The organism is Methanosphaera cuniculi (assembly GCF_003149675.1).
Lineage (GTDB): Archaea > Methanobacteriota > Methanobacteria > Methanobacteriales > Methanobacteriaceae > Methanosphaera > Methanosphaera cuniculi.
Genome location: NZ_LWMS01000042.1, coordinates 115,343 through 173,013, shown reverse-complemented (window position 1 = coordinate 173,013; position 57,671 = coordinate 115,343). Strand labels below are relative to the sequence as shown.

Sequence of the window (57,671 nt, the reverse complement as noted above, 5' to 3'; positions counted from 1 at the left end):
TCTTTTTTTTCATACTTTTTTTTATTATTTTCCTCTAAGTTATAAGTTATATGTTATTAAGTAAATAGTAATAAGTTATAATATTATCTGTGTAAAACGCTTATAAGGTGCTTTATTTACTGATTTGGCTATGTTTTATTTTTATAAGTTAGTTTATTATTAGTTATAAGTTTTTAGTTATTACTTATAATTTTTTCAAATATTTTAATTTAAAAAAAAGGCTAATTTTCATAAAATTATACAAAAGTTATGGGTAAAAAAAAGGGGGTAAAGTAAGGGGAGTTTATGGTGTTAGACGTTTGTATATTTGTGAATCTCCATTATCATAAATTTTACTTGACTTATTTATTCCTTCATCTAGTGGAATGTATTCACCATTTCCATATAAAAATGTGGTATGTTTCACGTTATGCGAGCGTAAAAACAGATAACTTCCAGGTTCCATTTCTGACATATTTTTTGGATTTGTTGTTCGTATGTCATTAAGCCAGTAAAGTAGTATGTTACTAAATGCATCAGAAAATACTGTGTCATTATCATCATTTGTTTTATAATGTCCAAACCAGGATACTGCTTCATATTCTCCTTGGCTAAATATTGGTGCATCTATTGTATTATCAAGTGGTAGAGTTGAACTTTGTCCAACTTCTAAGTCTATTAGTCCTGTATTTAGTATGAAGAATATTACAAGAAAGATTCCAATTATCTTCATTGTTGTACGGGTTCGTGTTTTAATATCTATTTTTCGTATTAGTGATAATGCAGAGTTACTAATATGATATAATCCTATTATACAAAATGGTGCTAGTACCACAAATGTTACTTCATATATTCTTTGTAAGCTAAGTTGTCCTCTGAATGCTGGTATGTAAAGTCCACATGCAAGTATTATCAAATTAAAGAGTCCAAATGCATTGTATTCTTTTGTAAAATGATAATAATTTGGTCGTATTATATTCATAATATATCCAATAAGAATAAAGTATACTGAAAATAGTATTACACGTTGTGCATTAATACTAACAATATCCATGAATCTAAATGGCCACCAGATTTGAAGAAATGCAAGTATTGTAACAAATACAATAAGTTCTTGTTTTCGTCTTAAACTAAGATGTTTAAGTTTATCTTTAAATGTATGTAAGATATTGTATGATTTAATATCATCTATATCTCGATCTTTTGATATTTTCTTAAATATCTTATATAGTAGTACTAGAAGTATTAATGCTCCACCAATAGCTGCTAGTATTATCATTGGATTTATTGATACTATTGAATTTACATTTTTTGTAACAATTCTAAGTGCATCAAATAGTGATGCTATAGCTTTACTATCAGATGTTAGGCTATAATAAACTATGATAACACCAATAAAGAATATTGATATGGGAAGACTTATTGTCTGATTTTTTACTTTAAAATATTTACCAAAGTATTTATGTGTTGCTCCAAGTTTGATAAGTATTGTATTTAGTATGTTTCCAAAGCTACTTCCAAGAATATCAAGTGTTATTATTGTAGCAAGTAGTACAAACATGAATAGATATGTTACACTATAATGTGAAAAGATAAGTCCTACACCAAATATCATATATAGGAATTTTCTCTTATTTTGAGGTATTTTACGATCTATCATAAGCCATACAAGTAGTACTAAGAATATTTCTGCTATTTGTTGACGTGCCATTTGCACCATCCAACCATAAGAAAAACCATTATAAGCAATGAAAAAGAATGCTGCTAAAAATGCAATTTTAGGTCCTGTATGGTTTTCAAATATCTTATATAGTCCTATGCTTATTAGTGAAAATAGGAATGGATAGATGAATTTTAAAATCCATGTAAGTGTCATGCCTGATAGTTTGTTAAATATTGGTCCAAACATTACTACACTAAGCATTGAATTATATGCATGTGGCCACATGTAATCCCAGATACCATTTTTAATAACATATGTTGCAAACTGGTATTCAAAGAATATGTCATAACCCCATATGTGATTTGAGATTAGTACACTGTAATATAGTAGTGATATTGCTATTGAAAAGATTGCAATATGATAGTATTCACGTTTAAGATATCCCCATGCCATTGCTAGTATTATGATACATATTAGTATTAGAAGTAGTATTTGAATATAGTTAACTTTGTAGTATTGAAGAGTATATGCTCCAATTATTGCAATTAGTGGAAGAATACATAGACATAGGAATTGGTTTGATGTAAGTAGTTCTATGCTGAGTTTTGATGAGCTTTCAGATGAAAAGTCACGATCAAAATAGTATGCTCCAAGAAGTAGTAGCATGTTATATACTGTAAATGTAGAAAGTAGTGGTATAACTTCTATTGGATGATGTATTCCAAAGTTTGGATATACTTGGTTCATAAATAGTCCCACTGATATTACTGAGAAAATACTCAGACCCACACTAAGTAGGACTGTGAATGTATTACCAAGATCATGAAGTTTCAGTACTCTTAGTATTATAACTCCTGGGATAAATCCAAGATAAAGTAGTGTTATAATATCATTAAATATTGGGATGTGATTTCTGCTTTTTGATATGAATCCTACAATCCACATTAATACTTGTATAAATATTACTGTTATTGCAAAACTTTTAAAGTCCCAATCATTTAATGTAAATATGTTTTTAATCTTCATAATTATTCATAATTCCTTAAGATAACTTATGTTTCTATTATAATTATATTGGTTGTTTTTTTATTTTATAAGTTTTTCATATTCATCTTCAAGTTTTTTTATCATTATATCCATTGAGTTATCAGAAAGTGTGTGAGATGCATTATCTTCTAATGTTTGTAATATTTTTGTATCTTTTATTGTATCTTCTAGTACATTTTTCAGGTCATTAACATCTCCTGGATTAAATAAGCGTCCATTAACATTATCATCGATAAGTTCTGGTATTCCTCCAATATTACTACCTATAACTGGTGTTGAGTGTGTAAAGCTTTCATATATTACCATTGGTGAGTTATCATAGCATATTGATGGGACAACTATGAGATTTGCCATGTTGTAAAATTCTGATATTTTATCATTATCAACATAGCCATGAAATGTTATACGTTCATCATCTTTTGCCATCATTTTAAATTCATCAAGATCATATCCTTTACCAACCAGGTGTAAGTGTATGTTATCATCTGGTATTTGTTTAAATGCATTTATTAGTGTATCTACACCTTTATGTTTTCCCATACTACCAATATACATAATGTCAATTGTAGTATAATCTTTTGGATGATGTTGTGTTTTTTTATCTATTGCAAGTGGTATTTTAACAGATTTTGTGTTGTTAAAGAATCCATTTTCATGGTATTTGTTTATCATAAAATTAGATGGTGCAATGAGAAGATCTACATTATCATCTAGTAGTTTTTTCTGAATATTAATGTATTGTGAGCATATGAAGTTTGGTTTTTTGCATAGTGTGTTATTTGCTCGTATTAGATTTGCTCTTGGACATATTAGTGAAAAATCATGTGATTCAAATACAAGTGGTATGTTAAGATTACTTGTTACATCAAATATTGCCATTGAAAGTCCTTTATAGTTATTAAGATGAACAATATCAACATCTTCTTTACGAAGTATTTTTATTACCTCTTTTTTAGTTTTATTATTCCATAAGTCAAATAAGTGCCATAATGGCTTTTTAATTCCACTAACTTGTGTTTGTTGGTATGGCTGATATAATCGTGTTGTATTTAGTTGATAAACTTTAATTTTATCATCATCTATTATGTGTTGTTGGTTATCAGGGCTTGTAGTTATTATAATTACTTCATGTCCTCTTTTTTTCATGGCTTGTGCCATTTTTTGAACTATTATTTCAGCTCCTCCAAGTATTGCTGGTGGATACATGTTGGATATGTAGCATATTTTCATAATATATCAAAACCATTCTCTTTTATTTGTTATATTCATCTATTACTTCATGATATAGTGTGTGAATGTCTTCTGCTATTTGTTTCCATTCATATTTTTGTTGTACTAGTTTTCGTCCATTTTCACCCATATTTTTTTGAAGCTCAGGATCTTTTAGTATTTTAATAATGCTTTCTTTTAGTGCTTTTACATCTTTTGGTGGTATTATTATTCCACTGTTTGTTTTTATTACATCATCTGCTACTCCAACTATATCTGTGCTTATTACTGGAGTTTTTGATGAGAGTGCTTCAAGTACTACAATTCCAAAGCCTTCTTGTAGTGATGAGATTGATGGTAGTATGAATAATTCTGATGTAGCGTAGTAGTTTATTACTTCTTCATCTGTTAGAAAGCCTTTAAATTCAACATTATCTTGGATTCCTAGTTTTTGTGTTTTTTGTTTATAATAATCTAGTAGTTCACCTTTTCCTCCTACTACTAGTTTTACATCAGGTATTGTTTTTTTAACTTCACTTAGTGCTTCAAGTAGGTAGTCAAGTCCCTTATATTTATGGAAGCGATCAAGTACACTTAAAAAGAAGATTTGGTTATGGTTTCGTTTATCTTGTGGTTTAAATAGTGTTGTATCTACTCCATTTGGTATTGTTATGATTTTATCTTTATAATTTGTAAGATGAGGTGAGTTTATATAATCATCCTGTGTTATTATTATTCTATCTGCCTTATTTAGGAGGTATTTAAGTGCTGTTTTATTATATACATTTGCTATGACATTTGCAAATCCTGATCCTATAATATCATTATGATATGTTACAATAAGTGGTTTATCTTTACGTCTTGCTATTATATTACTCCAATCAGCACTCCATGGTGTTGGAATATGAGTATGAATAATATCAAAGTCAGTACTTGATAAAACATTTGGTAATGATGGTGTAACATTTGTATTTGCAACCTTACCTTTATAATCTAATCTTTTAATATTAATCCCTTCGTATGTTTCAAATTTAGGGCTTTCAGGTTCATTTGCACATATTACATCAACTTCACAATCATCGTACTTAACTAGTTGTTTTGAAATATAATATACATACTGTTCTACTCCTCCAATAAAAGGATAAAAACGTACTGGTGTTTGAATAACTTTCAAGATAACATCAACCTCCGTATGAAAAACATTTTTTTTGGGTAAAATGATAAAATTAATTTTCTTCTTCTTTTTTTTTATAAAAATTTAATTCTTTATATTATTATATTTAAAAACAATGCTATAATAGAATTTTTATAATTAACATCAGGTAAGATAATAATTTTATTTTATTTTTTTCTTATGGTTTTTTTTTATTTAAAAGAAAAATTGTACTAAACTTTTTTTTATATTTAATTATAGAAATAGTCATTAGATTCTAATAAAATTTTTTTTTGGGACTAAATTTGGAGATTTGATTATTTTGACAGAAAAACTTAAAATATTATTCATACATAATACTGCCATGTGGTATAGAATACCTTTTTTTAAACAGCTTGCATTAAATTATGATTTGCATCTTGTATTTACACATTTTGAAGTAATATCATCAATTTACAATAGTACTACTACAAGAAATATTAAAGGACTTGAAGATGTAAATTATACCATTCTTGAAAATGATAAAAAAGGCAATACACAAAACCTTGATAAAATACTAAAAGAAGACTATGACATAATAATAGGTGGAAGTTGGGATAGTATAGCAGAATTACGAGAAACTATAAAAATAAGCAGATATGCACATAAACATAACATACCATTTATCATATGGAGAGAAGACTGGGACTGGAAAAGACCAAATAACATAAAACAAAAAATACTAGATAAAACAATAAAACACCTAACACAAAAAGCAGATCAAATACTAGTACCAGGTACTATACACAAACAATACTTCCAAAAACTAGGAGTTAAACCTGAAAATATAACCATCATGCCAAATGTAAGTAACATCAAAGGATACAACCCAAATATAACACAAGATACCAATATAAAAACAATACTCTATGTAGGACGTCTAATTAAAAGAAAAGGTGTAATCTACCTAATAAAAGCATTTAAAAAACTACACAAAAAACATGAAAATGTAAGACTAATCATAGTAGGTGAAGGTGATGAAGAAAAAACACTTAAAAAATACATAAAAGACCATAAAATACCAGATATCACCTTTACAGGTAAAATTCCAAATAACCAACTTAAAGACTACTATCAAATGGCAAATCTTGTAGTAGTACCATCTACTGATGATGAAATGGGAGATCCATGGGTATTCATACTAAATGAAGCAATGTATTATTCAAATCCAGTAATAGCAACAGATGCAGTAGGAGCTGCATATGATATGATAGAAGATAATGGCTACATGGTAAAACAAAGAAATCCTGATGAACTCTACATTAAAATGGATGAAATAATATCAAATCCTAAAATAGAAGAATCAATGTCAAAAAAATCTAAAGAAATAATTGATAAAAAATATCAGTATAAAAATATGACTAATGCATTTGATAATGCAATAAAAAAAGTTAAAAAAAGTTAAAAAATGAGAAAAAATGAGAAAAAAAGGGGGGAGGATAGAATTAAATTCCCATCTCCTTATTATTTTTTTTAGTTAATATATTCAAGGAAGCTATTTACTATTTCTGAAACTTCTCCTGAGTAAACATAATCATAACCATAACTTCTTAAGTATTTATCAGGATTTGCAATTCCTTTAAAACTACTTGGACTATAGTTATCATGTGCACGTTCAAGCCAACTTAGATTTGTTATATCTTTTGCTGTTGGATAGAATGCAAAGTATAGAAGTCTGTTTGCTTTTGCACGCATAAAGCTTCTTGTTGATACATCATATATTACTCCAGCATCTGCTCCTCCAAAGATTGAAAGTTGAGCAATATTATCAGGCTGTGTTTCTGTTCTTATTTTATTATGAGTATTAGGTCCTAAACCTATAATTTCAACTTTATATCCACGATTTACTAGTTGTTTTTTAATTTCATTCATAAATGCTGTGTCTTTAGTTTTTGATAGTATGTTATCACTTGATATGTAGATTGTACGAACTTTTGAATTTGTTGGATGTATTGTGTTCCAGTTGTATATTTTACATGTTGCTGGAAGATAGGTTTTTGATGATACATCTATCATTTTTGAAAATGAGTAGAGCATATTATAAAATCCAAACTTCTGTGAATTATAAACTATGTATGTTGGTGCTTTATGTTGTGTTTGATAATGACTAAGTACACTATTTGCTATTTTTAGCATTTCATTGAGTGTTAATGTTTGTCCTTTTATATTATCTGCATGATTTCCTATTCCATCATAGTATACATATTCAACGCTTTGGGATGCTTTGTTGTTCTTTATATTTTTTAGTGTGTGAAGTAATACTGTGAAGTATGAATATACATCTATCTGTGTTGATTTTATTGGAACAGTTTTTATTATCTGATTTGATTCATAATGATTTCTTAGATATACTGCTGCATTTTTTACTTCATTATATGTGAATTTTAGTGTGGTAACTTTAAGATTTCCATTTGCTTGTTTTGAATTAGTATTATCTGCTGAGTATATTCCTGTTATTGTGTATGTTCCATCAGGTAGGTTTACATTATATTGTGTAATGTATGCTTTTCCGTTTTTAACAGCTCCAAATCCTATTGTGCTTCCGTTGAGCTTAAATTGTATACGTCCTTTATTTACGTATTTTCCTGTTTTTGAATTTACAACTGTTGCTACATATTCGACGTTTTGTGTTTTATATATTGACTTGTTTGATACACTCATTCTAACTTCTATTGGTAGAATTTTAAGATTTGCTATGTTTGATGTTCCTTTAAGTGTGGTGCTTGTTTCACCTACTGTTACTGATACTTTATAGGTTTTTGCACTATATCTTGTTGTATTTAGTATGAAGTTTGCTTTTCCATTTTTAATATTTGAATATCCTATTGTGTTTCCATTAAGTTTAAATGCAACTTTACCACTAGATAGATATTTATTTTGGTTATTTACTGCTGTTGCTATTAGTTGTATGTTATCGCCATGAGTTACACTTTTATCTACTAATGTTACGCGGATGGTTCGTTTGTCAATTTTTAGTGTTCCAATAGCTGTTGCATTGCTGTATGTATTTGTTCCTGTGTATTTTGCTGTTATTTTATAGTTTTTAGGCACATTATTTCCAGGATTATATATAAAGTATGCTTTTGAATTTTTAAGTGGACTTCGTCCGATTGTATTATCATTTATTTTAAATACAACTTCACCACCTGTTATGTTTGATCCATTTTTAGCTTTTACGGTGGATACTAGTTGTATTTTACTCTGATATGGTGTTGTTTTATTTGACACACTCATTGATACAGCTTGTTTTTTTGTTTCAGTTTTAAGAGTCTTATTTGTATTTTTTGTTTCTAGTTTCTTTGTTTCATTTGTTTTTATATTTTCCTTTTGTATATTAACCTGATTTATTGATAAATCATCATTAATAGTTGAAGTACTACATGTATTAATATTATCTTTATTTAAATTACTAGTATTATCAGCAGCATTAATACCTGCTATACTAGTTAATATTATAAGTGATAGTACTAAGAGAAGTACTTTTTTAATGAATAACAACTCCTATTTTTATCTATATATCAGAAAATAAGCTATTTAATACTTATTTTATGATTTGATAATTGTAATGTTATAATTCCTTTATTACTTATTATTAGTCATTTATTTAAATACTTTATCCATAAACTTTAAATAAGGTTTTATTTTAGTATTTCTTGATAGAATTTCTCTGTTTTATCTGTTATCATATTCCAATCATAATCTTTTGCAAATTCAATACAATCATCCCCCTTAAAGATATCATTATCTAGTATTGTTTGTATCTTATCTGCAAGATCTTCTGGATTATCTTCTGATATTAAACCATTTTTATTACTTATCAATGATTTTGCTGCATTCATTGGAGCATCAATTGTTATTGTTGGAATACCACATGCATTAGCTTCAATTATAACAATTCCAAAACCCTCACGTGTTGATGGAAGAATAAAAACTTTGGAACTTTTCATATAACTATAAAGATCATCTTGATTTGTACAAAAGTCTTTAAATTCAATATTATCTTCTAAATTTAAGTCTTTAGCTTTTTGTGTAAGTTTATCTTTCATAGGTCCATTACCAATAATACAACATTTAATATGAGAATTATCTTTTTTTAGGATACTTATAGCATCAATTAGTAAATCTACATGTTTTTCAAAAATAAGACGACCTGCATAGATAACATCAAATTCATCAGTTGATTTTTTGATATTCATTATTTGTTCTATGTTTACACCATTTTCAATAACAGTACTATTTTTTGGTGTTTTAATTTCCTGCATATTAGCATATGTATTATCTGATACACAGATTATGTTATCTGTAAGATACATTATTCCTTTTTCAACAATTTTACCAATAAAACCTATTTTTCCCATGTATTCATACCAGTAGTTATTCCAAACTTCATGAAGTGTGATGATAAGCTTTGAATTTCCCCTTTTTAACCTGGTTGTGTAACATGAAAAGTATGGAAATCCTTGTACATCTATAATGTCAAAGTCACTAAAATCAACACTAAGTAGACATCGTGCAAAATATAATGCTTCATGTATAGATCTTTTATCATCATTTGTGTAAAGATCCATACTATTTCCTATACTATGATGTGTAATACCATCATATATGATTTGTTTTTGATCTTTATATTCAGGGTCATTCATCCAGAAACCAAGTGAATATATATGAACATCATGTCCTTTAGCTGAGAGTCTTTTAGCAATTTCATATATTCTTCGTTCAGCTCCTCCTGTAACCCATGGATATACTGTATCATAGATAAATGCAATTTTCATGTAAATATCCTAACTCCTAAAAAAATTATGTATTAATTAAATAAAAAAAATTTGTGTTTAAAAAAAAATATGAAAGTAATCAAAAAAAAGAGAGGTGTTTATTTATAAAAGAAGGTTTTACTTTGTTTTTAGAATCTTCTTTGTAGCATGTATTTAATGTGTCTCCATCCATCATTAAATGAGCTTAGCTTAGCTTCTCCTCCACCACGTTTACGATAATAGATTGGTATTTCACTTATTTTAAGATTCTTTTCTGATGCTTCAATTACCATTTCTATTGCAAATTCCATACCATCTGCTGTAAGATTCATCTTATTTACTGCATCTTTTGTAAATGCACGCATTCCACAATGAGTATCTGAATAGTTACAGTTGAAAAGTATGTTTAACATTTTTGTTAACATAGGATTTCCAATATACTGATGTAATGCTGGCATTGCTCCATCTTCTATTGTTCCATCAAATCTTGATCCTATAACAAAATCACAATGTTCATCTACAATTTTATCAATAAACTCCTGTGATTGTTCAAGAGGATATGTTCCATCTGCATCTCCCATTATAATAATGTCACCTGTTGCTTCTTTAAATCCTCTTTTATAAGCATTTCCATATCCACGTTTCATTTCAAGATATACTGTAGCTCCAGCATCTTCTGCTTCTTTTTGTGTATTATCTGTTGAATTGTTATTTACAACTATTATTTCAACATCATATCCTTTATCTTGTATTTGTTTTTTTGGTATACTTTTTATGGTTTTTCCAACAATTCCTTCCTCATTTAAAGCTGGTATAACAAATGATACTTTCATATTTTTTAATTCCCTTTTTTTTTTATTTAATTCTTTTTTTAACTAATGATAAAAAAAATCTTCTTTCTTTTTTTCTTTATTTATAATATTTGTTAAATTATATTATAAGCTTTTATAGTAGTATTATTTTTAACTTTTATCAAGTTTTATTTTAAAGAAAAAAAAGTATTATTATTTTTATTAAAAACATATAAAAAAAATTTTAGGAAAAAGAAAAAAAGTAGTGATAATAATTTTTCAGATAATAATGAAAAAAAAAGAAATAAGTAAAAGGAAGAAAATTATTGATAATATTTTTTTTATATCCTTCCTATTTTATTTTTTTTCTGAGATTATTTATTTCATGCTGTTATTGTATATTTTTCCCCTACTGTTGTTTGTTTTATTAATTTTTCTGTTATTATTGTTATGTTAAATTCTATTGGCAGTGATTTATATTCATGGTTTTCTTCGATTTTTATTGTTATAGGGTATGTTTTCTGATTTAGTTTTTCTGTTGGAATTTCTATTTCTAATTGTCCGTCTTTTATTGTTGTTTGTGTAGACGTTTTTTCATTGATTTTAACAGCTATTTTTGTTTCTCCTTTTATTTGTTCATTAAATTGGTCTTTTAATGTTATGTTTATTTTTGTGTTTTGTCCTTTTAGTTGTGTTATATTATTAATTGTTATGTTTTGTAATGCTCTTTTTTTTATTGTGAAGTTTATTGTTTCTCTTGTTTGTTCATATATATTTTCTCCATCATATACTACTGTTAAATTGTGTTGTCTTGTTGTTAATGTTTTAGTTATGTTAAGTATGGCTGTTCCATTTTCTACTTTTACTTTTATTGAATTGCCTGTTGCATCTTTTAATGTTAGTCCATCTACCTTAAAGATTACATATCCATTATTTACAAGATTAGCTTGTTTATCTTGTATTTTTACATTTACAATTAGATTATCGTATGAATATTTTGTAGTTGTTGTTATTTTTAAAGTTTCTAGTTGTATTTTTTGTATTGTTAATTGTTGTTTTATTTCAGCTCTTGTATAATATCCTGTTTCTCCAACTACTATTGTTATTTCGTAATTTTTATTTTTAAATGTGTCTGTTTTAAGTGTAACATTTAATAATCCATTTACTATTGTAGTTCTTATTTGTGTTACTCCATTAATTTTAACTACAGCTTTAATATTTCCAGATAAAGTATTACCTTCAGTATCATTAATAACTATACTTATTGTTTTGTTTGTTAATGTTTTTATTGTTGTAGTTGGTAGTGTCTGGTTTTGTATGATTCTTTTTTCAATGTTTAATTGTTGTTTTATTTCAGCTCTTGTATAATATCCTGTTTCTCCAACTACTATTGTTATTTCGTAATTTTTATTTTTAAATGTGTCTGTTTTAAGTGTAACATTTAATAATCCATTTACTATTGTAGTTCTTATTTGTGTTACTCCATTAATTTTAACTACAGCTTTAATATTTCCAGATAAAGTATTACCTTCAGTATCATTAATAACTATACTTATTGTTTTGTTTGTTAATGTTTTTATTGTTGTAGTTGGTAGTGTCTGGTTTTGTATGATTCTTTTTTCAATGTTTAATTGTTGTTTTATTGTTGCTTCGTAGTAGTATTTATTTTCTGGGATTGTTATTGTAATATTATATATTTCGCTTGGTAGTTTGTCTGTTGGAAGTGTTATGTTTAAAACTCCATCTGTTATTGTTGTTTTTATTGTTTCACCATTTATTTCAACTGTTACATTGTTTGTTCCTACGAGTGGATTTCCATTTGTATCTTTTATTATTGTATTTATTGTATAGTTTTCTAGTGTTTTTATTGTTGCATTGATTGTTGTATTTGCAATATCTAGTTTTGTAACTGTAAATGTTCCTGTTATATTATTTGCATTGTATATTGGATTTTCAAGTTCTGCTGTTATGTTATGTTCTCCAGCTTCTATATCACTTGGTAGTGTGTAGTTTAGTTGTGCTTTTCCATCTACTATTGTCACATTGAATGTTTCATTGTCAACTTTAAATATTACACTACCATTTACTGGATTTCCATTATCTGTCACTGTTACATTTGCTATTACATTTCCAGTTGTTACTGGTATTGTTACATTCATTGTTATGTTTGCATCACGTTTTTGAATTGTTAGTGTTCCTGTTATTTGACCTGCGTTGTATATGTTGTTTTCTTCTATATTTACTGTGAATGTATAGGTATTTGCTTCCATTTTATCTGTTGGAAGTACTATGTTTAAAACTCCATCTGTTATTGTTGTTTTTATTGTTTCATTGTTTATTTGGATTGTTACATTGTTTGTTCCTACGAGTGGATTTCCATTTTCATCTTTTACTATTGTGTTTATTGTGTAGTTTTCTTGTATTTTTATTGTTGTAGTTGGTAGTGTCTGGTTTTGTATGATTCTTTTTTCAATGTTTAATTGTTGTTTTATTGTTGCTTCGTAGTAGTATTCATTTTCTGGGATTGTTATTGTAATATTATATATTTCGCTTGGTAGTTTGTCTGTTTCAAGTTGAATGTTAAGAGTTCCATTTGTAATTGTTGTGTTATATGTTTTATCTAATATTGTTACTGTTGCTTTTATGTTTTTAATCAGGGTATTTCCATTTGTATCTTTTATTTCTTCTTTTATTGTTTTGTTTGTTAATGTTTTTATTGTTGTAGTTGGTAGTGTCTGGTTTTGTATTGTTACTTTTGATATAACTTCATATTTTAATTGAATTGTATTTGTATCATATATTGGATCATCTGATGTTATTTGAACTGTGTTATTTCCAAATCCTAATATTTGTGTTGTTTTAAAGTTTTCATCTTCAGATGTTGTGTATGTTTCATTGTTATTTATTGTGAAGTTTACTTCATTTGGAGTAATTTTGGTGTAAACTATTGGAGATTTGATCGTGGTTAATTTTAAAGGTTCTACTTCAAAATTAATAATTATGGATGAATTACCAATAATTAAGGAATTAGTATCATAAATGGTAGTACCATTAGAATCATAACTATTAATGAAATTTGAATTATTAACAATGAGAGTTCCATCACTATAAATTACACTTCTTCCTATAAGTTTATTTTCAGTAAAGTTAGAATCTATGATAGACATATTAGCATAGTTATTATTATAGTTACATCCTCCTTTTCTATTGCTGTATTACCTTTAAAGTTTGAACCTGTTATAGTTAAGATCCCATTGTTATTGTTTACTCCACCATTATTTGTTGCATTGTTATTTGTGAAGTTTGAATTTGTTATAGTTAAATTACCATTGTTGTTATTGTTTACTCCACCATTTTCTGATGTGTTATTTATAAAATTAGATAAGTTTATGTCTAAATTACCATTGTTATTGTTTACTCCACCATTTTCTGATGTGTTATTTATAAAATTAGATAAGTTTATGTCTAAATTACCATTGTTATTATTTACTCCACCATGTGTTGCATTGTTATTTGTGAAGTTTGAATTTGTTATAGTTAAGATCCCATTGTTATTGTTTACTCCACCATGTGTTGCATTGTTATTTGTGAAGTTTGAATCTGTTATAGTTAAATTACTAGTATTATTGTTTACTCCACCATTTACTGCATGGTTATTTGTGAAGTTTGAACCTGTTATGGTTAAGGTACCATTGTTACAGTTTACTCCACCATTTGTTGCATGGTTATTTGTGAAGTTTGAATTTGTTATAGTTAAATTACCCTTGTTGTTATAGTTTATTCCTCCAACATTTGCATGGTTATTTATGAAGTTTGAATCTGTTATAGTTAAATTACCAATGTTACCGTTTACTCCACCATCATTTGTTACATGGTTATTTGTGAAGTTTGAATCTGTTATAGTTAAATTTTTATAGTTATAGTTTACTCCACCATTTGCTGATGTGTTATTTATAAAATTAGATAAGTTTATGTCTAAATTACCATAGTTGTAGTTTACTCCACTCCTCAATTGTGCATTGTTATTTGTGAAGTTTGAATTTGTTATAGTTAAATTACCATAGTTGTTATAGTTTACTCCACCATTTGTTGCATGGTTATTTGTGAAGTTTGAATTTGTTATAGTTAAATTACCATTGTTGTTATAGTTTACTCCACCATTATTTGTTGCATTGTTATTTGTGAAATTTGAATGTGTTATAGTTAAAGTACCTTTGTTGTTATAGTTTACTCCACCATGATCTTTCCCTGTGTTATTTATGAATGTTGAGTTTTTTATTGTTACAGTTCCATTGTTATATATTATTGCTCCGTATGTGCTGTTACAATTTTGGATTTTTATATTTTCTAGATTCAGTGTGTATTCTCTTTCTACTGTTATAAATTGGTATTTTCCTTCTCCATCTAGTGTTATTCCATTTCCATTGATTATTAAGGTTTTTGTTGTTTGTGTTGTGTTTCCCCAGTTTATTGGTTTTGTTATATTATAATTTCCTGGACTTAGTGTTATTGTTTCTTCACTGTTTGTTCCTGTATTCTTGATTGTTTCGATTGTGTTGTATAGTTCTTCATAGTTGTTTGCTGTGTTTTCTTTTTTCACAGTCTTATTTTTATTTTCTGATTTTATTGTACTTTTAATACTCTTTTCATTATTATTGTTGGAGGTTTGTGTGTTTATTGTGTCTTGTGTATTGTTTGCTGTTATTGTGTTTATGTTGATTGTATTATTATCTGTTGCGTTGATTGCACTTATGCTTATTAGTATTGAAAGTACAAGTAATCCTATTAATAAAAATTTAGATTTTTTGTATTTCATAAGTAAGTAATCTCCAATTTTTTTTGATTCATCTTCTTTTTTTCTAAAATTTCATCAAGACTTTAAAAAAATGAAGAGAAGAATATTTTATTTTTAGGCTTTGTAGAGATCCTATTTTTTTACTTTTTTCATGGAATTGATTGATAAATATTATAAAATATATTTTTTGAGTTTGTACTTTTGATATATTTTATTATTAGTATTCAAATTTTATACCGAATTTTGGTTCTTTTTTGTGCGTTGTGAGGTCTTATCTGTATGTGTTTTGAATCAATTGTTATATGATTTTTTTTATGTATCATTATTGTTTTTAAAGAATTGAATTTTTATTACTTATTTTCTAAAAAAATTATAGATTTTCTTCAAAACCTTATTTTTTTATTAAAATATTCTTTAATTTTAATTAAGCTATTTTTTATATTTTAATTTTACTTTTTTTTATTTAATAAATATTAGCACTGTTTCTTTAGATATATAAAAAAAGAGAAGTATAATTTTTATATTTCTTTATAAATTAAATATATCTTTATAATTTCAATAAAAAAGAGAAACATTATTGTATTATAAAAAATTAAAAAAAAGTAATATCTATCCTTGAAATAACATAGTCATAGTATTTATTTAATATTTTTTTTAATAAGATGTATGATCTTATTTGAAGCATTAATCCATGAATAATTATTTTTAACATATACTCGTGCATTTTCAGCAATACGACGGTTAAGATTATCATCATATATTAGCCTTAGTATTGCATCTTTAAATTCCTCTGGTGTATCAGCAAGCAGAAAGTCATGACCATTAACAGCATTAATTCCACTTATACCAGTCCTGGTACTTACAACAGATAAGCTCATACTCATAGCTTCAAGAATTTTATTTTTAATACCAGTACCTGATATCATTGGAGTAATAAAGATAGAACCAGGATTAAGATGTTTTCGTATATCATCCACACTACCTGTAACTGTAATATTAGGATCATCATCTAATGATTTTATATAATCTGTTGGATTTCGTCCAATAATTTTAAGTGGAATATTAACTTCTCTAAGTATAAGTGGATATATTTCATCAACAAAATAACGAACAGCATCATTATTAGGAGGTGTACTCATATCACCTACAAAAACAAGTTGTCGTATGCGTCTGTTGTTCTTATTTTTAAAATATTCAATATCTACACCATTTGCAACAACACTAACAGGTGTTTTAATAAAACGTTCAAGAAGTTTTTTATCCTTATTATTTACAACTATACATTCATCAAACTTGTTGTAACATTTTTCATATTGATGAATTTTCATGTAGTTAAGATACCAATAAAGCTTAGATTGTATACTTGTTGCCTTTTTTGCCATATGATGATTATAATCTCCCACAGCATCAAATGCATATACAATTTTAGGTTTTTTAATGTTTTTTACATAAAATGCCATTGGCATATCTGTTATTATAATATCATATTCATTACATCTTAGTGTATCTTTTATTATTTCACTCATCTTTGGATGATAATAGTAGTTAAAAAAACTACGCATTTTAATGTTATCATATGATAACATATTTTTAAAAGTATATGTGAATTGATCTTTAAAACTATCATACACGGGATTATCGAGTAATATAATATTACTTAGATGTTTTTCTAGTGGTTTTATATCATATTTTTTTGAATTAAAACAAACAAGCGTGATGTCATATTGTGTTGATAGATTTTTTATCATATGATATATTGGTATTGTTGCACCTACACTCATTGATGGTATGTCATGTGAAATTAGTAGAATATGTGTCATTTTAATCATATATCTCCTTTATTTACATGTTTTTTATATACTTCTATTATTTTATCTGTTACATCACTCCAGCTTAGATTGTTGTAGATGTAATTTTGTCCGTTTTCAAGCTGTTTTTGGGTGAGTTTTTCATCTGTTAATGATTTAATCATAGTATCTTTAAGTTCATCAACATCAGCATATTTAACAATTAATCCTGCATCAATCTTTTCAATTACCTCACCAGACTGTCGTGTTACAATAACAGGAGTTCCAGCTAGTATTGATTCAAATACAGTGAGAGATACTCCTCCCATATATTTAACAGGATTAACAAATAAGCTTGCATCCTTAAAAAGTGCAATTTTCTCTGATTGTTTAATAAAGCCTGTAAATATTACACGATCTTTAAGGTTATGTTTTTGTATTATTTCATCTAATGTTTTTTTATAATCATTAATTTTACCAGCAATTATGAGTTTATAATTACTAAATTCGGGTGGTAATTTGCTAAATGCTTCTATTATATGGTTAATTCCTTTAAGTTTATCAAGACGACCAAGATATAAAATATAAGGTTGATCTATTTTATCATAATTTATATTATCAAGATTTTTAAATTCATCAAAGTCCATTCCATTATAGATAACATCAATATTATCACTACGCATCAGACGATCATATTTAGCCTCATATTCTGATACTGCAATAACACCACTAGCATTACGCATTAAACGTTTACCATAAATGAGATCATAAATCTTCTTAAAATAAGTACTACCAACATGAGTTGGAGTAGATGTGTGAGGCTCTATAATATATGGAATATTATATTTACATGCATATTTCATAACAATATTATTCTGATAAGATCTAAATTCATGAAGATGAATAATATCAAAGTTTGTTATGTTTTCATCAAGCCATTTTTTCATAAGTGGTGTGTAGATAAATAATGCAAAATTAAACTTATAATCAACAGGTACCATTTTGAGATTTTTAATAGCATCTGTATCTTCTGGGTTATATTCAAAGTTAGTTGTTAGTATTGTTACATTATGTCCTTTTTTTGTTAGTTGTCGTGCTAGATTGTAGCAAACAGCAACATCTCCTCCACGTGCAAATGTGAAGTATGGTATAACTTGTAAGATATTCATATATAATCAATTCTCAAAAAAATATTTTAAAAAAGATAAAAAGGGGAGTGGATATTAATGGTGGTTAATTTTTTTATTCCATTTTTTTATATTTCTTTTAGTAGTAAGTCTAATACTAGATCTTCGAGTATTCCTTCAAATTGTAATGTTAATTTACGCCAGTCATTATCTTCAACAAAGTTATATCCATCTGATCCTATTTTTACAATTTCACGTTTGTTACGAAGACGTGTTTGTACAACATCAAGTACTTCCTCAGGTCTGTTAATATATACAAGACCATTACGTTCCCCAAATTCTGCCATAAGTCCTGGTAGTTTTGTTGCAATTACTGGTTTTTTCATTGCCATATATTCATAGATTTTTATAGGTACAATATCTTGCATTATTACTTCATCTTTATATGCAGGTAGTATACAAATATCACTTGCACCTATAAGATCTGGTATTATTGTGTATTTTTGACGTCCTGTTAGTATTAGTTGTCCTTCTAGGTTATATTTTTTCTGTATGAGTTTTAGTGCTTCTAGTGCATCTCCATCTCCAACAATTAAGAGTTTAATATTATGGTATTTATCCTTGTTTCGTCCTAGTTCTATTGCAAGTTCTTTTAGTCCTGCAAAGTTATATAAAAATCCCATGAAGAAAAGTACAATATCATCATTTTTGATGTTAAATCGTTTTCTTATCTTAAATCCACCATGTTTTTTATAATCAAATTGTTTTAAGTTTATTCCAGCATCAATAATACTCATATGATGTGGATCTGCACCCATTTCTACTGCTGTTTCATTAAGTTTACGGTTTATTGTAAGTACATAGGATGAATTTTTTATTGTTTTTTTAGTCATTCTTTTTCCTATACTTCTAAAACTTTTTTCTGGTATTAACTGGTGTAATACATCGATGAAGTAGTAGACAAATGGTATGTTATGTTTTCGTGCTAGTTTTGATGCTATATTAGCATTTAGTATTCCAAATCCTATGATTATATCAGGTTCAAATTCTTTTATTTGCCTTTTTATTTCCTGTTTATGGTAGTGTAATATGGATATATAGTTTATGACTGGTAGTTTAATGAGTGGTGGTCTTATTACTGTAACATTATCTGTATTGTATACTTTTTTATAATTTTTAAAAACCTGTCTGTCACTTTTTATTTTATCTCCATCTTTTTTATCCTGTTTCCAGTCTACTTCATAGTCTATTACACGTATTTGGTGTCCTCTGAGTCCTAGTAGTTCCATGAGGTGGTGTTGTTGATGGGGATTTCTTTTTATCCAGTCAGATTCCTGTACTACTAATATTTTCATATTTATCGATTAAAATTTTTTCATTTTTATTTTATTTTTTTGCTATTTTTTTTTAGAGATAAGCAAAATAGCACTCTTTTTTTTCTATTATTTCCCTTTTTTTTCATTTAGAATTCTGCACTTTTTTGTATATTATCCCAGTTTTCTACAAACCAGTCATGTGTATTTTCAATTCCATCATAGAAGTCATGTTGTGGTTTGTAATCTAGAATCTTTTCTGCTTTATTAATTGATGAGAGAAGTTTTGTTTTAGCATCCCAGTTACGTCTTGGTTTGTATTCAATTCCAGCTGGATTATCACAGATTTCATTTATCTTATTTGCCATATCAATAACTCTGTGGTCATGACCTGAACCTAGATTTATTGATTCACCAATAGCTTCCTCAACTACTCCCATACGTGTTAGTCCTTGAAGTATATCATCAATATATGTCCAATCACGAGTTTCAGAACCATCACCTGTAATAGGGAGTGGTTGTTCATTCATAGCCCAGTACATGAAGTTTGGTATTACATTACGATACTTTCCAGGAACTTCTCCAGGTCCAAATACATTGAAAAATCTTGCATTTGCAATAGGTAGATCATAAAGATTATAAAAGTAATTAGTATATAATTCACCAAGAAGTTTAGTAACTTGGTATGGTGTATGTAAGCTAATACTTATGTCATCTTCTTTAAATGGCATTTTAGAATCAAGACCGTATACTCCACATCCACTACTTGAATATACGAATCTTTTAATATTTCCTGAAAGTTGTGCATATTCAAGAACTTTAAGAATACCTAGACCATTTACTTTAAGATCTTTTTCAGGCTTATCAACAGAATTCTGATTTGCAAAATGTGCAGCTAAATGAAATATATATGATGGTTTTGACTTAAATACCCATTTAAGAACCTGATCATCACATATATCACCTTGTATAAACTCAATACGATCATCTTGTGGAATATTCCATTTATAGGATGATGATAAATCATCAAGTATGATAATCTTCTCTGGATCATATTCTGTAAGTTTACGTGCAAGATTACTTCCAACACAACCTGCACCGCCAGTAATTAGAATTGTTTCGCCCTTATATGAATTTGCAATATCTTTCATTTATTTAATTCTCCCTTTTTTTTATCAAATTTTTCTTTTTGGTAAAATAATTATTTAACTAAAAAAGTAAACTCCTAAAATGTAAAAAATTAATTAACTTTATATATTATTTATATCTTTTTTTTATTTTATTTATACTTAGAAAATATATTATGATAAAATTATAATAAAACAAATAACATAAAAGATAATATGAATGACAAGTCATATTGGAAAGAATATTATCGCAAAAACCCAAACCCTGTAGATCCCTCAACATTTGCAAAATTCATCATAGGATTCATGGAACCTGAAAAAAAACTAATAGAATTAGGATGTGGAAATGGGCGTGATAGTGTCTATTTTGCACAACAAAAAATAAATGTAACAGCAATTGATCAAATAGAAGAAGAAATGGACTACTTAAATAAAAAACATAGCTTATATAATCTAAATTTCAAAGCAGATGATTTCACAAATCTAGATGATGATAAAAAATATGATTACATCTACTCAAGATTCACACTCCATTCAGTAAATGAAAAAGCAGAAAAACGAGTATTTGACTGGATAACAAAACAACTAAATGATGAAGGACTATTTTTCCTAGAAGTTAGAAGTATTAATGATCCAATGTTTGAAAAAGGCGAAAAAATAAGTGAATCAGAAAATGTAACAACACACTATAGACGATACCTAGATTTTAATGAAACAATAGAAAAACTTGAAAATAGAGGATTAAAAATAATATACAAACTCGAAAGCCAAGGACTTGCAAAATATAAAGATGATGATCCAACACTAATACGGATAGTAGCACAAAAATAATCTCCATCTTTTTTTTAAACTTTTTTTTAAGATAAGAGTAATATAATAATTAAACTAGAAAATGTTTATTTTATTTATAAAAATATATTATATACAAAATGATAATATAAATGTGAGAGCTTAGAATTTAAAAAGTTATCACTTTTATTAATATTTCATATTTTTTTTTTACTTTCTATTCCCTTTTTTTAAATAATATTTTAAACCTACTTTTTTTTTGGAGATAATTTATTTTAAGAGATCTTAATTTTTATCTTTCATATTTATTAGTTAAATTCTTCATTTACTTTTTTCATGTAGTTTATTGCTTCATCAAATGCTTTATCTATTTGTTTTTTATTATTATCATATTGTCCTTTTACAAATCCTGTTGTGTTATGATCAAGTGCTATTTTTGGTATATGCATAAATTCAGAACCATATATTAATTCTAAGTATTCATCTGTATCATTAGGAGCATTAAATGTGTAATCTTCAAATTCTATTTTTCTAAGTGGAAATACATACTTGGTAGGATATATTCTGTTATGAATATTATTATGTAATCCATCTATTGCATCTGATATATTGTTTGTTTTTTGATTTGTAAATTGCATTTTTTCATTTTGTATTTTTAATCCCTCATCAAATGTCCATGTACCATTTTCAATATTATCTCGTAATTCTACTTGAAGTTGTGTTTGAAGAGCATTTCGTTCATCAGTTAGTCCTGAATCTTTTATGTATTCTTTGGGAAATACATCAAGATGTATGAATGGTTTTATGTAGGCACATTGAAAAAAGAGAATGAATGTATTGTTATTTAGAGTATCAAGTTCATTTGTTACATCACCTGGTTTATGTGGTTGAGTTAGTTTGGATATGATAAGTTTATCTTCTAAGCCACCTATTTTTTTAACTTCTTTTGGAAATACCTCAACTAATCTTTCATAGTCTTCTCTGATCATTCCAAGATCTATATCATCATCCCATGGTATAAATCCACCATTTCGTACAGCTCCAAGAAGTGTTCCATAATCTAGCCAGTATTCTAGTTCATATTTTTTACATACTAAATCAAAAAATCTTAAAAGTTCAAGTGATAAAAGTTGAATTTGTCGCATTACTCCTGTTGCTTTTATTTCACAACTACTAAAAATTAAGTCAAGCATACGGTAGTGTGACTCTATTTCCTTGAATTTGTTATTATTATTAAATTTTTGGACTAATTCTATTATTTTTGGATGATTTTTTACATTTTCAGGTAGTTTTTCATAGATTGTTGATAATATAAATACCAATTTTTTTATCTCCTTTCTTATCTTTTTCTCTTTTTTCATGTTGTTTTATTATCTTTTATACTTCAAATTTATTAAAGATTGTTTTAATTTTTTTTTGAATTTAGTTCGTAATACATAGTAATATATATATTTTGATGATAACATAAACTAATAATATGATTCCTATAAATATATATGAAAATACAAAAATTAAAATTTATTCTACATCAGATGGAATAAAAATTGTAACAAGCCCTATTAAAATTCAAATTTTAAACATGCTTACAGATAAAGTAAGTGAAGCTGATATTGTAAAAGAAACAGGAAAATCCAAATCAACAATATCTGTACATCTTAAAAATTTACTAGATGAAAGAATTATCAGCTACAAAGCACATCCATTAGACCGTAGAAGCAAATTATTCTACATCTATGCAGACTATATAGGTGAAATATATCCAGATAATATAATCTATGCACTACCTGAAATAGAACAAGATATATCAAAAAAAGAAGGACTTTTCATAGAAATATACAGACAATTTAAAGGATTACTACTACACCATGGACTTGATGTATCACCATTAGAAATTATTACAGGAGAAAGAATTGGTAAAAAAACCTATGATGAATTTAAAGCTGAAACACTTGATGAACTATTAGATGAATTAAAACAAAGATTCCTTGACTTAGGTCTTGGAGACCTATCAATAAACATAACAGACGATAGTTTAATGTTTAAATTAAAAGAATGTCATGAATGCTACAACCTTGAATACAATATGGCAACATGTAATATTGTAAAAGGAATGCTTAAAGGAATATTCTCAGCATTCTACAAAAAAGCTGTATCAGTAGAAGAAGTTGAATGTTGTTCAAAATATGATGATCACTGTACATTCATCGTAGAAAAATAAGCAGATAAATAAAAAAAAATCAACTAATAAAAATATAAAATTAACAACAATCAAAAAAAAATTCATTATACTTTTTTTTTTAAAAAAAAGCAAATATAAAAAAAACTTTACAAATCTTTTAAAAAAAAGGAGAGAAGAATTAATATAAAAATAATTATTCTCAAAAAAAACTATTTTTTCTATCTTTTTTTTAGTCTAATTTTTAGAAAAGTTCTATTTTTATTTTTTTAATATTATATAAATCAGTATTTTTTAAATATTTTAATCATTCGTTGAAAAGATACAGGAATAAATGTAAACCAGTCACCCATACATGTTCGTATGAGTTTTTGGTTATGGTATTTTTTCATGAGATTTGGTAGTGTAGTGTAGTATCCTTCAGACATTGATGCTCCTTTTGATCTGTGTTCAAGCATTGTAGGTATGATGTATGCATTATATCTTTCTTCTTTAATGTAATAGACGTAGTCTACTGCATATAGATGCCAGTCTGGACATCTTTTCTCAGATAAAGGATGTTTATCATATACATCTTTTGGTATTATAAATAGGCATTCATCTAGTGTTGATGCATATTCTGGTTTTTTAAGTTTATATGGTGTTACATCTGTGGGATTTATTCCTTGTTTGATGTTTGATCTAACTAAGCTATCATGTGTTTTTCCTGCTACTCCTATTATACCTGGTTTTTTAAGTTTTTTAATTGTTTTTTGTGTTTTATCAATCCAGTATGGGTCTGATAGGTTAATGTCTTGATGTGCAAATATGAGGTATTCTCCATGTGCCTGTTTTGCTCCATAATTAAGAGCACTTGAGGCACTTGAAAACTTGTTTTTTGTATTATCAACTAATATAAGTTCATAGTCTTGGTTTTCTTGTTTTTTAAGACTATTTATGAGGTATTTATCTAGTATTTCCTGGTTGTTATATACACATATTATACTCATCAATTTTCATTCACCTTTTTTAATTTTAGGTTTTCTAATTTTTTCAATTTTATTTATCATACTTTCAGGTAGTAATTGTTTTAGTATGTTATAATCATCTGTGTTAAATGCTCTAAGTATGAATATCATTACAACATATACTATAATTCCAACAAAGACACTTACAAATAAGTCAAGATCTAGGAAATACACAACTATTCCCATTACAATACTTGCAAGTAGCGGTTTTATAACAACATCTTTTACTGGAACTTTATATCCTGCATGATGCATTATGTAAATATAGAAGACCACCATACTAACTTCATTAAGTATTGTAATCATAGCAGCACCAATTCCACTAAAAAGACCAATTAATATATAATTTCCCACAGTACTAAGAATCAAACATAAAAATGTAGCCTTAAGAGTTTCATGCTGCTTATTAATAGAAGCAATAGAAGTACCCAAAATATAACTTAAAAATATTGCAGGTAATGCCCATATGATAAGTTCAAGAATCGGAACTGTATTAATGTAGCCAGGACCATACATAAATAAGATAATCTTACGAGCAAGCACCATAGTACCCATAGAAATAGGGAAACTAAGAAGAGATAAATACTTAAGAGATTTCTTATATGAATAATCAAGCATATCACGACTATCAACATACAACTTAGAAAACAATGGTAAAACCGCGGTAGAATATACAGTAGGAATAAAAATTAAAGCTTGCATCAAATTAAAAGCCGCAGTATACTCACCAACCACACTATTTGTTGTAAGCATATTAAGCATAATAGTATTCATCTTAAATGAAATTAATGCAAAAATACTGGTAATAGCTAAAGGAAATGCTGTATAAATAAGTCTTTTCCAAAATCCAAAATCAAACTGGAAATGAATTAAACCATAATTACGAGAACACATAATAAAATTATAAAACATAACCACAACACTAGAAATCAGATAAATCATAGCAATACCAATAACACCATAATTCATGAAAACACAAATAAGCACTCCAATAAACATGATAACAGCATTAATAATCTCAGCTACTGACTGATACTCCATCTGCTCATAAGCTCTAAACATAGATGTAAAAGTACCACCAAAAGCATCAATAATCACAGAAGATCCAATAATATACACAACAAAACGTGTAAGATAGTCAAAATTACCAAAATTCACATACAACACAAGAAGTGCCATTGTAGTAATTGATAAAATCAACTTAATAGAACCATGATTACCAAGATACTTAGCAGTTCGTGTTTTATCCCTGGCCACCTCACGAATCGTTAAAGTCGAAAGACCAAGATCTGTGAAAATAGCAAAAAGACCAGCAATAGCAGTAGCAAAAGAAATAATCCCAAAATTACTAGTACCAAGATATCTTGCAGAATACAAAGTATAAAAAAACGCAAGAACATAACCAATCATCTGAGATAAAAAAAGAACACTCGTATTTTTAACTAATCGTCTAACTGTATTCAAAACAAATCACATCTAAAAATTGTAAAATATTATTTTTAATATTATAATTTATGAATCTTAAAATATTATTAACTTGCTAAAATTTAATAAAAAAAAATAAAAAAAGTGGGAGGTTAAATGTGGTTTAATTATTTATTCTAATATGAGTGTACTTACATTTTTACATGTGTTATATCTACTATTTGCACCACATATAACTGTAAATTCATATTGAGAATTTTTATAATTTGTTAAATCTAGGTTTACTTTTACTGTTCCATTGGTTGCTTTTGTATTTATTAAAGTTTTTCCATTAAATTTAATACAAACTTTATTTTCACCAATAAGATCATTGTTTTCATTATCTGTGAATTTAACTGTGATTGTTGTATTGTTTGTTCTTTTTACTTTTAGTGGTATTTGTTGTGCTTTTGGTGTTGTTTTGTTAATTGTTAAAGTACTGTTTGTTTCTGTACGGTTGTATGCACTACTTGATGCTACAGCTATAAGTGTGTAGTTTTTAGCTGTGTAATGTGCAGGTATCATGTATTCAACAGTTGCAGTACCATTTATCACGTTTGCATATAGTGTGTTACCATTTGAATCTTTTAGTGTACATCCATTAAGTTTGAAGATTACACGACCAGTATTAACTGCTTTACCGTTTATGTCAGTTACGTTTGCAGTTAAGAGTACTTTATTTCCACTTAATGTTGTAATTGGATTAACTTGAACGTTAACATCATATTTTGTAACTGTAAGTGTTACTGTGTTATTAGCAACTGCACATATATCATTACCATTAAAGGTTGCTGTAATGTTATATTTACCTAGTTTATATGCACTTGTATCAAATGTAACTTGAGCAATACCATTACTTATTGTAACTGTTTGGTTCACATTACCAAGTGTGAATGTTACATTACCATCATATATGATATTTCCTTTTTCATCAAGAATAATAGCTGTAACTTTACTATTTACTCCAGTATTGGTAGTGTTAGCCATTATAACTTTTGAATCTAGTAATTCAATAGTTTTTGTTATAGTTTCAGATATAAAATCATATTTTAATGTTGGATCTTCATATGATACTTTAACTGTTAATGTTTTTCCATCTTCTGGTTGTATAGTGTAGTTGATTTCAGCAAGTCCATTTACAACTTCAACTGTACCTATTTGTTTACCATTTACTTCAAAGATAGCATGTCCTGTTTCTACTGGAACATAAGGTGAGTCCCAATTAGTTCCATTTCTATAACTTACACTTATATTAATTCTTACATTATCATATACTTTTATAGTATCTGGCATTGTAATATTTAATACAGTACTTTTAACTGATTTTGCATAGTTATACATTACCATATTATTTATTGTGTCATTTTTATTTTCTTGTATTACTGCATCATTTCCTTCAAGTGTTGCTGTTTCTATATAGTTATATGTTATGTTGTTTCCTACTCCTTCGGTTATGTTAATTGCATATCCTAATAATTCATTGAATTCATAACCTTGACCACGGAATATATTATAATGGGAATTTGTAATATATATTGGTGTTTTAGTCACATGTCTTCCATCAAGTGATAATCCTTCAAAATTATTAAAGTTTGAATTATTTTCAACTTTTAAAAGTGAACTTATAGTATTGATTTTTATATTATATGTACCAATTCTTCCTCTGAATTTATTATATGATGAATTAACAAGTATTATTCCTTCATTATATTCTGATTGTTCTAAATCTAATTGATTTGTAAATATTGTATTATTATTTGAATTATTAAGAAGTAATGGTGTTGTATTTAATCCTTCAATCCATACTGCACTTGTATGATCTATTATATTATTATTTGCGTTATTAAGTAGAATTCCTATTATTTTATCATATTTAGATGAAGTAGATGTAACACCTGTAAAGTGTACATAGTTATTATTTCCTGTTATTTCAATTACTGTTATGTTTAATTCTACATTTGATGATGAATATATACTACCTGTGGTGATGTTGTTATTATTTCCATTTATTATAAGTATTGTTTTGTTATTATCATCTTTATAACAGTTCATAGAAGATATGTTAATATTACTATTATTTGATCCTATTATTAATTGAGAATCTCCTGTAATTGTTAGTCCTCTTAGTGTTATGTTGCTTGCTTCAGGTGTTAGATTTACTATAGTATTTGTATAGATAATTCCATCTGCTATTATGTTTAATGGTTTGTTTATGTTTAATTTTTTATTTTCTAAGTTTTCTGTTGCTATTATTTTAAGTCCAGCTGGAATTTCATCACGTAAATTTCCATTTTCATCAAAGAATTGATTATATGTTTTCTCATTAAGATAGTAGTATGTAGTTATTTCAGGATTATTGTTTAAAACTTTATTAGTATCTGGATTAGGGTTTAATATTGAATTATCAGCTAAATTGTTATCTGCATATAAGTTATTATCTATGATTTGATTGTTATTTGATGGTTCATTAATTATTATTGTGTATTTACTTGTGGTTGTAATGTTATTTTTTGTTATATTTGCTCCTGTTGTGTTATTTAATATTATTGGAGCTATATTGTCATTTGTGTTGGTTAAAGATTGAATATTACTTCCGATAATTTTTATTAAATTAGAATTATTAGAATAAATTGCAATATCATCAGATCCATTCATTGCTATTTTATTTCTATTTGAAATAGTTAAATTTGCTATTTGATTAATGAAAATTGCAGTTGAATTATTATTGTTTAAATAAAATCTATTATAATTAAGATCTCCTCCATAAAGATCATTCATTTTTTCAAAAACTACTGCTTTTGAATTTGCAGAATTTAAAGTTATATCATTATCATATAGAGTTGAACTATACTCGTTATTTCGTGTTACATTTATTAGTTTCATTCCAATATTTTTATCACCAAATAATGTGATTTCATTATAACTTATTCTACCAGTAATATATTGATTTTCTATTTCTAATCCTATTGTATTTGTTGCATTTACTATTATATTATTACTAGATATGTCATTGGACACTTGATAAACTATTTTTTCATGATTTAATATTTTTACAGGTTGAGCTGTAGTATTTGATTGTGTAGTTATATTATTATATTTTAAGTTAGTTTTTGTTGCATCTTCTATGTTTATTATTTTAATATTTTCTGTTGCTTTTGATTGTATATTGTTGTAGTTTATGTTAAGTGTTGTTAAGTTAATTATATTAATTAGTGTTAAGTCTTGTTTTGTTTGTGTTGTTATGTTATTTCGTGTTATTGTAAGTGTTGTTGTATTTATTGCATTTAGTATTGTTGTATTTGAAGTTATGTTACAATTTGATATTGAGTTTTCTTTTGATGTTAGATCAAATGTTATTTTATCTGTATTTCTAATTGTTATATAACTTATATCAAGTGTTGTATTTTCCACTGTTTTTATGCTGGTATTTACTAGTTTTGCATCTTTGTAATTTGTTATTATTATTGGTTTGTTATTATTTAGTATGATGTTTTTATTTTGTATTGTTCCATTTACTAGGAAGTGAACTTCAGATACTGGTATGTCTTTTATTGTTCCATCGTTGTTAAAGTAGGTGTTGAAGTTTTCTTCTGATAGTATGTAGTTTTTGTATACTGGTGTGTTGTTTTCAATGGTGTTTGTTTTGTCTGTTTTTACTGATTCATCTCCTACAAGAATATCTGCAAGTAATTTGTTTTGTGTGATATTGTTATTTTTACTATTTGCTATGATTGTGTAGTTGTTGTTTGTTGTTAAGTTTGATGTTTTAACTATGCTATTATCACCATTTAGTATAATTACAGGTTGATTGTTTATATTTGTAATGTTTAGTGATGATATTTCACTCATCTGGTTTGTTGTGATTGTTATGTTGTATGATACGAATCTTCCTTTTTGGAAGAGGCTTATTTTCTGATTAATGTTAATGTTTTTATTTGTGAGTGAGCCTATAATTTGTATTTGTTCTACATTATTGTATGTATCAAGTAAGTTTCCATCATCATCAAAGAATTTGTAAAATGTTTCATCATCTATTTGAAGTTCTGTAACAGTTGGTGTGTTATTTTCTACTTTGTTTGAAACTGCTGTGTAATTTACTGCACTATTTCCTTTAAGAGCAGCTGCTATAAGATTATTATTTGTTACTATATTATTTTTATAATCACCTAAGGATATTGTGTATTGATCCATTGTTGTTGTAATATTGTTTCCTGTGATTATGTTATTTTCTCCACTTATTATTATCATACGTGGGAAATTGTTATTTATTATATTTGAATTTGAACATGTTGCTTCTAATGCTTTTGATAATGTACCAGTTAAGTTAATAACAGTATTTGAGTTAATATTATATTTGTATTTTCCATTTGCTAGTAGTGTGAATGTATATTTATTACTACTTGAAAGACTTGTATATATTGATGATCCTATTGGTGAATCAAATGTATTGTTTATGAAGTTAAATGTGATATTTTGATTTCCATTAAATGAGTTAATACCTGTAGATTTATTAAATATGTTATTTTTTATAGTTGTAACTCCAGTATCTGCATAAATGTCTAGTTGATCATTATTTGTAAATGTACATCCATCAATTATTGTTGTTATTTTATCTGTTGAATTATTTTGTTCATAAAAGTTTGTTGATCCTGTGTTTATTGTTATTCCACTTCCTGTTTTATATGTACTTGATCCATCATATGCTATGTTGTCACGTATTGTTGAGTTTATAATTGTTAATTGTTTATCATTTGTTATTGTTCCCCAACGTGCATAGTTTTTCTGGAAGGTACTGTTTATTATTGTTGCTGTTCCATTGTTGTATATTCCTGCTCCATAGTTTCCTGTACTTGATGATTTACGGTTTGCTTCAAAGAGACTGTTTGTAACATTAATGTTTGCTCCATTGTTGTTTCTTATACTTGCACCAACTCCACCATGGTTGAAGATGAATGATACGTTATTAACTTCTAAGTTACCATAATTATCTACTGTTGCTGTTTCATATAAGGAAATGTCGCTTCCACCTTTATTCCAACAATTTTTAATTGTTAGGTTGTTTATTGTTATTAGACCGTTTCCTTTTGTTATGTTCATAGCCCAGTTACCTTTTCCATTATTATATGGATACCATTCAGGTGATGATCCCCAGTAGTATTCACCTTCTTCAAGTGTTGTTTTCATAGTATAGTTTACTTCTCCATCAATACTTGAATTTCCAACTCCAATAAAGTTAATATGTAAATCTCCTGGTACTGTAAGGTTAGTATTTCCAACTCCTTTAAATACTCCGTCAAGGTAGATGTTAGCATTTTGTTTATTACTATTTACTGTTGCTATTGCTTTTTGTATTGTTTTAAATGGACTGCTTTGTGATCCTGTATTTGTATCTGATCCACTATTTGCTGATACATAGTAGTTGTTTACTGTTGTATCTGTTTTTGTTGTTTTTGTATTTAGTGTTAGTTTTGTTTTAATTTCCATTCTGCTTTGTTTATGGTTGTTATTTTCCCCGTATATTGCAAGAATTTTTATTTCACGGTTGTTCCAACTTTTTGGTATTGTGAAGTTAACTTGAGTTTTTCCTGTGATTTTTAGGTTTTGTAGTGTTTTTCCTTCAATTTTTACACATATTTTCCCATCTTTCACAGTATTTCCATTTTCATCACGTGGATCTACTGTTATTTTAAGTGTATTTCCATCAATTTTTGTTGTTAGATTTGTTTTTGTTGCAAGTTTTTCAAGATGTAATGTTGCATTAGTACGTGCTTCGATGAATTTATTACTTCCACCATATGTGGTTGTAAGAATGTAATCTTTTGCTGAGTAGTTATCAGGTATGGTGTAATTTAGTGTTGCTGTACCATATTTAATATTGGAATGTCCTACTGTTTTTCCATTAATTTTAAATGCTACTTTACCATTTGGTATAATTATTCCATCTGATGTTGTAAAACTTGATTTAAGAGTTATTGTATTTCCTGGTTTTGCTGTAATATTATTAAATACTACATTTGTATGATCATATGTAATATGTGTAGCTTCAATACCACTTACATATAATGTTATATTTTCATGATTAGCAGGTAAATTACTTACATTAAATAATACTGAGTAATTATTTTCAGGTGTAAATTTAATACCTGTTGTATTTATAAGATCACTACTTGAAGTTAAATTAAGTGAATATCCTCGTCCTAAGCTTGTAATATAACCAAAGTATAAATCAGTATCAATTAAACATGAAATTCTTAATTGTTTTGTTTTCTGATTAAATGTATAATTTGATGGTTTACCATTAGTTTGAATATAAATATTTGAAACATCAGAATTATCAAGATAATAATTAGAACCTGAAGTTAGTTTTAAACTAGATGAACTAGAAATATTTGGATCTGAAGTTGCAGTATTATTTGCAAATACACATGATAAAACACTAGAACTTGCTTTTCCCCATGTATATCCAATATTTATAGCAGCACCAGTTTTTGCACTGTTATTGAAGAAGTCACAATTTTTAATGTTGATTATCCCTCTTCCTGTATTATATATTGCTCCACCCATACAACCTTGATTACTTATATTAACTAATGAAGTTGCATTATTATTAATAAATTCACATAATTCAATATTAAAAGTTACAAGAGAACCTCCATTTGAAGATAATGCACAACCATATGCCCAGAAAGAAGTTGCATTATCATTATCACATTTTATTGTATTATTAATGAAACTAGAATTATACACATCCATACTTGCACGTGCATATATTGCTCCACCATTTGCTGTACCATTTGCAATATTAACTACATTGTTTATAAATTTGGTATTATTAAGTGTGGTTGTTGAATTAACATATATTGCACCTGCTTGTGTTTCATTAAATCCATTTTTGAATGTTATGTTGTTTATTTTTATTATTTGATTTGTATTATTTAAGTTGAAGAATCTTGTAGTGTTTTGTCCATCAAATATTGTATTATCAACGTTTTCTCCATTGATTGTTATGTATTTTGCATTTGATGTTTTAGTTGATGTAAGTTGATCTTCAAACTTATATTGTCCTTTTTTAACGTTTATTGTGTATATTGTTTCATTGTCACCTTGATCTTGGATGTAGTTCCAAGCATCTTTTAATTCATTATAGTTGTTCACTGTTTGTTGTAGTGCGTCTGCTTTTTTTGTTTGTTTATCTGTCTGTGTTGTTTTTTTAGTTAGATTTTTATTCGTTTTCTTAACATCTTTAGTTTCTAGTTTTTGTGATGTTTCTACTATCTTTTCTGTATTACTTGTGATTGTATCATGATTTGCAGATTCTACGTTATCAGATAATATTGTAGTGGTTGAATCATTATCTGCTGCTGTGATACTTCCTACTGATACAAGTAATAGTAGTAGTGTTAGTCCTACGAATAAAAATTTACCGTTTTTATTCATAAAAAATCATTTTCCTCCAAGAAATAATTAAAAAATTATAATTAAACTTCTCCATGTTTCGATAATTCTAAAAAAAATAAAGAAACTTATGGAAATTTAATTAAAACTAAACATAGATTGAATAGTTACTTAGAATATTGATTAAATAATCCTTATAAAGGTATTTAATGTATAAAAAATGTATCATCAAATAGTTAAATTATATCAAATAAATCATTTCCCCTCCCCTCTGGTGGGATTATAGGGGATAATATTTGAAAATATTAGTTAAAATTAGTTTTAATATAATGGTAAAAAAAATAAGGGGAGGTTAAAGGTGTTTTTAGTTATTTATTCTAATATGAGTGTACTTACGTTTTTTATATGTGTTATAGCTACTGTTTGCACCACATATAATTGTGAGTATATTTTCGTATAATTATTAAAAAAAATAGAATTTTTATAAAAAAAAGTAAATTAAGGGGGAGATGGGGTGTTGTTTGAAAATATTTATTTTCTATGTTGCAACTTTTAAATTCATTAAATCAACAGTACCAAAGTATTTACTACCTTCTTTAATGATTATAATAATTTCATAATTACCAGCTTTAAGTTTATCAGTTGGAATGGTTATATTAAGTTTACCATTCATAATAGATGTTTTCATAACATTATTACCATTAATTTTAATGTCAATATTGCTTAAGCCTTTGAGTGTATCATTATAAGCATCTTTTAAAGTAGTACTTATTGATAAATTCTGACCTTTTGAAATTATACTATCATTTAATGAAATGCTTGGAATAGCTATTTTTGGAATACTAATAGTTTCTACTTCTTCACATCTATTATAATAGAAATTATTTACATAAACGCTTGTAAGATTATAATTAATTGCTGTTGTTATACCTGGAAGTTCATAATCAAGTGAAGCTAATCCATTTTTAACATTAACTTTAATTATATTACCATCTTCATCTTTTAAAGTTACACCATTAAGTTTGTATATAACTACATTTTCATCTATAAATGATTCATTAGAAGTAACTTTAGTTACTAATGAAAGAGTTTTACCATTTGTAAATGCTTGTGTTTCGATTGAAGCATTACGTTTTTGAATATCTATTATCATAGTGTATGAAGCATTAGAATATATACTATTAGTACCTATGATAATTAATAAATTATACTGACCTTTAGCTAGTTGATCTGTAGGAATATTAAGATAGATTTTTCCATCTGTAATATTATCATGTATAATAGTTTTACCATTAATTTTAACTGCTATTTTTTTATTTGCAACAATTGTTTTATTATTAATATCACGAACTGTTATGTTAATTGTAGTATTTTCACCTGTAAGGATATTAATATTATCAAATTTCATGTCAGGAATTGTTGTTGGTGTTATTTTAAAGTCAACCGTATCACTATTTGCATTATAGTAATTATTAATATATACAGCTGTGAAATTATTCATTCCGGTACTGGTACTTGGATATGCTGAATATTTATATGATAATGTGTAATTTAATGATGCATGTCCATTTATAACATTAGCCATAATTTCATTACCATTTTCATCTTTTAATGTTAAACCATTAATTTTAAATATTACAGCTCCATCTTTCATAAGTATACCATTTTCTGTAACTGTTACATTAGCAAGTAAATCACTAAGTGTGTAAGGATTATTTACCTCAACTTTAACTGTAACATCACGTCTTTGAATAGTTAATTTTCCTGTTATTTGACCTGTCTTATAGATGTTATTTTCTCCAATAATAATTGTTAAATTATAGACTTTTGCTTCCATGGAATCTGTTGGGAATGTTATGTTTAAAACTCCATCTGTAATAGTTCCATGCATGAAAGTTTTACCATTCATTTTAACAGCAATTTGATTAACTCCAACTAATTGGTTTCCATTTGCATCTTTTATTATTGTATTTAATGTGTAGTTTTCTAGTGTTTTTATTGTTTCTTCTATTGTTGTATTTGCTATATTTATTTTTAGAACTGTGAAGTTTCCTGTCACATTATTTGCGTTGTACATTGGATTTTCAAGTTCTGCTGTTATGTTGTGTTCTCCAGCTTGTATATCACTTGGTAGTGTGTAGTTTAGTTGTGCTTTTCCATCTACAATTGTTACATTAAATGTTTCATTATCAACTTTAAATATTACATTACCATTTACTGGTTTTCCATTATCTGTTACTGTTACGTTTGCTGTAAGTGTTCCAGTTATGTTAACTGGTGTTGTTACGTTCATTGTTATATTTGAGTCACGTTTTTGTATTGTTAGTGTTCCTGTTATTTTTCCTGCATTGTATATGTTGTTTCTCCTATGTTTACTGTGAATGGATATGTTTTTGCTTCCATAGTGTCTGTTGGAAGTGTTATGTTTAAAATTCCATCTGTTATTGTTGTTTTTATTGTTTGTCCATTTATTTCCACTGTTACATCGTTTGTTCCTATGAGTGTGTTTCCGTTGGTATCTTTTATTATTGTGTTTATTGTGTAATTTTCAAATGTTTTTATTGTTCCATTGATTGTTGTATTTGCAATGTCTAGTTTTATAACTGTGAATTTTCCTGTTACTGGATTTGCATCATACATTGGACTTTCAAGCTCAGCTACTACATCATATTCTCCAGCTTGTATGTCACTTGGTAGTGTGTAGTTTAGTTGTGCTTTTCCATCTACAATTGTTACATTATATGTTTCACCATTTATTGTAAATATCACATTACCATTTACTGGGTTTCCATTTTCAGTTACATCTACATTTGCTGTTACATTTCCAACTGTATTAACTGGTGTTGTCACGCTTATTGTTAAGTTTGCATCATGGTTCATTATAGCAACTAGTGTATATTCTGTGTATACTTTCATGTTACTATCAGCTGGTAATGGTTTAAATTCAACATCTGATGAATAACCATTTTCAACAGTTAGATTTACTTTTGTTATAAGATCATCTGGAATTGATGATACTTCTAACATATAATTATTTCCAAGTTTTGTTATTGTTTGATTACTGTCTTTTTCAACTAATACTACTTTAAGTGGTGATGGTGTTGTTTGATTTAATAATGCTACTGCATTATTACCATTTACTTGAGCTGTTATGTTAGAATCATATATTGAATCAACTTGTGCAAAGTAGTTTCCTCTAAGAATTAAAGTTACATTTTCATCTGCTAGGTTAACTGAATTTTCAGCTGTATTGTTGTTAAATGCAGAGAATGTTAAATTTAATATGTTATTTTTTCCATAAATTCCTCCACCAATTTTTGATGTGTTATTAAGGAAAGTGGTATAACTTACTGTAAGGTTTGAATTTCTTATTTCTGATTCTCCTGTTGTTGCTATTGTTCCACCATAACTTGTATTTGTACTTGTAGCTGAGTTTTTATCAAGTGTAGAATTTGTTAAAGTTAGATTTGCACCTGTTATTGCTATTGCTCCACCATAGCTTAAAGATGATCCATTTGCTTTGTTATTTGCAAATGTTACATTACTTATATTGAGTGTTGAACTTAGTGTTGTACTTTCACTCATTATACTTATTGCTCCACCATAGCTTTTAGAAGAGCTGGTTGCTTGGTTATCTGTAAAGTTTGTTAAGTTAACTTTAAGATTTTGGTTTATTCCACTTATTGCTCCACCATAACTTCTAATACGACTACTTATTGAATTGTTTGTAAAGTTTGAATTTGTTATTGTTATATCTGAATTTTTAATTTCAGATTCACCAGTAGTACTTATTGCTCCACCATAACTATTATCTGTTTTAGCTTCTGCTTTGTTTTGTGTGAAGTTAACAGTATCAATAGCTAATGAACTTCCTATTGTACTTATTGCTCCACCATAACTTTCAATATTACCACTTGCTGTATTGTTTTTAAATTCTGTATTTGTTATTGTTATGTTTGAATTTCTTGTTTCTGATTCTCCTGTTGTTGCTATTGCTCCACCGTAACTGTTACTTGCTGTACTGTTTGCTGTGTTGTTTATAAATGTGTTATTGTTTAATGTTGTGTTTGTTCCTGTTGTACTTATTGCTCCTCCATATGTTTTTTCCATATCCTGAAGCTAGGTTATTTTCAAATTTAGTGTTATTTATATTTATTGATGCACTAAATACTGTGGATTCTCCTGTTGTTGCTATTGCTCCACCGTAACTGTTACTTGCTGTACTGTTTGCTATGTTGTTTGTAAAGTTTGTATTGGTTAAGTTAATATTTGATCCTGTAATGGATATAGCTCCCCCATAACTTCTTTCAGTAGATCTTGCATGGTTATCATTGAATGTTGTATCAGTTATTGTTACATTTGAATTTCTTGTTTCTGATTCTCCTGTTGTTGCTATTGCTCCTCCATAACTATTACTTTTTGTACTGTTTACTGTGTTGTCTGTAAAGTTTGTATTATTAATTCTAAGATCAGATGCTGTTATTGATATTGCTCCTCCATAACCTCTTGTAGTTGCATTTATTGTGTTATTTGTAAAACTTGAATTTGCTATTATAACATTTGAACGTATTGTTTCTGATTGTCCTGTAGTTGATAAAGCTCCTCCATAACTTCCATAATTTATACTTTGTGCTTTGTTATTTGTGAATGTTGTATTATTTGCATTTGTATTTGTTCCTGTTGTACTTATTGCTCCACCATAACTTGTTGTCATACTGGTTGCTGTGTTGTTATTAAATGTTACATTGTTCATGTTAAGTATTGGCTGGGTTGTTTCAAGTATGTCTGTTTGAATAGCTCCTCCATAACTTGTTGTTGAACTATTTGCCATGTTATTTTCAAATGAAGTTCCTGTTATTGTAAGAATTGAACCTGTAATACTTATAGCTCCCCCATAACTATTACTTGCTGTACTGTTTGCTATGTTATTATTAAGTTTTGAATTTATTACTTGAACTTCAACTTGCATATAAACTGGTGTTGCTGAAACTATTGCTCCACCATATGTGTTTTTTTCACTTTTAACTTTATTGTTTGTAAATGTGTTATTATTTATTATTAATTCATAATCTGAATAAATAGCTCCCCCATAACTGTTTAGATAACCTGTTATTGTGTTATTATCAAAGATTGTATTATATGATTGTAATTGGGATGATTGTAGGTATAAAGCTCCACCATATGAACTGTTAGAAGAACTATCTACTTTGTTATTGCTAAATGTGGAGTCATATATGTATATCAGTGAAGTTGCATCACTTATTGCTCCTCCATGACTTTCATCTTTACCTCTGACTTCATTATTATTAAATGTTGAATTTCTAATGGTTAATGTATCACCTAGGTGATAAATTGCTCCTGCTTCACCTGCATTTCCATCAGAACCATCAGCTAAGTTATTAATGAAGTTAGAATTAATAATTTGAGAATTTCTAAATATAACTATTGCTCCACCATATGTATATGAATAACTTCTTACTCTGTTATTAGTAAAATTTGAATTAGATACTGAAATTCCAGATGTTGCATATATTGCTCCACCATAACTAGTACCTGTTTGACTTTGAGCATAATTATTTATAAAACTACAATTTAAAACATTTGGATTTTCAGAATCCATAAATGCTATTGCTCCACCATATGTATCATTCATTCCTTGAGCAGAGTTATTATTAAATGTATTATTAATTAATACAGAATTTGTAGAATTTGCTATGTATAATGCTCCCCCACTAATTGCATTGTATATGGTTGATGATTCTGTTGAGATAGCTGTGTTATTTCTGAATGTAGAATTTGTTATATGAATGTTTCCCTGACTTAAACTGATTGCTCCACCTTGACTTTCACGAACAAAACCATTTCTAAATGTTATATTATTTAGAGTAATGTCTTGGGATTGTATATCAAAAAATCTAACATTTCCTTGTCCATCAAATATTGTGTTCGCTGGATTTCCTCCATTTATTGTAATGTTAAGGTGTAATGTAGATGTTGATGTAAGTTGAGTTGTGAATGTATAAGTACCTTCTGCTAAGTTTATAATATAATTATCAGAAGTACTTCCACTTGTCTGTATTTGTTCCCATGTTGTTCTTAGAGAATTAAAGTCATTGACATTATATGGGACATCTGCTTTTTTAACAGTTTTATTTTGATTTGATTTAATGTTTTTATTTATTGTGTTCTTTTCTTTTTTAATATTCCCTTCTTTAGAAATATTTGTTGAATCTAGTTTCTTGATAGCTTTAGTTTCTTGAATATTTTCAGAACTAAAGTCATGTTGATTATTATTAATATCTGAAGTTATTTCATCATTCACATCAGATCCATTAATATCAGCAGCACTAATACTACCAATACTAATTAATAATAATAAACAGCAAAAAACTAAGAATAAAACTTTAGACCTTTTAAATTTCATAAATATTACTCTGTAATTTTTTTTAATTTTTGAATAACCTGAGTTATAATTATTTTTTTTTTATAATTTAGTATATAAAAATAAAAATAATAGTCCGTATTTATATTTTTATTTCATCATATACTAATTTATCTATTATTTAAAAAAAAATGGAGAGTTCTTATTTTTTATTTTTAAATTTCCCCCCCCCCCCTTTATAATAATATTATAGAATATCATCTTATTTTGTATAAAATTATATTTTTTATTATTTTTTTTTAAAATAAAACTTTTAAATCAATTTTTAAAACTTTTTTTTTGAATTTCATAAAAATGAGTATGAAAAACCATTTTAAACTTAAAAATACATTAATACAAAGAAAATAGATCATATTTGAATAAAAATATAATTTAAAACCTTAGAAAAGAAAAATATTTAAAGAATTAATGTGTGATGGATATAAAATAGTATATATTTCTGTAAGATTTGATTAAGATATATTTAAAGATACTTTTTTTTTATGAAAATTAATCTAATTTATTTGATATAAACTTTTTTGAGAAATGCTAAAAAAAAATAAAAAGTATAAAATAAAATGGGGGGGGAGGGTTAAGTATTTAATTTTATTCTAATGTGAGTGTACTTACATTTTTACATGTGTTGTATCTGCTATTTTCTCCACATATAACTGTAAGTTCATATTGAGAGTTTTTATAGTTTGTTAAATCCAGGTTAACGTTTACTGTTCCATTGGTTGCTTTTGTATTTATTAATGTTTTTCCATTAAATTTTATACATACCTTGTTTTCACCAATAAGATTGTTGTTTTTACTATCTGTGAATTTAAGTGTAATTGTTGTGTTATTTGTTCTTTTAACGCTTGTAGGTACTTGTTGTGCTTTTGGTGTAGTTTTATTAATTGTTAAAGTACTGTTTGTTTCTGTTCGGTTGTATGTACTACTTGATGCTACAGCTGTTAATATATAATTTTTAGCTGTGTAACTTGATGGTATTAGGTATTCAATTGTTGCTACACCATTTATTACGTTTGCATAGAGTGTGTTACCATTAACGTCTTTTAATGTACATCCATTAAGTTTGAAGATTACACGACCAGTATTAACAGGATTACCATTCACGTCAATTACATTAGCAGTTAGTAGTACTTTGTTTCCACTTAATGTTGTTATAGGATCCACTTTAATTATTGGATCATATTTAACTATATTTAATGTTGAATTTGCAGTAGACTTAGCTATTAAATCATTTCCATTAAATTCAGCTATTAATTCATAAATACCTAATGCATATTTAGAAGTATCAAATACTACTTCTGCAATACCATTTTCAATAGATACTGTTTGTATTTCATTATTTAATTTAAATGTAACATTTCCATCATAAATTATGTTACCTTTTTCATCTATTGTTATTATTGTAACTTTTGTTTGTACTCCATCATTTGTTATATTAGGAAGAACTACTGTAGAATCTTGTTTTATAATATTAACTGTTTTATTTATAACAGATATATTTTTAACTAATGTATCATCACCATAGATAAGTTCTACATAAATAGAATTTAAATCATTATCAGTTAATGTATAATTTATTGTAGTTATTCCACCAACAACATCTACACTGCTAACTTCAACTCCATTAATTCTTAATATTAAAATTCCATCTTCCACAGCAACATAAGGTGAGCTGTAACTTGTTCCATTTTTATATGTTAAATTAACATTTAATACTAGATTGTTTTGAGTTTTTATATTATCAGGAATTGTTACATCCATACGTACAGATAAAGCATTATTTTCTTTGTAATTATTTTTAACAATATTATTTACAGAGTCATTAATATTTTCTTGTAATACTGCAAGATCACCTTGTAAGTTAATTGTTCCTATTATATTATATTCAACTTTATTTCCAACACCCTCAACTATGTTAATTGCATGACCTGCATAATTATTAAATGAAAGATAACAGCCCATAAAGGTATTATAATTTGAATTATTAATTACAATAGGTGTTTTTGTAACTGGTAATCTTGATATTTTAAGTAAGAATGTATTTGCATTTGATTGTTAAGTACTCTTAATACTGAAAGTTCACTTGCACCATAATAAGTTGAGAAGTCTCCTCCAATATAGTTATTTGAAGAGTTTATAAGAGTAATTTCTGTTAATTTATCTATATTACTAAGTGTATAAATTGATCCAAATGTTATATTGTTTTTATCTGAGTTTTTAAGTAAGATGAAAGTTGTATCATTACATGATGAGAACATTGGATTATTGAAGAATATACTATTATTTAAAGTATTTTCAAGTAATATTGCATTTACTTCATTAAAGTAAGATGCTCTTAATGAATTTATATTTACTTTGTTATTTTTACCTGTAACTTTTACTACTGAAATATTTGAATTTAAATCTCTTGAACTTGAAACAGTTACTAAATCAATAATTATATTATTATTATTTCCTCGAATAAGAATTAAATCAATATTATCACTTACTGTATTTGTAATATTCATGCTTGATATGTTAATGTTTGATTCATCAGCTAAAATAATAACACTACTATCTGCTGATAATTTTATTCCTGTTAAATTTGTATTTTTAGCAGAACTATCAATTATTAATTTAGAATTTATAAGTTCTGTTTTATCTGCTACTAAATTAATTGGTCTTGTAATATTTAAAACTTTTCCATGTAAATTTCCTGTAAGTTGAATTGTTATACCTGTTGGTACTTTATCACGAAGAGTACCATTTTCATCAAAGAATTGTGAATATGTTTTATCATTTAAGAATATATAACTTACAACTTCACCAGGTAAATTTATATGTATACGATTTGTTGAATTTTCACTTTTAACTGAGTTTGATCCAAAAGTTGTACTAGCATATAAAGTATTGTTTTTAATTAAGTTATTTGATGAATCTTTATCTAATTGTATTGTGTATAGGTTATCTGTTATTATTGTATTTACTTGAAGAGAATTACTTGATGAGTTAATAAATATAACATCAGAATTTGTACCATTAGTTGTTGTTGTTATATTATTATCTGTAATATTTAAGTTACTTGAATTTATAAATTTAAATGCTACAACATCAGATCCATTAAGAACGATATTATTACGTGTAAATGTTAAATTATTTGAAGAATTTATAACTAAAAATCCAACTATATTTTCAGCATTTATTCTTTGAGATGAATATATTTTTATATTTTTTGAATTAATTAATATTACACCATAACAATTTGAACCTGTATTTTTAAATGAACCATAAATTGATTTACCAGTTGTATCAGATCCATTAGCTAGAATACTTATTGATGTTTTTGCATTTGTTATAAAATTCTCACTATAAATATCTGCTGAATAGTTCTGCATATTTAAACTTATGGCTTTATCATCACCATTTGTTATAATAGTATTATACTGTGTTTCTGTAAGATTAGATTTTATAGGACTTCTCATACTTATTGAAGCAATTATATTATCTGAATCTATAATTTTACCATAGTTTGTTGTAATTGTATTTTGTCTTATCTTAAATCCTGATGAATTATATAATCCAATAGATACTGTTGCTATATTTCCATTATTCATTTTAAGAGCAGGACCATATGTTATAATTACGTTATTGCTTATTTCTGAGGTTGTTCTTACATTACTTGATCCATTTGTATTAATAATATTTATTGTTGTTACATTTTCTGTAGAGTTTGCAATAATATTATTATTTTGTATTTTAACTTCACATCCAGTTACATTTTCTATGTTTATTGCATTTGTATTTGTTGTAATATTATTGTAACTAATCAAACTTTTAGCTACATTTAGTTGTAATGCTACTTTATTATTTGTATTTTCTATATTTACATAGCTCATATTAAGATATGTTGTATCTTCTACTGTTATAGTTGTATTATATAATACTAGTTTTTCTGATCCTACAATTGTAATTGTATTATTTAAATTAAATATCATATTTTTATTATGCATTGAATCTTTAATTAGGAAATGAATATTATCTTCGTTGTATTCAAGTTTTATTTTTCCATTATTATCAAAGTATGTTGAGTATGTAGTATCTGTTAAAACATAATTTTTATATGTTGGTGTATTTAATTCTATTACATTTGTTCCATTGCTTAATACAGCTTCATTACCTGTAAGAATATCTGCAACTAATTCATTACTTGAAATATTATTATCATTACCATTTAATATAATTGAATAATTTGAATTTGTTAGTAGTTTTGTCTGTGTAACTGTAATATTATTTGCATTTATGATAATTACAGAATTATTATTTTTATTTTCAACATTTAATCCTGATATACTTAAATTTGGTGAGTTAATATTTATTGTAATATTTAATAAAGTTACTTTATTATTTGTCTGAGTAATACTAACTTCTCGGTTAAGATTAATGTTTTTATTTGAAAGTAATCCTGAAATTTCAATTAAGTTAATACTATTAAATGCTGGTAATATATTTCCATCATCATCAAAGTATTTATAAAATGTATCATCATTAATGCTTATTGATTGTGTTTCAGGTATGTTATTTTCAATAGTGTTAAAGTTACTATTTGAATCTATTGCAGCATTTCCTTTAAGTCCATTAGTTGAAAGATAGTTATTTTTTATTATGTTAAATCTACTTGTAGTATCTGGAATAGTTATTGTGTATGTATCCATTGTTGTGGTTATATTATTTCCTGTTATTGTATTGTTTGATCCTGTAATTTGAATTGCACGTGTAAATGTGTTATTTTTTATTGTTGAATTACTTGATTGTAGTTCTAATGCTTTAGAATCACTACTTGCTAAATTAAGAACTGTGTTGTTTTCAATTAAGTAAATGTAATTTCCATATAATCTGAAAGCTAATATTTGATAGTCTGTTGATGATAAACTTGTGTATAATGATGACCCAATTGGTGAATCAATTGTGTTATTTATAATATTATATTTAATATTTTTTGCACTTGCTTGTGGTACAACAATTCCTGTTGATTTATTAAATATACTATTTGTAATATTTAAATCTCCTTCATCTGCATAAATATCAAGTTGATCGTTGTTTGTAAAATAACATCCATCGATTATTGTTGTAATTGAAGTTACGTTATATGTTACATCAAATGTTGTACTTCCTGTATTTATTGTTATAGCAGAACCTGTTTTAAATGTACTTCCTCCATCATATCCTATGTTATCTCGTATTGTTGAGTTGATTATTGTGAGATTTTTATCATTTGTTATTGTTCCCCATCTTGCATAGTTTTTCTGGAAGGTAGAGTTTATTATGGTTGCTGTTCCATTGTTATATACTCCAGCTCCATAGTTACCTGTACTGTTTGATTTACGGTTTGCTTCAAAGAGGCTGTTTATAACTTTTAGGTTTCCACCATTGTTATTTTTGATACTTGCACCAACTCCTCCATGATTGAAGATAAATGAAACATTATTTACTTCAAGATTTCCATAATTTGTAATACTTGCTGTTTTATATGATACTATATCAGTACCTCCCGGACTCCAACAGTTTTTAATTGTAAAGTTAGTTATTGTTATAATTCCATTTCCACCTGTTATGTTCATAGCCCAGTTACCTGTTCCATTATTGTATGGATACCATATTGTTGTTGATCCCCAATAATATTCACCATCAGTAAGTTGTGTTTTTATTGTGTAGTTTACTTCTCCATCAATGCTTGAATTTCCAACTCCAATAAAGTTAATTTTAAGATTTCCAGGTACTGTTAAATTAGTGTTTCCCACTCCTTTAAAATTACCATCTAAGTATACATTTGCTGTTTGTCCATTATTTTGTATGGTTGTTATTGCTTTTTGTATTGTTTTAAATGGACTGGTTTGTGATCCTGTATTTGAGTCTGATCCTGTAAGGTATGATACATAGTAGTTATTTATTACTTCTTCTGTTTTTGTTGTTTTTGTATTTAGTATTAGTTTTGTTTTTATTTCCATTCTGCTTTGTTTATGGTTGTTATTTTCTCCATATATTGCAATAACTTTTATTTCACGATTATTCCAACTTTTTGGTATTGTGAAGTTAACTTGAGTTTTTCCGTTTATTTTTAGGTTTTGTAGTGTTTTTCCTTCGATTTTTACACATATTTTTCCAGTCTTTACTGTGTTTCCTTTTTCATCTTTTGGATCTACAGTTATTTTAAGTGTATTTCCTTCAATTGTTGTTGTTAGATTTGTTGTTGTTGCAAGTTTCTCTAGGTGTAATGTTGAGTTAGTACGTACTTCTATGAATTGATTGCTTCCACCATATACAACTGTTAGTATATAGTCTTTTGCTGAGTAATTTTCTGGTATAGTGTAATTTAATGTTGCTGTTCCAAATTCAATATTGCTGTGTCCTACTGTACATCCATTGATTTTAAATGCAACTTTACCATTTGGTATGAGTTTGTTATCTGATGTTTTAAATGTAGCATTTAATATAATATTATTTCCAGGTTTTGCTGTGATATTATTAAATTCAACATTTGTATAATCCCATATAATTTTTGCAACTTCAAGATTACCAGCATAAAGTGTTATATTTTCATGATTTACAGGTAGATTACCTATATTAATAATTGCAGTATACTTATTATCAGCAGATAACGAAATATTACTTGTATTTATAAGAGTACTTGAAGATTTAACTGGAATTTGATAATAGTTTCCTATCATTGTTGTAGGTTCATCATATGATGTTAATTCTGTTATCATATTAATTGTAATATTATTTGTTCTTTGATTAAGAACTTTTATAGGATATTCACCATTAACTAAGGTTATAATTGAAGTTGCTGAACCATCAGGATAATAATTTGAACTTACATCAATACCATCAGATCCACTATAATCAAAGAGTTTAGAACCTGTATTTTTATCAATAACACAATCTTTCACTATTGTAGGTCTAAAACGGTTCACATAACTGAAACTTCCAACAGAACCTACATTTGCATGATTACCAATAAAATTACAATTTGTAGCATTTAAACCACCAATTTTTGCAGTCCTTCCATCACTAGTAGCGAAAACTCCACCCACAGCATATTCAGGATAACTACTATTTTCATTTGCAATTACAGAGTTATTTATAAAATCACAAAATGTTATATTTACAAACATATATCTTCCAGAAATAGAATTATATGCAATTGCACCACCATTTATAGTACAATAACCTGTTGTTGTTGATTCTGCTGTATTATTTATAAAGCTTGAATGATTAATTGTAGTATTTCCAGCATAGATATAAATAGCTCCACCTCGTACTGTATATATATCTTCAGATTCTGAATAAACTCTATTATTTATAAATTTAGAGTTATTAATATTCATATCACATCTATCATATATAGCTCCAGCTTGAGTGTTATTAAATCCATCTTTAAATGTTATATTATTAAATGAGATTTTTAGTGTTGTTGTATTTATATTAAAAAATCTTGTCTTATTTTGTCCATCAAATATTGTTTTATCAACATCTTCTCCATTAACTGTAATAGATTTAATATTTGATTCATTATTTATTTCAAGTTGTTCATCAAAGTTATAATTACCATTTTTAACATTGATTATGTAGTCTGTTGTGTTGTCTCCATCTGTTTTTATGTTGTTCCATGATGTTTTTAGTGTTTCATAGTCAGTAGCTGTTTGTGTTGATTCTACTGCTTTTTTAGATTGTTTATTATTTATTGCTTTCTTATTTAAATTTTCATTTTTAGAATTATCTTTTGTATTTGAAAATTTATTATCATTTAATACTTTATCATTAGATATATCATGAGCTATATTAATTGATCCATTATCAGAAATACTACTTTGAGTATTATTAGAATCAGTTGCACTAATAGCACCTACTGATATAACTAAAATGAGTAATGTTAATCCTAAGAATAAAAATTTACTTTTCTTATTCATAAAAAATCATTTTCCTCCAAAAATAATTAAAAAGATCATAATTAAATTTTTCTCCTCTAAATTTTTTATCATTCCCAAAAAAAATATGTTAAAAATCAAGGAAATTTAATTAAAACTAAACATAGAATGAATAGTTACTTAAAATATTAATTAATTAGTTCATATAAAGATAATTACAGAATGAATTACAATCCATTTAATAATAAGAGTATAACAAATTAAAATTTCCCCCCCCCCCCCCTTTGGTTAGAGTATGAGTGATAATATTTGAAAATATTAGTTAAAATTAGTTTTAGTAAAAATAAAAAAAAAGTAAAAAAGTGGGAGATTAAGTAATTTATTCTAATATGAGTGTACTTACATTTTTAGATGTGTTGTATCTACTGTTTTCTCCACATATAACTGTAAGTTCATATTGTTTGTTTTTGTAGTTTGTTAAATCTAGGTTTACTTTTACTGTTCCATTGGTTGCTTTTGTATTTATAAGTGTTTTTCCATTAAATTTTATACAAACTTTATTTTCACCAATTAGGTCATTGTTTTTATCATCTGTGAATTTAAGTGTGATTGTTGTATTGTTTGTTCTTTTAACGCTTGTAGGTACTTGTTGTGCTTTTGGTGTTGTTTTGGTAATTGTAAGTGTAGTGTTTGTTTCTGTACGGTTGTATGTACTACTTGATGCTACAGCTGTAAGTGTGTAGTCTTTAGCTGTGTAACTTGCTGGCATGAGGTATTCAATTGTTGCAATACCACCAGTTACATTTGCAATTAATGTGTTACCACTTGAATCTTTTAGTGTACATCCATTAAGTTTAAATATTACACGACCAGCATTAACAGGATTACCGTTTATGTCTGTTACATTAGCAGTTAAGAGTACTTTATTTCCATTTAGAGTGGTTACAGGGTCTACAACAACATTTACATCATAAGGTGCAATTGTAAGTGTTGCTGTATTATTTGCAACTGTACATATGTTATTTCCATTAAATGTTGCTGTAATATTATATTCACCAGGTTTATATGCACTTGTATCGAATGTTGCTTGTGCAATACCATTACTTATAGCAACTGTTTGGTTCATATCACCAAGTGTAAATGTTACATTTCCATCATATATAATATTACCAATTTCATCTATGATAATTGTTGTAGCTGTCGTTTTCACACCATCATTTGTAGTATTAGCCATTAAGAGTTTAGAATCTAATTTCTCTACAACTGCTGTAGTTGTTTTACTCCATACTCTATATTTAAGTTTTGGATCTTCAAATGTTGCTTTTATGATGAGTGAGTTTCCATCTGTTGGTTTAATTGTATAATTTATTGTTGCTGTTTTGTTAACAACATCAACTACTCCTATTTCTTCATCATTAATTGTAAATATGATATGTCCTGCTTGTTGGTTTGTTTGTGCTGTTATTGTTATTGTATGATATGCTTTAATATCACCTGATGTTGTAAGTGATCTTATTAGTACTATTGAACCTATTTTTGCAAAATTATATCTTACTTGATTATTTATTGTATTGTTTTGGTTTTCTTGTATTACTGCTAGATCTCCTTGTAATGATCCTGTTGTTAATACATTGTATGTTACATTGTTTCCTATACTTTCTGTTATGTTTATTGCATGTCCTATTAGGTTTTTGAAGTTAATTTGGTTGTTGTATATTTTATTATAGTGTGAATCTATTATTTGTACTGGTGTTGTATTTAAATTATCTCCTCTTAAAGTTAGTCCTTCTATTTTGTTATAGTTTGAATTATTTTCAAGTTTTAATAATATACTTGCAGGATTTTCCTTTGCTCTTATACTTCCTGATATTTTGTTATATGATGAATTATTAAGTATTATTCCTTGGAAATCTTCAGTGGAGTATGAATCGTATTGATCTGGTCTTATTATATTATTATTTGAGTTATTAATTATTGCTCCTGTTGAATTTAATCCACTAAGCCATAATGCACTTGAATGATTTAGTATTGTGTTGTTTGTATTATCAAGTAAAAATCCTAGTGCATGATTATAATTATAAGATCTTATAATATATTCTAGTTGTATGTTATTTTTGTTTCCTGTTATTTTCATTACTGTTAAATTTGATTTTTCATTTGTAGCTGTTGAAGTAATTTCACCTTCAACTCTTATTGTATTGTTATTTCCATTTATTGTTATTATTGCATCAGAGTCATCTTTAGTAATGTTTATTTCATCTATTTCTAAATTACAATTATTTGCATTTATCATAATTTTTGTATAATTTTTAAATGTTATTCCGCTTATGCTTGTATTATCTGCGTTTATATTTACTGTAGTGTTAAAGAATGTTATTGTATTTCCTATTATGTTTATTGGCTTGTTAATGTTTAGTGTTTTATTATATAAGTTTCCTGTTGCAAGTATTAAACTACTATCAGGGACATCAATAAGTAAGTTACCATTTTTATCAAAGTATTGATTATATGTTGCTTCATTAAGATAGAAGTATGTTATAGATTCAGGGGTATTATCTATTACTTTATTATATTCCATGTTTAAATTTAATACACTGTTATCTCCAAGATATTGGGAATATAATATATTATTTATAACTCTTGTATTTTGTGATGTTTCATCTATAATTACAGAATATGTACCTGTTGTTGAAATATTACAACTTGTAATATTAGTTTTAGTACTGTTATTTATCATTATTGGTGCTTTATTTTCATTTTTATTTAAGACTTCTATATTATTAGATCTTATATTTGAATTTTTTGAGTTATTAACTACTATTGCTATACTTTCAGTACCTTGAATTCTCATTGAATTGGAATTTATATTAGAATTCATCATGTTATTTAAGACAATTCCAATGGAATTGTTATTATTTACATAAATATTATTATCATCTAATGTTGTATATGATGATAAAGTATTATTTGCTAGTATTATTCCGGTAGAATTTTCATTATTGATAGTTATAGAATTATATCTGAAGAAATCTTGATATGAACTATTATAACTTGTGTTGGCTAGTTTAAATCCTACTGAATTTACTCCTAGTATATTTAATGTATTATATGTTATTGAAGCTTTTTGGTGTTCTAATTCTATTGCTATTGTTTTATTTGAGTTTGTTGTTATTGTATTATGATCTATAATTATTATTGCTGGTTGACTATTTGTTGTTTTAATTACTTGTGAATTACCTGTAAAATTATTGTATGTTATTGTTGCTGTTTGTTTTAATGATATTATGTTTATTGTTGTTATATTGTTTTTTCCTGTTGTTTTTATATTATTATTGTTTATTTCAACTGTATTTGCATCATTTATATCTACAAAGTTTGCATTTGTTGTGATATTACAATTGTTTATTTTATGATCTCCAATTCCAAGTTGTATTGCTGTTTTATCATTATTATTTTCAACTGTTATATAACTCATGTTGAGTGTTGATCCATCTTCAGCTTTTATTGTAGTATTAACTAATTTTGCATTATTATGATAATTTGTTATTGTTATATTCTTATTATTTGAAATTATCATATTTTTGTTTGTTAATGTTCCATTTACTAAGAAATGAATATCATCTTCTGAAGCTAATTGTTTTATTGTTCCATCTGTGTTAAAGTATATGTTAAAGTTACCATTTGATAATACATAGTTTTTATATGTTGGTACATTCAATGTTATATTGTTTATTTTACTAGTTTTTACTGCTTCATTTCCAACTAGAATATCTGCAACAAGTGTGTTGTTTTCAATTGTATTGTTTTCTCCATTTAATACGATAGTATATTCATTATCTGTTACTAAGTATGTATTTCTAACTTGTGCATTGTTATTTGATGTTAGTATAGATTGTTGGTTTGTATTTGTAATGTTAAATGATAATAGTTCAATATCTGCTGTTGTTTTTATTGTTACATTGTATGATGTGAATTTTCCTTTTTGAACGATACTTATTGGTTTGTTAAAGTTCATATTTTTATTATTAAGTGATCCTATAACTTGTATTTGTTCAATTTCACTATATGAATCGAGTAAGTTTCCATCATCATCAAAGAATTTATAAAATGTTTTATCATCTACTTCTATTTCCTTAACTTCTGGTTTGTTATTTTCAACTTTATTTGTAAGTGATGTATAGTTAACAGCACTGTTTCCTTTAAGAATTTTAGATTCAAGATAGTTGTCTGATATTGTATTATTTTTATAATCTTTTAATTCTATTGTGAAATCATCAATACTTGTTGTAATATTATTTCCTGAAATTATATTGTTATTTCCTGATACTGTAACTGCACGTGTAAATGTATTGTTTGTTATTACAGAATCATGTCCACTAAATTCCATAGCTCTTGATTGTGAACCTTTTACATTTAAAACTTTATTTGAATTAATGTAGTATTTATAATCACCTAATAATTTAAATGTGACTATGTATGGATTTGTGTTTGAAAGAGTTGAATATATATTTGATGCTACAGGTGAGTCAATTGTGTTATTTGTAATGTTGATTATGAAACTTTGATTTCCATTAAATATTATACCAGTTGATTTATCAAATACGTTATTTATAATAGTATTTTGGCTTAAATCACCATAAATATCAATTTGATCATTATTTGTAAAGTAACATCCATCAATTATTGTATTAATACCACTAAGACTAATACTTTCAAAGAAATTACTATTTTGTGTATTTATTGCTATTCCACTTCCTGATTTATATGAACTTCCTCCATCATATCCTCTGTTGTCACGTATTGTTGAGTTTATTATTGTTAGGTTTTTATCGTTTGTTATTGTTCCCCAACGTGCAAGATTTTTCTGGAAAGTACTGTTTATTATTAAACATGTTCCATTGTTATATATTCCTGCTCCATAGTTTCCAGTTGTTGCTCCTTTACGATTTGATTCAAAGAGACTATCTGTAATATTAATGTTTGCTCCTTTATTGTTTCTTATACTTGCTCCTACTCCACCATGATTAAAGATAAAGCTCACATTATTTACTGCTAAGTTACCATAGTTATCAACTGTTGCTGTTTTATATGCAGCGATACTTGCTCCTCCTTCATTCCAACAGTTTTTAATTGTGAAATTGGATATTGTTATAAGTCCATTACCTTGTGTTATACTCATAGCCCAGTTACCTTTTCCATTTGAATATGGATGCCATTCTATTCCTGATCCCCAGTAGTATTCACCATCTGAAAGTTCTTCTTTAAGTGTATAGTTTACTTCTCCATCTATACTTGAATTTCCTACTCCTATAAAGTTTATATGAAGGTTTCCTGGTACTGTAAGGTTTGTATTTCCTACTCCTTTGAAGTTTCCATCTAGGTATATGGTTGCTGATTGTTTATTATTATTTACAGTATCTATAGCTTTTTGTATTGTTTTAAATGGTGCATCTTGAGTTCCACTGTTTGTATCTGATCCAGTTTGATCTGATACATAGTAGTTATTTATTACTTCATCTGTTTTTGTTGTTTTTGTACTTGGTAGTATTAGTTTTGTTTTTATTTCTATTCTGCTTTCTTTATGATTATTATTTTCTCCATATATTGCTAATACTTTTATTTGACGGTTGTTCCAACTTTTTGGTATTGTGAAGTTTACTTGGGTTTTTCCGTTTATTTTTAGGTTTTGTAGTGTTTTTCCTTCAATTTTTACACATATTTTTCCAGTCTTTACTGTGTTTCCTTTTTCATCACGTGGATCTACATTTATTTTAAGTGTATTTCCATCAATACTTGTTGTTAGATTTGTTTTTGTAGCGAGTTTTTCAAGTTTTAGTGTTGAATTTACGCGTGCTTCTATAAATTGGTTGCTTCCACCATATGTTACAGTTAGTATGTAGTCTTTTGCTGAGTAGTTTTCTGGTATTGTGTAGTTTAGTTTTGCTGTACCTAATTTAATGTTACTATGTCCTATTGTTTTTCCATTGATTTTAAATGCAACTTTTCCATCTGGTATATATTTATTATCTGATGTTTTAAATGTAGCATTTAATACTATTTTATCTCCTGGTTTTGCTGTAATATTATTAAATTCAACATTGCTATGATCCCATACTATTTTTGCAACTTCTATATTTTCTATATATAATGTTATGTTTTCATGGTTTTCTGGAAGTTTGCTAGTATCTATTGTAAGTTTATATCTGTTTTCAGGTGTAAATTTAAGTTCTGTTGTGTTTATAAGGTTACTTGATGATTTTAACTGTAATGATTGACCTCGTCCAAGATTAGTAAGAGGGCCGTAATAATCATCTGTATCAGTTAAACAGTAAATTGTTATATTTTTTGTTTTTTGGTTAATTACTGGTAATTTTTTACCATTTGCCATAGCTTCTAGTATAGAAGGTTCTGAATTATCCATGAATAGAACTGAACCAATATTTAGCTTTGTTGAACCAGAAAATGATTTAAAAATATTTGGTTCACTTGTGATGGCTGTGTTATTTTCAAAAATGCAACCTATGAGATTAGGACTTATTTTTCCATAATTTGCACCATTATAAAGTCCTACTGCTCCTCCATAATTTCCAGAATTATTAAAGAAATTACAATTATTGATATTTAAAGCATTATAATCATTATTAAAGATAGCTCCTCCACATCCTTTAGATGATCTTGATATATTTGAAATTGCTTTATTATTTCTAAATTCACAGAATGTAATATTAATAATTACGCTAGATGAACCTCCTGTACAAATTGCTCCACCATTACCTGATTGATAATAATGTTCTGGTTCTAAGTCTATTACACTGTTATTTATAAAGTCACAATTATATATTATAGAATTTGAATAACTATAAATAGCTCCTCCTCTAACATATCCGGTTATAGTTGAAGCACTGTTGTTTATGAATTTTGAATCATAAATTGAAGTATTTGATCTTATACTTATTGCTCCACCACAAGAAGTAGAATTAATGTTATTAGAAGCTTTGTTATTTATAAATTGTGTGTTATTATAGATGGTTATTGAATTATCATATATTGCTCCACCATCAGTGCTGTGTCCATTTGTGAATGTGATATTGTTAAATTTTATTACTTGGTTTGTATTGTTAAGATTAAAGAGTCTTGTCTTATTTTGTCCATCTAATATTGTTTTATTCATATCTTGACCATTAACTGTTATGTAACGTGTGTCATTTGATGGTTTTGCTTCGAGTTCTTCTTCAAATAAGTATTTTCCATTTTTTATGTTTATTGTATATTGTGTTTCGTTGTTTCCATTTTCCTGGATGTTATTCCAGGAGTTTTTAAGTGTTTCATAGTTGTCTATTGTGTAAATTTCTGTTCTTTGTTCTTTTTTGGTTTGTTTATCTGCTTGTTTTGTTTTTTTAGTTGGGTTTTTATTTGTAGTTTTAACATCTTGTGATGTTTTTACAATTTTACTACTTATCATATCATGAGTATTATCAGCTGTGTTATCTGATATGGTTGTTGTGTCATTTATATCAGTTGCTGAGAGCGCTCCTATTGATATACAAAGAAATAGTAGTATTAATCCTACGAATAAAAACTTACCATTCTTATTCATAAAAAATCATTTTCCTCCAAAAATAATTAAAAAATACATAATTAAGTTTTCTTTTTTCAATTTTATCATTCTAAAAAAATATGATAAAATTCAAGAAAATTTAATTAAAACTAAACATAACATGAATAGTTAAATATTATATTAAATCATAGGTTATAAAATGATAATGCCTATAGAAGTAATGGGGCATTTTACAATTTATTTCTTTTCAAATTATTCTTACCCCCCCCCCCCGGTTATGGATTTTTATGTGAAAATATTTTATAATATTTCTCTAAAATTTCCTATCTTTTCTTAATTGTTTTTTTCTCTAAAACTATGAATTCATCATAAATAGAATATTTAACGCTTAACTAACTACTTTAAGTTATACAATAATAAGGTATAAACTCATAGAAATATACTATAAAATATGAACATTGGTAGGTTTTGTTAAATAAAAGTTTATTATAAAAAGAAGATAAATTAGGAGGGGATTAGTTTTTCACGCTCTTATTTGATTTTAATTTTTTTTGTGGGTATTATTTTAATGTTATGTGTTTGTAGAAATATTAGCATTGCTATTGTTATGAATGATTCTGTTATTACAAAGCATACTGCTATTCCTATTACTCCATATATTGTTATTAGTATTATTGCTAGTATTATATTTATTATTCCACCAAGGAGTGTTATTGAACTAAATGCTTTCTGGTAGTTGTGTGTAAGCATGGTTTGAACTCCAAAGACTGTACTTAGTGCTACAATGAATGGTAGAGCTGAGAGTATTTCAAGTAATATTATTGAAGTTGTATATGCATCTCCAAATATGTATATTATTATTGGTTTTGCAAATATGAATATGACTAATGATAGTATTAATCCTACAGTTGCCATAAGTTTTGTAAGTTTTTGTATAAATTGTATGTTTATAGTCTTAGATTTGCTACTTTTTCGACTTACATATGGATATAATGCCTGAGATATTGGTGTTAGTAGTCCATTTGCTGCTAGTACAATTTTTTCAGCAATTGAGTAGTATCCAACCATAGTGTTGTTTGTAAGTAAACCTAGTAGAAATGTATTTGTTGTTGTATATAAGTTTATTGATACAGTTGATATAAATACATGCCATCCCTCTTTTAGCTGATATTTAATATCATCTAGCTTTGGTATTTGAAGTTTAATATTAAATCTTCTAATAGCCATATATAATCCTATAATTCCTACAATAATAAGTCCTATTGAGTTTATTACAGGAACAAGAATGTAATCACTTGTATTATGTATAAATATGAATATTGCAATTGTATATATTAGTTTTCCTATAATATTTAGAATACTTGTATATCTCATATATTCCATTGCCTGGAAAAACCATGTTGGAAAGAGCATGTATCCTATTACCATTCCAAATGTTAAGATGTAGATAAGATAGTTTTCACTAAATTTTGGAATAAATAGTACAATAAGTATGAGTACTATGAATGTTAGTATCATTAGCATACATTTAATAAACATTACACTACTAAATATTCTTGATACTTCTTTGTTATCTTCACGTTTTATTGCAAGTTCACGTGTTGCTGATAAGTTAAATCCATAATCTGTTACTATTTGAAAATATGTGATAAGTGATATTGCATACTGGGTTAATCCAAACATCTCAGGTCCTAGTACCATTGTTAAATATGGTAATGTTATAAGTGGTAGTATGTAGCTTGCAAACTGTAATCCTGTTAGTGAGACTATGTTTTCAAGAATTTTTCTATACTCACTTGTTTTAAGAAATTGTTTTAGTCTTGACATGTTATGTAGAATTTCCCATTTTATTTTATTTTTATTTTAATAAAAAATTTTGTATTATCAATTTTTTTCTTCCCATTTATTGAAAAAAAGGGGGTGTGAGTGTATATTCATTTTTTTTATAGTTTGTTATTATAATTTTTTGTAAAAAATAATTAATATAAATTTATTTTTAATAATAAAAAGAAGTGTTAATAATAATTAAGTGTTTTAAAAAATTAGTGGTGGAGATGTAAATACTACGTTTTTTTTTTATCTAGTTTTGCATTGTATTTACGTAGTAGTTTATTGTTTCTTTTAGTTCCTTTTTAAAGTCGTGTTCACTTTTAAA

At 26.8% G+C, this 57,671-nt stretch carries 27 protein-coding genes (1 of these 27 cut by a window edge); 3 read left to right on the top strand and 24 right to left on the bottom strand.

Annotation, left to right across the window (positions count from 1 at the left end; translation table 11 throughout):
- Positions 1-283: 283 nt before the first annotated feature.
- The 3 genes from MSCUN_RS06235 to MSCUN_RS06225 are packed head-to-tail and all read right to left on the bottom strand — an operon-like array spanning position 284 to position 5,072.
- Positions 284-2,668 (bottom strand): DUF2206 domain-containing protein, encoded by a 2,385-nt coding sequence (locus MSCUN_RS06235; protein WP_095608283.1) that lies wholly within the window; start codon positions 2,666-2,668, stop codon positions 284-286.
- Between the two features lie 60 nt (positions 2,669-2,728).
- Entirely contained in the window at positions 2,729-3,919 is a 1,191-nt protein-coding gene (locus MSCUN_RS06230) for a glycosyltransferase family 4 protein (RefSeq protein WP_095608282.1), read from the bottom strand.
- A gap of 22 nt (positions 3,920-3,941) precedes the next feature.
- Positions 3,942-5,072, bottom strand: coding sequence for a glycosyltransferase family 4 protein (locus MSCUN_RS06225; RefSeq protein ID WP_095608281.1), 1,131 nt, complete (start codon positions 5,070-5,072; stop codon positions 3,942-3,944).
- 301 nt (positions 5,073-5,373) lie between these two features.
- Here MSCUN_RS06225 and MSCUN_RS06220 point away from each other — a divergent pair, with 301 nt between their 5' ends.
- A complete protein-coding gene (locus MSCUN_RS06220; RefSeq protein WP_095608280.1) occupies positions 5,374-6,495 on the top strand; it encodes a glycosyltransferase family 4 protein in 1,122 nt (373 codons plus the stop codon).
- A 68-nt stretch (positions 6,496-6,563) separates the two neighbouring features.
- On the opposite strand, the gene MSCUN_RS06215 is transcribed toward MSCUN_RS06220, so the two are convergent.
- From MSCUN_RS06215 to MSCUN_RS06175, 9 genes are all read right to left on the bottom strand, one after another.
- Positions 6,564-8,588 carry an Ig-like domain-containing protein gene (locus MSCUN_RS06215; protein WP_095608279.1) on the bottom strand — a complete coding sequence of 675 codons (2,025 nt, stop codon included), beginning with the start codon at positions 8,586-8,588 and terminating at the stop codon, positions 6,564-6,566.
- 140 nt (positions 8,589-8,728) lie between these two features.
- Positions 8,729-9,865 (bottom strand): glycosyltransferase family 4 protein, encoded by a 1,137-nt coding sequence (locus tag MSCUN_RS06210; protein WP_095608278.1) that lies wholly within the window; start codon positions 9,863-9,865, stop codon positions 8,729-8,731.
- A 128-nt stretch (positions 9,866-9,993) separates the two neighbouring features.
- On the bottom strand, positions 9,994-10,677 hold the full coding sequence (locus tag MSCUN_RS06205) for a glycosyltransferase family 2 protein (protein ID WP_095608277.1): 684 nt from the start codon (positions 10,675-10,677) through the stop codon (positions 9,994-9,996).
- Positions 10,678-11,018: 341 nt separating this feature from the next.
- On the bottom strand, positions 11,019-13,802 hold the full coding sequence (locus MSCUN_RS06200) for a hypothetical protein (RefSeq protein WP_109583015.1): 2,784 nt from the start codon (positions 13,800-13,802) through the stop codon (positions 11,019-11,021).
- Entirely contained in the window at positions 13,790-15,451 is a 1,662-nt protein-coding gene (locus MSCUN_RS06195) for a beta strand repeat-containing protein (protein ID WP_109583013.1), read from the bottom strand. The genes MSCUN_RS06200 and MSCUN_RS06195 overlap by 13 nt, the downstream gene beginning before the upstream one ends.
- A 617-nt stretch (positions 15,452-16,068) precedes the next feature.
- Positions 16,069-17,250, bottom strand: coding sequence for a glycosyltransferase family 4 protein (locus MSCUN_RS06190; protein ID WP_170104098.1), 1,182 nt, complete (start codon positions 17,248-17,250; stop codon positions 16,069-16,071).
- 5 nt (positions 17,251-17,255) lie between these two features.
- A complete protein-coding gene (locus tag MSCUN_RS06185; protein ID WP_095608272.1) occupies positions 17,256-18,386 on the bottom strand; it encodes a glycosyltransferase in 1,131 nt (376 codons plus the stop codon).
- Between the two features lie 86 nt (positions 18,387-18,472).
- On the bottom strand, positions 18,473-19,699 hold the full coding sequence (locus MSCUN_RS06180; protein WP_095608271.1) for a glycosyltransferase: 1,227 nt from the start codon (positions 19,697-19,699) through the stop codon (positions 18,473-18,475).
- A gap of 107 nt (positions 19,700-19,806) precedes the next feature.
- On the bottom strand, positions 19,807-20,808 hold the full coding sequence (locus tag MSCUN_RS06175) for an NAD-dependent epimerase/dehydratase family protein (RefSeq protein ID WP_095608270.1): 1,002 nt from the start codon (positions 20,806-20,808) through the stop codon (positions 19,807-19,809).
- A gap of 192 nt (positions 20,809-21,000) precedes the next feature.
- Between MSCUN_RS06175 and MSCUN_RS06170 the strand changes: the two genes are divergently transcribed.
- On the top strand, positions 21,001-21,615 hold the full coding sequence (locus tag MSCUN_RS06170) for a class I SAM-dependent methyltransferase (protein ID WP_095608269.1): 615 nt from the start codon (positions 21,001-21,003) through the stop codon (positions 21,613-21,615).
- 266 nt (positions 21,616-21,881) lie between these two features.
- Here MSCUN_RS06170 and MSCUN_RS06165 read toward each other — a convergent pair whose 3' ends face one another.
- On the bottom strand, positions 21,882-22,895 hold the full coding sequence (locus tag MSCUN_RS06165) for a LicD family protein (protein ID WP_170104096.1): 1,014 nt from the start codon (positions 22,893-22,895) through the stop codon (positions 21,882-21,884).
- Positions 22,896-23,050: 155 nt separating this feature from the next.
- Here MSCUN_RS06165 and MSCUN_RS06160 point away from each other — a divergent pair, with 155 nt between their 5' ends.
- Positions 23,051-23,791 carry a V4R domain-containing protein gene (locus tag MSCUN_RS06160; protein ID WP_095608267.1) on the top strand — a complete coding sequence of 247 codons (741 nt, stop codon included), beginning with the start codon at positions 23,051-23,053 and terminating at the stop codon, positions 23,789-23,791.
- A gap of 242 nt (positions 23,792-24,033) precedes the next feature.
- On the opposite strand, the gene MSCUN_RS06155 is transcribed toward MSCUN_RS06160, so the two are convergent.
- From MSCUN_RS06155 to MSCUN_RS06105, 11 genes are all read right to left on the bottom strand, one after another.
- The gene (locus tag MSCUN_RS06155; RefSeq protein ID WP_095608266.1) at positions 24,034-24,738 is read right to left on the bottom strand and encodes a glycosyltransferase family 2 protein; all 705 of its coding nucleotides are present in this window, start codon (positions 24,736-24,738) and stop codon (positions 24,034-24,036) included.
- A gap of 6 nt (positions 24,739-24,744) precedes the next feature.
- Positions 24,745-26,166, bottom strand: coding sequence for a flippase (locus MSCUN_RS06150; RefSeq protein WP_245837631.1), 1,422 nt, complete (start codon positions 26,164-26,166; stop codon positions 24,745-24,747).
- A 186-nt stretch (positions 26,167-26,352) separates the two neighbouring features.
- A complete protein-coding gene (locus MSCUN_RS06145; RefSeq protein ID WP_095608264.1) occupies positions 26,353-33,657 on the bottom strand; it encodes an Ig-like domain-containing protein in 7,305 nt (2,434 codons plus the stop codon).
- Positions 33,658-34,153: 496 nt separating this feature from the next.
- Complete coding sequence (locus MSCUN_RS06140) at positions 34,154-35,908, bottom strand: Ig-like domain repeat protein (protein ID WP_095608263.1); 1,755 nt, start codon at positions 35,906-35,908, stop codon at positions 34,154-34,156.
- A 41-nt stretch (positions 35,909-35,949) separates the two neighbouring features.
- Positions 35,950-37,725 (bottom strand): hypothetical protein, encoded by a 1,776-nt coding sequence (locus tag MSCUN_RS06135; protein WP_109583011.1) that lies wholly within the window; start codon positions 37,723-37,725, stop codon positions 35,950-35,952.
- Positions 37,664-40,039, bottom strand: a complete 2,376-nt coding sequence (locus tag MSCUN_RS06130) for a beta strand repeat-containing protein (protein ID WP_109583009.1) — start codon at positions 40,037-40,039, stop codon at positions 37,664-37,666. Before MSCUN_RS06130 ends, MSCUN_RS06135 begins: the two co-directional genes overlap by 62 nt.
- 603 nt (positions 40,040-40,642) lie before the next feature.
- Complete coding sequence (locus MSCUN_RS06125; RefSeq protein ID WP_095608261.1) at positions 40,643-42,016, bottom strand: hypothetical protein; 1,374 nt, start codon at positions 42,014-42,016, stop codon at positions 40,643-40,645.
- Positions 42,017-42,042: 26 nt separating this feature from the next.
- Positions 42,043-48,000 carry a beta strand repeat-containing protein gene (locus MSCUN_RS06120; RefSeq protein WP_095608260.1) on the bottom strand — a complete coding sequence of 1,986 codons (5,958 nt, stop codon included), beginning with the start codon at positions 47,998-48,000 and terminating at the stop codon, positions 42,043-42,045.
- Between the two features lie 337 nt (positions 48,001-48,337).
- A complete protein-coding gene (locus tag MSCUN_RS08510) occupies positions 48,338-55,555 on the bottom strand; it encodes a hypothetical protein (RefSeq protein ID WP_095609142.1) in 7,218 nt (2,405 codons plus the stop codon).
- A gap of 492 nt (positions 55,556-56,047) precedes the next feature.
- Positions 56,048-57,343 (bottom strand): flippase, encoded by a 1,296-nt coding sequence (locus tag MSCUN_RS06110; RefSeq protein ID WP_095608765.1) that lies wholly within the window; start codon positions 57,341-57,343, stop codon positions 56,048-56,050.
- A 253-nt stretch (positions 57,344-57,596) separates the two neighbouring features.
- A protein-coding gene (locus MSCUN_RS06105; protein WP_095608764.1) for an NAD-dependent epimerase/dehydratase family protein crosses the window boundary here: on the bottom strand, positions 57,597-57,671 show its 3' end. The gene runs 870 nt beyond the window's last position; the window shows 75 of its 945 coding nt (coding positions 871-945); the start codon falls outside the window, past its right edge — the gene reads right to left on this strand; the stop codon is at positions 57,597-57,599.

Excerpts from the sequence above, each read along its gene's own strand:
- MSCUN_RS06235 (WP_095608283.1), bottom strand. The coding sequence starts at position 2,668 with ATGAAGATTAAAAACATATTTACATTAAATGATTGGGACTTTAAAAGT.
- MSCUN_RS06230 (WP_095608282.1), bottom strand. The coding sequence starts at position 3,919 with ATGAAAATATGCTACATATCCAACATGTATCCACCAGCAATACTTGGA.
- MSCUN_RS06210 (WP_095608278.1), bottom strand. The coding sequence starts at position 9,865 with ATGAAAATTGCATTTATCTATGATACAGTATATCCATGGGTTACAGGA.
- MSCUN_RS06205 (WP_095608277.1), bottom strand. The coding sequence starts at position 10,677 with ATGAAAGTATCATTTGTTATACCAGCTTTAAATGAGGAAGGAATTGTT.
- MSCUN_RS06200 (WP_109583015.1), bottom strand. The coding sequence starts at position 13,802 with ATGTCTATCATAGATTCTAACTTTACTGAAAATAAACTTATAGGAAGA.
- MSCUN_RS06195 (WP_109583013.1), bottom strand. The coding sequence starts at position 15,451 with ATGAAATACAAAAAATCTAAATTTTTATTAATAGGATTACTTGTACTT.
- MSCUN_RS06190 (WP_170104098.1), bottom strand. The coding sequence starts at position 17,250 with ATGACACATATTCTACTAATTTCACATGACATACCATCAATGAGTGTA.
- MSCUN_RS06185 (WP_095608272.1), bottom strand. The coding sequence starts at position 18,386 with ATGAATATCTTACAAGTTATACCATACTTCACATTTGCACGTGGAGGA.
- MSCUN_RS06180 (WP_095608271.1), bottom strand. The coding sequence starts at position 19,699 with ATGAAAATATTAGTAGTACAGGAATCTGACTGGATAAAAAGAAATCCC.
- MSCUN_RS06175 (WP_095608270.1), bottom strand. The coding sequence starts at position 20,808 with ATGAAAGATATTGCAAATTCATATAAGGGCGAAACAATTCTAATTACT.
- MSCUN_RS06170 (WP_095608269.1), top strand. The coding sequence starts at position 21,001 with ATGAATGACAAGTCATATTGGAAAGAATATTATCGCAAAAACCCAAAC.
- MSCUN_RS06160 (WP_095608267.1), top strand. The coding sequence starts at position 23,051 with ATGATTCCTATAAATATATATGAAAATACAAAAATTAAAATTTATTCT.
- MSCUN_RS06155 (WP_095608266.1), bottom strand. The coding sequence starts at position 24,738 with ATGAGTATAATATGTGTATATAACAACCAGGAAATACTAGATAAATAC.
- MSCUN_RS06150 (WP_245837631.1), bottom strand. The coding sequence starts at position 26,166 with ATGATTGGTTATGTTCTTGCGTTTTTTTATACTTTGTATTCTGCAAGA.
- MSCUN_RS06145 (WP_095608264.1), bottom strand. The coding sequence starts at position 33,657 with ATGAATAAAAACGGTAAATTTTTATTCGTAGGACTAACACTACTACTA.
- MSCUN_RS06140 (WP_095608263.1), bottom strand. The coding sequence starts at position 35,908 with ATGAACGTAACAACACCAGTTAACATAACTGGAACACTTACAGCAAAC.
- MSCUN_RS06135 (WP_109583011.1), bottom strand. The coding sequence starts at position 37,725 with ATGGAAAAAACATATGGAGGAGCAATAAGTACAACAGGAACAAACACA.
- MSCUN_RS06130 (WP_109583009.1), bottom strand. The coding sequence starts at position 40,039 with ATGAAATTTAAAAGGTCTAAAGTTTTATTCTTAGTTTTTTGCTGTTTA.
- MSCUN_RS06125 (WP_095608261.1), bottom strand. The coding sequence starts at position 42,016 with ATGGGCTGTTATCTTTCATTTAATAATTATGCAGGTCATGCAATTAAC.
- MSCUN_RS06120 (WP_095608260.1), bottom strand. The coding sequence starts at position 48,000 with ATGAATAAGAAAAGTAAATTTTTATTCTTAGGATTAACATTACTCATT.
- MSCUN_RS08510 (WP_095609142.1), bottom strand. The coding sequence starts at position 55,555 with ATGAATAAGAATGGTAAGTTTTTATTCGTAGGATTAATACTACTATTT.
- MSCUN_RS06110 (WP_095608765.1), bottom strand. The coding sequence starts at position 57,343 with ATGTCAAGACTAAAACAATTTCTTAAAACAAGTGAGTATAGAAAAATT.